58 protein-coding genes, 1 pseudogene and 1 CRISPR repeat array (1 of these 60 only partly in view) are annotated in these 57,671 nt (G+C 36.5%); of the genes and pseudogenes, 24 read left to right on the top strand and 35 right to left on the bottom strand.

The features are described from left to right. Positions 1 to 5: 5 nt before the first annotated feature. From MHB51_RS02400 to MHB51_RS02390, 3 genes are all read right to left on the bottom strand, one after another. A complete protein-coding gene (locus tag MHB51_RS02400) occupies positions 6 to 791 on the bottom strand; it encodes a CAP domain-containing protein (protein ID WP_107942787.1) in 786 nt (261 codons plus the stop codon). A 199-nt stretch (positions 792 to 990) separates the two neighbouring features. Continuing rightward, complete coding sequence (locus MHB51_RS02395) at positions 991 to 1,890, bottom strand: CobW family GTP-binding protein (protein ID WP_342558901.1); 900 nt, start codon at positions 1,888 to 1,890, stop codon at positions 991 to 993. Between the two features lie 107 nt (positions 1,891 to 1,997). After that, on the bottom strand, positions 1,998 to 3,500 hold the full coding sequence (locus MHB51_RS02390) for a S41 family peptidase (RefSeq protein WP_066162910.1): 1,503 nt from the start codon (positions 3,498 to 3,500) through the stop codon (positions 1,998 to 2,000). Between the two features lie 214 nt (positions 3,501 to 3,714). Here MHB51_RS02390 and MHB51_RS02385 point away from each other — a divergent pair, with 214 nt between their 5' ends. Further along, positions 3,715 to 4,071, top strand: coding sequence for a hypothetical protein (locus MHB51_RS02385; protein ID WP_342558900.1), 357 nt, complete (start codon positions 3,715 to 3,717; stop codon positions 4,069 to 4,071). Positions 4,072 to 4,181: 110 nt separating this feature from the next. On the opposite strand, the gene MHB51_RS02380 is transcribed toward MHB51_RS02385, so the two are convergent. The 3 genes from MHB51_RS02380 to MHB51_RS02370 all read right to left on the bottom strand — a co-directional run bounded on the left by MHB51_RS02380 (position 4,182) and on the right by MHB51_RS02370 (position 6,036). After that, positions 4,182 to 4,646 carry a hypothetical protein gene (locus MHB51_RS02380; protein ID WP_342558899.1) on the bottom strand — a complete coding sequence of 155 codons (465 nt, stop codon included), beginning with the start codon at positions 4,644 to 4,646 and terminating at the stop codon, positions 4,182 to 4,184. Between the two features lie 371 nt (positions 4,647 to 5,017). Continuing rightward, a complete protein-coding gene (gene deoD, locus MHB51_RS02375; RefSeq protein WP_342558898.1) occupies positions 5,018 to 5,722 on the bottom strand; it encodes a purine-nucleoside phosphorylase in 705 nt (234 codons plus the stop codon). Between the two features lie 89 nt (positions 5,723 to 5,811). After that, positions 5,812 to 6,036, bottom strand: a complete 225-nt coding sequence (locus MHB51_RS02370) for a YozE family protein (protein WP_066162899.1) — start codon at positions 6,034 to 6,036, stop codon at positions 5,812 to 5,814. Between the two features lie 68 nt (positions 6,037 to 6,104). Here MHB51_RS02370 and MHB51_RS02365 point away from each other — a divergent pair, with 68 nt between their 5' ends. After that, complete coding sequence (locus tag MHB51_RS02365) at positions 6,105 to 7,952, top strand: methyl-accepting chemotaxis protein (RefSeq protein WP_342558897.1); 1,848 nt, start codon at positions 6,105 to 6,107, stop codon at positions 7,950 to 7,952. Between the two features lie 50 nt (positions 7,953 to 8,002). On the opposite strand, the gene msrB is transcribed toward MHB51_RS02365, so the two are convergent. The 5 genes from msrB to MHB51_RS02340 all read right to left on the bottom strand — a co-directional run bounded on the left by msrB (position 8,003) and on the right by MHB51_RS02340 (position 11,780). Beyond that, positions 8,003 to 8,434 (bottom strand): peptide-methionine (R)-S-oxide reductase MsrB, encoded by a 432-nt coding sequence (gene msrB, locus MHB51_RS02360; RefSeq protein WP_342472421.1) that lies wholly within the window; start codon positions 8,432 to 8,434, stop codon positions 8,003 to 8,005. After that, positions 8,424 to 8,957 carry a peptide-methionine (S)-S-oxide reductase MsrA gene (gene msrA / locus MHB51_RS02355; protein ID WP_342558896.1) on the bottom strand — a complete coding sequence of 178 codons (534 nt, stop codon included), beginning with the start codon at positions 8,955 to 8,957 and terminating at the stop codon, positions 8,424 to 8,426. The genes msrB and msrA overlap by 11 nt, the downstream gene beginning before the upstream one ends. Beyond that, on the bottom strand, positions 8,958 to 9,536 hold the full coding sequence (locus tag MHB51_RS02350; protein WP_107942792.1) for a YpmS family protein: 579 nt from the start codon (positions 9,534 to 9,536) through the stop codon (positions 8,958 to 8,960). 8 nt (positions 9,537 to 9,544) lie between these two features. After that, a complete protein-coding gene (locus MHB51_RS02345; RefSeq protein WP_066162894.1) occupies positions 9,545 to 10,456 on the bottom strand; it encodes a GDSL-type esterase/lipase family protein in 912 nt (303 codons plus the stop codon). Positions 10,457 to 10,937: 481 nt separating this feature from the next. Then, on the bottom strand, positions 10,938 to 11,780 hold the full coding sequence (locus MHB51_RS02340; protein WP_107942794.1) for a DegV family protein: 843 nt from the start codon (positions 11,778 to 11,780) through the stop codon (positions 10,938 to 10,940). A gap of 194 nt (positions 11,781 to 11,974) precedes the next feature. Here MHB51_RS02340 and MHB51_RS02335 point away from each other — a divergent pair, with 194 nt between their 5' ends. Both MHB51_RS02335 and MHB51_RS02330 read left to right on the top strand, forming a co-directional pair. Then, positions 11,975 to 12,613, top strand: a complete 639-nt coding sequence (locus MHB51_RS02335) for a hemolysin III family protein (protein ID WP_342472416.1) — start codon at positions 11,975 to 11,977, stop codon at positions 12,611 to 12,613. Positions 12,614 to 12,709: 96 nt separating this feature from the next. Next, the gene (locus tag MHB51_RS02330) at positions 12,710 to 13,543 is read left to right on the top strand and encodes a DUF6612 family protein (RefSeq protein WP_066162883.1); all 834 of its coding nucleotides are present in this window, start codon (positions 12,710 to 12,712) and stop codon (positions 13,541 to 13,543) included. Between the two features lie 271 nt (positions 13,544 to 13,814). On the opposite strand, the gene MHB51_RS02325 is transcribed toward MHB51_RS02330, so the two are convergent. The 4 genes from MHB51_RS02325 to abc-f all read right to left on the bottom strand — a co-directional run bounded on the left by MHB51_RS02325 (position 13,815) and on the right by abc-f (position 18,731). Continuing rightward, a complete protein-coding gene (locus MHB51_RS02325; RefSeq protein WP_107942796.1) occupies positions 13,815 to 15,362 on the bottom strand; it encodes a flotillin family protein in 1,548 nt (515 codons plus the stop codon). 18 nt (positions 15,363 to 15,380) lie between these two features. Continuing rightward, positions 15,381 to 15,911, bottom strand: coding sequence for a hypothetical protein (locus MHB51_RS02320; protein WP_066162877.1), 531 nt, complete (start codon positions 15,909 to 15,911; stop codon positions 15,381 to 15,383). Between the two features lie 102 nt (positions 15,912 to 16,013). Next, positions 16,014 to 16,829 carry an undecaprenyl-diphosphate phosphatase gene (locus tag MHB51_RS02315; protein ID WP_066162872.1) on the bottom strand — a complete coding sequence of 272 codons (816 nt, stop codon included), beginning with the start codon at positions 16,827 to 16,829 and terminating at the stop codon, positions 16,014 to 16,016. Positions 16,830 to 17,105: 276 nt separating this feature from the next. Then, a complete protein-coding gene (gene abc-f / locus MHB51_RS02310; RefSeq protein WP_066162871.1) occupies positions 17,106 to 18,731 on the bottom strand; it encodes an ABC-F type ribosomal protection protein in 1,626 nt (541 codons plus the stop codon). Between the two features lie 845 nt (positions 18,732 to 19,576). Here abc-f and MHB51_RS02305 point away from each other — a divergent pair. Further along, positions 19,577 to 21,331, top strand: a complete 1,755-nt coding sequence (locus tag MHB51_RS02305) for a methyl-accepting chemotaxis protein (RefSeq protein WP_342558895.1) — start codon at positions 19,577 to 19,579, stop codon at positions 21,329 to 21,331. A 79-nt stretch (positions 21,332 to 21,410) separates the two neighbouring features. Here the strand turns inward: MHB51_RS02305 and MHB51_RS02300 are convergent, their stop codons facing one another. The 3 genes from MHB51_RS02300 to MHB51_RS02290 form a co-directional block, all read right to left on the bottom strand. Next, positions 21,411 to 21,836 carry a GatB/YqeY domain-containing protein gene (locus MHB51_RS02300; protein WP_342559456.1) on the bottom strand — a complete coding sequence of 142 codons (426 nt, stop codon included), beginning with the start codon at positions 21,834 to 21,836 and terminating at the stop codon, positions 21,411 to 21,413. Positions 21,837 to 21,892: 56 nt separating this feature from the next. Next, the gene (locus MHB51_RS02295; RefSeq protein ID WP_342558894.1) at positions 21,893 to 22,594 is read right to left on the bottom strand and encodes an NAD-dependent deacylase; all 702 of its coding nucleotides are present in this window, start codon (positions 22,592 to 22,594) and stop codon (positions 21,893 to 21,895) included. A gap of 650 nt (positions 22,595 to 23,244) precedes the next feature. Continuing rightward, complete coding sequence (locus MHB51_RS02290) at positions 23,245 to 24,684, bottom strand: VWA domain-containing protein (RefSeq protein WP_342558893.1); 1,440 nt, start codon at positions 24,682 to 24,684, stop codon at positions 23,245 to 23,247. Between the two features lie 667 nt (positions 24,685 to 25,351). Here MHB51_RS02290 and MHB51_RS02285 point away from each other — a divergent pair. Continuing rightward, on the top strand, positions 25,352 to 25,486 hold the full coding sequence (locus MHB51_RS02285; RefSeq protein WP_342558892.1) for a hypothetical protein: 135 nt from the start codon (positions 25,352 to 25,354) through the stop codon (positions 25,484 to 25,486). A gap of 638 nt (positions 25,487 to 26,124) precedes the next feature. Further along, complete coding sequence (locus MHB51_RS02280; protein WP_342558891.1) at positions 26,125 to 26,304, top strand: hypothetical protein; 180 nt, start codon at positions 26,125 to 26,127, stop codon at positions 26,302 to 26,304. A 174-nt stretch (positions 26,305 to 26,478) separates the two neighbouring features. Here MHB51_RS02280 and MHB51_RS02275 read toward each other — a convergent pair whose 3' ends face one another. Further along, complete coding sequence (locus MHB51_RS02275) at positions 26,479 to 27,534, bottom strand: cytochrome c class I (protein WP_342558890.1); 1,056 nt, start codon at positions 27,532 to 27,534, stop codon at positions 26,479 to 26,481. Continuing rightward, a complete protein-coding gene (locus tag MHB51_RS02270) occupies positions 27,531 to 28,871 on the bottom strand; it encodes a c-type cytochrome (RefSeq protein ID WP_342558889.1) in 1,341 nt (446 codons plus the stop codon). The genes MHB51_RS02275 and MHB51_RS02270 overlap by 4 nt, the downstream gene beginning before the upstream one ends. Before the next feature lie 368 nt (positions 28,872 to 29,239). Between MHB51_RS02270 and MHB51_RS02265 the strand changes: the two genes are divergently transcribed. The 4 genes from MHB51_RS02265 (at position 29,240) to MHB51_RS02250 (ending at position 33,415) form a co-directional block, all read left to right on the top strand. Further along, entirely contained in the window at positions 29,240 to 29,914 is a 675-nt protein-coding gene (locus MHB51_RS02265) for a response regulator transcription factor (protein ID WP_342558888.1), read from the top strand. Positions 29,915 to 29,916: 2 nt separating this feature from the next. After that, entirely contained in the window at positions 29,917 to 31,329 is a 1,413-nt protein-coding gene (locus MHB51_RS02260) for a HAMP domain-containing sensor histidine kinase (protein ID WP_342558887.1), read from the top strand. 2 nt (positions 31,330 to 31,331) lie between these two features. Then, the gene (locus MHB51_RS02255; RefSeq protein WP_342558886.1) at positions 31,332 to 31,898 is read left to right on the top strand and encodes an SCO family protein; all 567 of its coding nucleotides are present in this window, start codon (positions 31,332 to 31,334) and stop codon (positions 31,896 to 31,898) included. Between the two features lie 158 nt (positions 31,899 to 32,056). Further along, complete coding sequence (locus MHB51_RS02250) at positions 32,057 to 33,415, top strand: PepSY domain-containing protein (protein WP_342558885.1); 1,359 nt, start codon at positions 32,057 to 32,059, stop codon at positions 33,413 to 33,415. Between the two features lie 91 nt (positions 33,416 to 33,506). Here MHB51_RS02250 and MHB51_RS02245 read toward each other — a convergent pair whose 3' ends face one another. From MHB51_RS02245 to MHB51_RS02220, 6 genes are read right to left on the bottom strand one after another with little or no spacing between them, the layout of a single operon-like run. After that, the gene (locus MHB51_RS02245; protein ID WP_342558884.1) at positions 33,507 to 34,040 is read right to left on the bottom strand and encodes a TlpA disulfide reductase family protein; all 534 of its coding nucleotides are present in this window, start codon (positions 34,038 to 34,040) and stop codon (positions 33,507 to 33,509) included. Further along, complete coding sequence (locus MHB51_RS02240; protein WP_342558883.1) at positions 34,037 to 34,723, bottom strand: ABC transporter ATP-binding protein; 687 nt, start codon at positions 34,721 to 34,723, stop codon at positions 34,037 to 34,039. The genes MHB51_RS02245 and MHB51_RS02240 overlap by 4 nt, the downstream gene beginning before the upstream one ends. Continuing rightward, the gene (locus tag MHB51_RS02235; RefSeq protein ID WP_342558882.1) at positions 34,720 to 35,517 is read right to left on the bottom strand and encodes an ABC transporter permease subunit; all 798 of its coding nucleotides are present in this window, start codon (positions 35,515 to 35,517) and stop codon (positions 34,720 to 34,722) included. The genes MHB51_RS02240 and MHB51_RS02235 overlap by 4 nt, the downstream gene beginning before the upstream one ends. Next, complete coding sequence (locus tag MHB51_RS02230) at positions 35,514 to 35,966, bottom strand: nitrous oxide reductase accessory protein NosL (protein WP_342558881.1); 453 nt, start codon at positions 35,964 to 35,966, stop codon at positions 35,514 to 35,516. Before MHB51_RS02230 ends, MHB51_RS02235 begins: the two co-directional genes overlap by 4 nt. Continuing rightward, positions 35,963 to 37,210 carry a right-handed parallel beta-helix repeat-containing protein gene (locus tag MHB51_RS02225; protein WP_342558880.1) on the bottom strand — a complete coding sequence of 416 codons (1,248 nt, stop codon included), beginning with the start codon at positions 37,208 to 37,210 and terminating at the stop codon, positions 35,963 to 35,965. The genes MHB51_RS02230 and MHB51_RS02225 overlap by 4 nt, the downstream gene beginning before the upstream one ends. Continuing rightward, positions 37,200 to 37,856: a nitrous oxide reductase accessory protein NosL gene (locus tag MHB51_RS02220; protein WP_342558879.1), complete on the bottom strand. Its 657-nt coding sequence runs from the start codon at positions 37,854 to 37,856 to the stop codon at positions 37,200 to 37,202. Before MHB51_RS02220 ends, MHB51_RS02225 begins: the two co-directional genes overlap by 11 nt. 480 nt (positions 37,857 to 38,336) lie before the next feature. On the opposite strand from MHB51_RS02220, the gene MHB51_RS02215 reads away from it, so the two are divergent. Beyond that, entirely contained in the window at positions 38,337 to 38,669 is a 333-nt protein-coding gene (locus MHB51_RS02215; protein WP_342558878.1) for a YolD-like family protein, read from the top strand. Further along, on the top strand, positions 38,662 to 38,790 hold the full coding sequence (locus MHB51_RS02210) for a hypothetical protein (RefSeq protein ID WP_342558877.1): 129 nt from the start codon (positions 38,662 to 38,664) through the stop codon (positions 38,788 to 38,790). Before MHB51_RS02215 ends, MHB51_RS02210 begins: the two co-directional genes overlap by 8 nt. 26 nt (positions 38,791 to 38,816) lie before the next feature. Here MHB51_RS02210 and MHB51_RS02205 read toward each other — a convergent pair whose 3' ends face one another. Continuing rightward, complete coding sequence (locus tag MHB51_RS02205; protein WP_342558876.1) at positions 38,817 to 39,698, bottom strand: aminoglycoside phosphotransferase family protein; 882 nt, start codon at positions 39,696 to 39,698, stop codon at positions 38,817 to 38,819. 289 nt (positions 39,699 to 39,987) lie between these two features. On the opposite strand from MHB51_RS02205, the pseudogene MHB51_RS02200 reads away from it, so the two are divergent. From MHB51_RS02200 to MHB51_RS02180, 5 genes and pseudogenes are all read left to right on the top strand, one after another. After that, positions 39,988 to 40,507, top strand: a pseudogene (locus tag MHB51_RS02200) (Arm DNA-binding domain-containing protein); the annotation flags it as partial. Between the two features lie 222 nt (positions 40,508 to 40,729). Further along, a complete protein-coding gene (locus MHB51_RS02195) occupies positions 40,730 to 41,359 on the top strand; it encodes a GntR family transcriptional regulator (RefSeq protein WP_066162857.1) in 630 nt (209 codons plus the stop codon). A gap of 244 nt (positions 41,360 to 41,603) precedes the next feature. Then, positions 41,604 to 42,803 carry a glycine betaine/L-proline ABC transporter ATP-binding protein gene (locus MHB51_RS02190; RefSeq protein ID WP_066164389.1) on the top strand — a complete coding sequence of 400 codons (1,200 nt, stop codon included), beginning with the start codon at positions 41,604 to 41,606 and terminating at the stop codon, positions 42,801 to 42,803. Next, the gene (locus tag MHB51_RS02185; protein WP_066162854.1) at positions 42,796 to 43,644 is read left to right on the top strand and encodes a proline/glycine betaine ABC transporter permease; all 849 of its coding nucleotides are present in this window, start codon (positions 42,796 to 42,798) and stop codon (positions 43,642 to 43,644) included. Before MHB51_RS02190 ends, MHB51_RS02185 begins: the two co-directional genes overlap by 8 nt. Before the next feature lie 14 nt (positions 43,645 to 43,658). Continuing rightward, positions 43,659 to 44,531, top strand: a complete 873-nt coding sequence (locus MHB51_RS02180) for a glycine betaine ABC transporter substrate-binding protein (protein ID WP_066162851.1) — start codon at positions 43,659 to 43,661, stop codon at positions 44,529 to 44,531. A gap of 233 nt (positions 44,532 to 44,764) precedes the next feature. On the opposite strand, the gene MHB51_RS02175 is transcribed toward MHB51_RS02180, so the two are convergent. Beyond that, positions 44,765 to 45,835 carry a mechanosensitive ion channel family protein gene (locus tag MHB51_RS02175; RefSeq protein ID WP_342558875.1) on the bottom strand — a complete coding sequence of 357 codons (1,071 nt, stop codon included), beginning with the start codon at positions 45,833 to 45,835 and terminating at the stop codon, positions 44,765 to 44,767. Between the two features lie 195 nt (positions 45,836 to 46,030). Between MHB51_RS02175 and MHB51_RS02170 the strand changes: the two genes are divergently transcribed. Continuing rightward, positions 46,031 to 46,534: a ferritin gene (locus tag MHB51_RS02170; RefSeq protein ID WP_066162849.1), complete on the top strand. Its 504-nt coding sequence runs from the start codon at positions 46,031 to 46,033 to the stop codon at positions 46,532 to 46,534. Positions 46,535 to 46,640: 106 nt separating this feature from the next. Here the strand turns inward: MHB51_RS02170 and MHB51_RS02165 are convergent, their stop codons facing one another. Both MHB51_RS02165 and MHB51_RS02160 read right to left on the bottom strand, forming a co-directional pair. Next, complete coding sequence (locus MHB51_RS02165; protein ID WP_342558874.1) at positions 46,641 to 47,936, bottom strand: DUF4179 domain-containing protein; 1,296 nt, start codon at positions 47,934 to 47,936, stop codon at positions 46,641 to 46,643. Beyond that, positions 47,933 to 48,400, bottom strand: a complete 468-nt coding sequence (locus tag MHB51_RS02160) for a sigma-70 family RNA polymerase sigma factor (protein WP_066162844.1) — start codon at positions 48,398 to 48,400, stop codon at positions 47,933 to 47,935. The genes MHB51_RS02165 and MHB51_RS02160 overlap by 4 nt, the downstream gene beginning before the upstream one ends. A gap of 234 nt (positions 48,401 to 48,634) precedes the next feature. Between MHB51_RS02160 and MHB51_RS02155 the strand changes: the two genes are divergently transcribed. The 3 genes from MHB51_RS02155 to MHB51_RS02145 are packed head-to-tail and all read left to right on the top strand — an operon-like array spanning position 48,635 to position 50,445. After that, the gene (locus tag MHB51_RS02155) at positions 48,635 to 49,150 is read left to right on the top strand and encodes a sigma-70 family RNA polymerase sigma factor (protein WP_342558873.1); all 516 of its coding nucleotides are present in this window, start codon (positions 48,635 to 48,637) and stop codon (positions 49,148 to 49,150) included. Then, positions 49,128 to 50,081, top strand: coding sequence for a hypothetical protein (locus MHB51_RS02150; RefSeq protein ID WP_342472344.1), 954 nt, complete (start codon positions 49,128 to 49,130; stop codon positions 50,079 to 50,081). Before MHB51_RS02155 ends, MHB51_RS02150 begins: the two co-directional genes overlap by 23 nt. A 13-nt stretch (positions 50,082 to 50,094) precedes the next feature. Then, the gene (locus MHB51_RS02145; protein ID WP_066162834.1) at positions 50,095 to 50,445 is read left to right on the top strand and encodes a hypothetical protein; all 351 of its coding nucleotides are present in this window, start codon (positions 50,095 to 50,097) and stop codon (positions 50,443 to 50,445) included. A gap of 232 nt (positions 50,446 to 50,677) precedes the next feature. Here the strand turns inward: MHB51_RS02145 and MHB51_RS02140 are convergent, their stop codons facing one another. Next, positions 50,678 to 51,310 (bottom strand): NAD(P)-dependent oxidoreductase, encoded by a 633-nt coding sequence (locus tag MHB51_RS02140; protein ID WP_342558872.1) that lies wholly within the window; start codon positions 51,308 to 51,310, stop codon positions 50,678 to 50,680. Between the two features lie 173 nt (positions 51,311 to 51,483). Here MHB51_RS02140 and MHB51_RS02135 point away from each other — a divergent pair, with 173 nt between their 5' ends. After that, positions 51,484 to 52,518 (top strand): beta-carotene 15,15'-monooxygenase, encoded by a 1,035-nt coding sequence (locus MHB51_RS02135; protein ID WP_342558871.1) that lies wholly within the window; start codon positions 51,484 to 51,486, stop codon positions 52,516 to 52,518. A gap of 232 nt (positions 52,519 to 52,750) precedes the next feature. Here the strand turns inward: MHB51_RS02135 and MHB51_RS02130 are convergent, their stop codons facing one another. The 4 genes from MHB51_RS02130 to MHB51_RS02115 all read right to left on the bottom strand — a co-directional run bounded on the left by MHB51_RS02130 (position 52,751) and on the right by MHB51_RS02115 (position 56,976). Continuing rightward, complete coding sequence (locus tag MHB51_RS02130) at positions 52,751 to 53,173, bottom strand: DUF4362 domain-containing protein (RefSeq protein ID WP_066162825.1); 423 nt, start codon at positions 53,171 to 53,173, stop codon at positions 52,751 to 52,753. Between the two features lie 204 nt (positions 53,174 to 53,377). Then, positions 53,378 to 55,143: a CRISPR direct-repeat array (repeat unit 33 nt; unit sequence ATTTCAATCCACTCTTTCAATACAGAAAGAGAC). Positions 55,144 to 55,506: 363 nt separating this feature from the next. Beyond that, positions 55,507 to 56,274, bottom strand: a complete 768-nt coding sequence (locus tag MHB51_RS02125) for a DUF817 domain-containing protein (protein ID WP_342558870.1) — start codon at positions 56,272 to 56,274, stop codon at positions 55,507 to 55,509. Further along, positions 56,264 to 56,485 (bottom strand): helix-turn-helix transcriptional regulator, encoded by a 222-nt coding sequence (locus tag MHB51_RS02120; RefSeq protein WP_066162820.1) that lies wholly within the window; start codon positions 56,483 to 56,485, stop codon positions 56,264 to 56,266. Before MHB51_RS02120 ends, MHB51_RS02125 begins: the two co-directional genes overlap by 11 nt. A gap of 11 nt (positions 56,486 to 56,496) precedes the next feature. Continuing rightward, positions 56,497 to 56,976 (bottom strand): DUF2975 domain-containing protein, encoded by a 480-nt coding sequence (locus MHB51_RS02115; protein ID WP_342558869.1) that lies wholly within the window; start codon positions 56,974 to 56,976, stop codon positions 56,497 to 56,499. A gap of 532 nt (positions 56,977 to 57,508) precedes the next feature. Between MHB51_RS02115 and MHB51_RS02110 the strand changes: the two genes are divergently transcribed. After that, a protein-coding gene (locus MHB51_RS02110) for a nuclease-related domain-containing protein (protein WP_342558868.1) crosses the window boundary here: on the top strand, positions 57,509 to 57,671 show its 5' portion. It continues 764 nt past the right edge of the window; only the first 163 of its 927 coding nucleotides appear in the window; its start codon is at positions 57,509 to 57,511; its stop codon lies beyond the right edge, outside the window.

The raw sequence follows: 57,671 nt of genomic DNA, 5'->3' as shown, positions 1-57,671 counted from the left end.
TCGCTTTATTTTTGAATAAATTGTTGTGTCCAATAGTTACCATTTTCAACATAACCGACGCCGATATGTGTAAATTGAGCATTTAAAATATTCGCACGGTGCCCTGGTGAATCCATCCATGCTTGAACGACCTCTTGTGGTGTACGCTGACCTTGTGCAATATTCTCCCCTGCACTTTTATACGTAATACCTAGTGCTTTCATACGCTCAAATGGTGAACCAAGTGTTGGGCTTGTATGTGAAAAGTATTTATTGCTTTGCATATCCTGTGATTTTTCACGTGCTGCTGCCATAAGCTTTTCATCCATTTCAAATGGTTTTAAACCAGCGTTTACACGTTCTACATTCGTTAATTTTACAACCTCTTGCTCAAAAGCACTGACTGTTTGGCTTGTCGATGTAGATGGTTTCTCCGTAGTTGGATTTGTATTAGATGGTTTCTCCGTAACCGGTGTTGACGGTACAGTTGGTTTTTCTGTCACCGTATTAGAATCTGCTGGCTTTTCTGTAGACGGTGTTGTCGGTTTTTCTGTAGCCTCGTTTGAATTTGATGGTTTTTCTGTAGTCGGTGCTGTTGGCACAGTGTTCGACCACTTATTCCCTGTTTGCTTGTCCTTCAATGGCATAACTATTTGCCATTTATGATCTGACCATTTATATATTACTTTACAATTTGTTACTTGCTTTACTTGTACTTGCTGCCCATCAGAAACATTTGCTGAAGCAGACGCCATTTGGATTGGTGCTGCTAATAAAAAAGTGGCAAAAACGGCTGTTAATGTTTTTTTCATTTTGCAATTCCTCCTTTACGCTAGTAAGCATACAAGAAAAATTTACGCCATTTTTGACCAAACTTTACCAATGAAACCATAGTGAGCAAAAATTATTGAAAAATCAATGTTTGTTCTTCCGTTTATCAGGTACGATTTGCCATTCTATGAAACAGTTACACTTTAAAAGCTGTTGACACTTTTTAAAATTAGTAGATTTTTAATTACCGATTATTGATATCTCGTTAATATTTTCTCCAATAATAACGAGCTTCGGCTCCATTTTTACGTATTCAGGTAGCCATTGCACCATCCCATATGCATATTGGAATAGCATCGGGTTACGTGCACCGGCAATTGGCACATAGCCTTTCATGCGATAAACGGTTTCAGGCAATGAGCGTAGCCACGCCTCAAACTCCTCCTCGCTAAAGCTTGTCGTAAACTGCACTAAACGTGAGCCCAAATTAAAGCTTTTGCTGATTTTTGCTGGTGTAACCTCATCTTTAGATGGCTGAATCATCGACTGCATTTGCTGTAAAAATTGAATTGGTACTCGACCATTTGTTGTTTGTAATAGCGCGGCATGCGCATTAAAGCTTTGTAACTCGTAAACTACTTGCGCTTGTTCTTCTTCCGACAATAAATCAATTTTATTGGCAAGTAGTATATGTGCATGACGAATTTGTTCCATAAATAGAGAGCGTGCCTGTGGTGATAATGTGGAACGATTTAGCCATAGCTTGCTATCTGCTACAGTTACAATTCCTTTAATATTCAATTGCTCCGCGAATAAAGGAGAAAACACTGCATCTAATGCCTCCACAGGATGAGCTGCTCCTGTCGTTTCAATTAACAATACATCGAATTGCTGGTCAAATAATAATGATTGAATTTGTGCCTCCGTCTTTTCGGCCCCTGTACAGCAAATGCAGCCCTCTAGCATTTCCTTTAATGGAACATCTTTCTCCACCGCCTGTGAATCGAAAGGCAGTTTGCCAAGCTCGTTCATAATCACTGCTGGCTTCAAGCCCTGCTCCTTAAACTGTCGAATCACATCTATTAATAGCGATGTTTTACCGCTTCCTAAAAATCCACTTAATAAATAGACATCTTTCATTATTTCTCACCTCTAGAAAGGGGCTGTCAGAAAAGGTTTTATCCTTCCTAACAGCCCGTTATTTACAAAGAGCGTGTCTCAAAATGACTTTTCAGACACGCTCTTTCTTATTCATCACTTGCTTCTGTCTCTGGCTCCTCACCAATTAGAAGCTTTTTCGCTTCCAATAATTGCGGGTCATCCGTACGAAGTTTCTCGCGTAATGCATCCATTAATGCATATGTTGTTTCTCCAGATAAAACACCTGTATCCTCTAGATTATTCGCTACTTGGAATTGCTTTACTGCTTCTTCAGTTTCTTCATCAAACAGATTGTCGACATTTCCTACCTCGTAGCCTAACACTTCAAGCATTTGCTCGGCTGCATTGACAAGCTTTGAATTCGTTTCTAACTTTAACTCTTGCTTCGGATCAATATAAGGTAATGACGCGTAAGTTGCTGTATCTACATCAATATCCGGTACAATTCCTTTTTCATTAATCCAATTACCATTTGGTGTTAGCCATTTACTAGTTGTAAATTTCAAGTTTGCGCCGTCTGGTAAATCGGTTACTGTTTGCACTGTTCCTTTACCAAACGATGGTTTACCGACGATTTTTGCTCCTGCAGACTCTTGTAATGCGCCTGCTAAAATCTCAGAGGCAGATGCACTGCCCTCATCTATTAGCACTGTGACAGGAATATCATATTTTTTCCCACCTTCTGCAACCATTGCTTCAGGTTCTCCTGTACGACTTTGAATAAGTAGAATTGGCTTGCCCTCTTCTACAAAGAAGTTTGAAATTTCTAATGCAGCCGTTAAATAGCCACCTGGGTTTTGCCGTACATCAAGCACAAGCCCCTTCATTCCTTGCTTCTCAAATGCAGCTAAATTTTGAGCTACCTCTTTCGCTGTTTGCTCACTAAATGATGATATTGAAATATGGGCGATTTTATCCTCTCCCATTTCACCATGCACAGTTTCAATCGGAATATCATCACGCACAATCTTCATTTCAATAGGCTCTTCTCCATCACCACGTTGAATCATTAATGTAACAGATGTACCTTTTTCACCTCGAATACGTAAAACTGCCTCTGAGGCACTTAAACCTTTCAAGCTCTCACCATCAACAGACAAAATTAAATCCTTTGGTAAAATACCTGCTTTCTCTGCTGGTGAATTTTTAATTGGTGACACGACCATTATATAGCCATCTCGCTCTTGGATTTCCGCGCCAATACCCTGGAAGCTAGACGATAGGCTCTCATTAAAGTGTGCTGCTTCCTCTCGGTTCATATAATCCGAATATGGGTCCTCAAGCGCATCAAACATTCCATTAATTGCACCATGAATTACTTTTTCATCATCTATTTCTACATAGTAATTTTTTTTCAGTTCATCAAAAGCATCATAAAGTTGCTTAAATTCTGTACGCTCCACAGGGACTTTTACTTCTACTACCTTTTGCTCCCCGAATGTTAAAGCGAAAATCGTTAAACCAGCTGTTACTAAAATCGTTAGGAACATCAGCATAATAAATTTAAAAGGTTTTATGCTTATGTATTTACCCGCAGGCTTTATAGGTTGTTGCTGAACCTGTTCCTCAGTTCGTTGTTGTTCATCCATTACTTTCACCACTCTCATTTTCCACTATGTACGGCACACTATTCTTATCTTAACAGTTTATACACACTTCGAAAAGATTAGACGTTCATTTTTTTATTTAGTTTCACAATTATAGCAATTTTTTCTTAACATTTATGATTCTCACTTGTTCCAAATATAAGCCCATTATATAGTTTTAATAGGACTTTAAGGAAAGCAATATGGAGGTTTTATTTTGTTCAAAAATTTTCGTGAAGAAATGAAGAAGGAATTGGAAATCGTTCAGGAAGATTTGGCGAAGGATACTTTTAAAGTTTGGCAAATTGACTATAATGGTCACACAATACGCGTTGTTAATGCAATAACAGAAGAAACACTCGCCATCAACAATATCATTGTGGATTGCAAAAAGCGCGACAGCATGTTCAAACAAATCGTTCCATTCGTTAAGCTACAGGGGAACATCGTTGAAGACGATGGTTCTATATCAAAGGTGACAGTAAAACTGGGTGGATTTATGACTTTGAATTGTCTTATTAAAGTCAATGACCATATACTGCTGCAAGAAAAGTATAAAATTTCTCTAAAATAGTGTTTGCTATAAACATAATAAACTTGATTAAAGAAAAAGCCTAGAAGCACCCAAATAATCGAGTTCTCTAGACCTTAAAACTTTTTTCTTATTTAAAAACATGGATTTGCTCATTCTCCCTGGTATTTTTTTGAATAATATTCAAACCCTTGCGAATCTTTAATGATTCGAGGTCCTACTTTTTCAAATTCTAATGTTATCTCATCATCAAGTTTTACATAATATTTTAAACCGTCTGTTGTTATTTCAGCATTTTCATATATTTTTTCGAATCTTGCATGGGGTTCAGCCCCTTCTTTTTCTAATACCATATCTAAAGCGGTTGTATCTGTCGGTAGTTCCTTAAGCCATATCCCACTAATCATTACACCTTCATCTGTCCAAGCAATGAATTGCCCCAGTTTATTTTGGTAAATAATATGATAAAAATCCAATGCATCTGTTGTCATTTCACTATCTATCTTCATTTGTTCTTCATTTGATATATCTTTAGTAGGACCCCCTTCCTCCTCACAAGCCGTTAAAAAAGCACTTAATAGTAGGGTTGACAAAATAATCAAGTATTTTTTCTTCATACTTGCTTTCCTCCTTTCTCAATCACTATATACGTTTTAAAACACAAAAATTTCCAAAATATTTGATTAATTGTGTTGATTTATAAAAATCTCTTACATACAAGTAGATAAGGAGGCTTTAAAAAAGTTAATCTTCTACATTAAATTGTTCGAATTATATCCTCCTTTTTTAACAAAAGGATATCATATACCACTATTTATTGTAAATATTTACTTTTTGGTTATTTATATGTTATTGAGTAAAGTCCAAAATTATGGATATTTATTAGATGCAAATATTTGAATTTTACATAAAAAAAGCAACCGCTGTATTTTAGTCGGTTGCTCTATTTTCTCTTAAATTAAATGCGTCAAAAACGCCGCTATATCAACTATTCCTGAATCGCAGCCTCAAGTGCTACTAGCATCATATCATTAAAAGTCGTTTGACGTTCCTCTGAAGAAGTTGCTTCACCTGTTAAGATATGGTCTGATACTGTTAAAATAGATAGTGCTTGGCGACCATATTTGGCAGCCAATGTGTAAAGTGCAGCTGTTTCCATTTCAACTGCTAATACACCGTAACGCGCTAATTTTTCATTTTGATTTTCCTCTGAATAGAACATATCTGCTGTCATAATATTCCCTACTTGAAGGTTTAAGCCTGCTGCTTGACCAGCATTGTAAGCTTTTAATAATAAATCAAAATTAGCCGTTGGGGCATAATCGATGCCATTGAAAATAATTTCATTCATTTTAGAGTCTGTCGATGCTGCTTGCGCTAAAATAACGTCACGCACCTTTACATCCTTTTGAATCGCACCGCAAGTACCTACACGAATTAATTTTTGTACGCCATACTCTTCCATTAGCTCATTAATATAAATCGAAATAGATGGTACACCCATGCCTGTCCCTTGAACAGATACGCGCTTTCCTTTATAAGTACCTGTATAGCCAAACATATTTCGTACTTCGTTGTAGCATGTAACATCCTCTAAAAAAGTTTCAGCAATATACTTCGCACGTAAAGGGTCCCCGGGAAGTAATACGATGTCAGCAATTTCACCTTGTTTTGCATTAATATGAATACTCATAATTTTGTCCCTCGTTTCATTATTAGTCATTTCACATCATACTTGTTTTACGCTTTTTTCGCAAGGTTAGACGTCTTGCTTTCGTTTTTTTATTCACCATATATCTCCAAATATAAAGACCAAAGCTCATCGAAGGTGGCCGCAGTTAGAATATCATCTCCTTGCATCTCGATATACTGTGATAATTCCTCAAAAGATGTCGACATTTTAGGAAAACTAGTATCACGAAAACATGCCTCCGCAAACTGAGACTTAGCATCATTTGCTTGTCCATCGCGGTATGTTAAAATGTAAGAATAAAAAGACTTTTTCAAAAATTTCTCTCCTTTTCACAAAAATCTACTTCACAAAGTATTAATATATAGGTAAACTTATTAAAGTGATGAATAATTTATCCTATAGAAAGATGGTGACAAATTTGCTATTAAAAAGGAATAAATTGAAAAGGGCTGCACCAATAAAGCTTTTCGCAAAACGAAAAAAAGAAAAGCAGCCAAAAGCACCCGTAGAGAAAAAGAAAAAGGCTAGATTTTATCAGCTTATTCGCGGACGAATATTACTTGTTTTCTCTTTATTATTAGCGATTATTCTCGCCATGGAAGTGCTATCGTATACTAATATTACTAAATTACAAACAAGCTTGCGAGATTTTGCTGATGAAAATTTGCAACAGCAAATTTCAATAAATAATTTAGCAAGCGATATTGCGAAGCTTTCCAGTCATGAGCAGACATTTCTCATTACAGGAAAAGAAGAAACTTTACAACATTACGAGATGGTTAAAGAAAATATTAATACGAATATTGCTGAGCTACAAGTAATTTTGGAGGATTTTGAAGAAGCTTCTAATATTCTAGCTTCAATCAAACAGCTTTATAGCGTTTATTTAACACATTCTCAAAATATGATTGATACACGCACTAAGTATGGCTTTGAAAATGCCCAAAAGCTGATGCATAATGGGGGTGGGCAATCATTAAAAGCATATATTGACGATTATTCGGTCAATTTAATCGATTTATTAGAAAGTAAAAATGAAGAATTGATTAAAGAGCTTGAGCAATATGCAAGCGCCACTAAAATATCATTCTTTACGCTATCAATTATCGCAATGATTTTAACGATTATATCTGGCTACATATTGTTTAAATCAATTCGACGTAACACGCACTCTATCAATACATCTATTTTAGATATTGCGAGTACTGGTGGCGATTTAACACGACGTGTACGTGTTAAAACAAATGATGAATTTGCGCAAATTGCTGACTCAACAAACACATTAATCCATTCAATTTCTACACTTGTAAAGCGCGTTTCTGGCTTAGCAGAAAATGTTTCTGCAAGCTCTCAGGAACTGATGGCAGCAGCAGATGAAAACGCAAGAATGATTGATTCCATTGCGCATTCTACGCAGGATATTGCAAATGATAGCAATACAATTATTAAGCGAATGGGACAAGCTGCCCAAGATATGCAATTGCTTGAGCAATCGATGCGTGACTTAAATGAAGGTGCAACAGAGGTTCATCAAGCCTCTGAGGAAATGCGTATTGTAGCAAATAACGGTAGCAAATCTGTTAACCATTCTTCAACAGTGATGATGGACATTGAAGAAACAATGGCGAATACAACAATGACTGTTGAAGCACTTGGAAAAAAATCTGGAGAAATTACTTCTATTATTAGTACGATTACAGGTATTGCAGAGCAAACAAACCTGCTTGCACTAAACGCAGCCATCGAAGCTGCACGAGCTGGTGAGCACGGGAAAGGCTTCGCTGTCGTAGCAGATGAAGTGCGTAAACTAGCGGAACAATCGCAAAAAGCGGCACTTGAAGTAACCGGTATCATTTCTTCCATCCAAACAGAAGTAAAATCAATTATTGCGCAAAATCATGATGGTGTGCAATCTGTTATTAAAGGCGTAGAAGTTGCAAATGAAACGAATGATTCTCTTGATAAAATTTTAAAACAAACAGAACGAACAACAGAAATTATTGCTCGTATGGTAGAGAAAATAAATGTGACATTAGACTATAGCAACGCAGTGAATACTTCCTTTGTTGAAGTAAATGCGATTGCAGAGCACACAGCTTTCAGCACAGAAACGAGTGCTTCTGCAGCAATGCAAGGCTCTGCATCAATGGAGGAAATTAACGCAGCCGCTTCTGAATTAGCGAAGCAGGCAGACGATTTACGCAATGTTGTTGGAGAGTTCAAAGTATAAAAAACGTCCGAAAAGCACTGCTTTTCGGACGTTTTTACCGTCTACTATCACTACTCAAACAAAGCTTTATATTTACCGTAGCCCTGCTCCTCCAGCTCCGCGATTGGGATAAAACGCAATGCCGCCGAATTTATACAATAGCGCATGCCTCCTAAATCCTTCGGTCCATCTGGGAAAACATGTCCTAAATGGGAATCCGCTGTTTTACTCCGAACTTCTACACGTCGCATGCCATGCGATGTATCAAAATGCTCTGTCACTTCCTGTTCCTCTAACGGTTTTGCAAAACTTGGCCAACCGCAGCCTGCATCGAACTTATCAAGCGAAGAAAATAGCGGCTCACCCGAAACGATATCAACGTAAATCCCCTGTTCAAAATGCTGGTCATATTCATTGCGATAAGGTGGCTCTGTCCCCTGCTGTTGCGTTACATAATATTGCATTTCATTTAATTCCTTCAATCGCTGCTCTTTATTTATCATATCCATCACCCCAATGTTTTTCTCTGAATGCGACGCGCCCTGAGCCTACTGCATAGCGCTCATAATGCGCAGGATTTTTCTGATAATAATGCTGGTGGTATGCCTCTGCTGCATAAAAAGGCTTTGCGGGTAAAATTTTCACTGCAATGGGCGCAGCAAACTTGCTAGAGGCTTGCAAGGCGGCCTTAGAGCACTCAGCTATTTCACGTTGCTCCTCACTATGATAGAAAATCGCAGTTGTGTACGATTCCCCTCGGTCATAAAATTGTCCCCCTGCATCAGTTGGGTCTATAAGCGTCCAATATAGCTCCACAAGCTCTTCATAGGAAAATAACGCTGGATTGAAGGAAATTTGGACCGCTTCTAAATGCCCTGTCGTTTCAGAACAAACCTGCTCATATGTCGGGTTTTCCACATGTCCACCTGTGTAACCTGAAACAACGGATTCGATTCCTTCTACTTCATCAAATGGCTTTACCATACACCAAAAGCAGCCACCTGCAAACGTTGCATATTCTAACATTTATTTCACCTCTTCTGCCGGAATTATGATTTCTAATAATATTTTATCATTTTTCAAATCAATTTCTTTAGCACGAACTCTCGAGCCAGAAGCAATATTGATTCGCGATAAATCAACGTAAATTTCCTCCTCATTCGGTCTAACAATCATCCAGCTCGGAAATTCAATCGCATCTTTCATGAGCTTTAGCACAGTCGATGGTGGAATATTTAATTTTCCTACATTTACCTCTGTTTGCTTTAGACGTATGTTACCATCGCTGACAATAGGCTCAAAATCCATCGAAATAGGAACTGTAATACCGAAGACAATTAACTCACTAAATAACTGTACTTGCTCGTTTACTTCTATTTCTACAGGTACCGGTGATTTCTCTAACGGCCCTTTTCCCATATATTTTTTAGCGATTGCTTCAAATTCTTTTGCCGTTGTTTGAACCGTTAGCACATGCCCAGTTATTTGTTGCTGTTCTGGAATTGCTTTTCCTTCTACTTTCGAAGTCGCCAAATAAACGATAAAAACAATTGAAAAAATAACCGCTCCTGCAAGTAAAAAAAAGGCGACTTTCCATTTATTCATCTATTGTATCACTCCTCAAATCCAATCAAGCCATCCGTCATTTCTTCAATACCACATGCCGTCATTGCGGATACAATGCGCTCTGTCATTCGCTCATAACCTCTAGAATTAGGATGGAAAAAATCTGTATGGTACACTAAATCCTCATTCGTATGAAACAGGTCCATTACAGGGACAAAGCACGCGTTCCCATCCTCTTCTGCTAACTGGATAATTTCATTATTCCATTCTACAATAATTTCTTCAAATGGAGTGATTTCATCTACGACAATCGAGAAAGGGTTATAAAAACCAATTAAAATGAGGGGGGCTTCTGTATTTTTAGCACGAATTCTTTTAATAATTTGCTCGTAATTATTTTTAAAATTTACCTTTTCCTCATCAAACATCTCTTTCTTTAAAGAAAAGATATCCGTCTTGACTACTTTCATGACATCATTACCACCCATTGTTATCGTAACCAAATTGGCGGTTGCTAATTCCTTATCATAATGCCCTTTTTCAAGAAGTGCCAACAGTTGCTCACTGCGACGCCCTCTTTTCCCTCGATTATCTAATGTTACAGATGCAATTGCAGGCCATTTCTCAAGCCTTTCAATCAAACGTTCAGTAAATCCTTGACGTTTATATTCATCGCCCACGCCGTCCGTTAAAGAGTCTCCTAGTGCAATATACTCTATATCCTTTGCATCTATTTCCTTTCGGCTCAGCCAGTCTAATTGAAAAATTTCACTGAGCTTATCTACAATGCTTTCCCTTTTCACTTGTTCAATATAAAGGGCATCATCTATTGGTAATGGTACATTCGACGTACCAAGCGATTTCTCATACTCTTCCTGCGTTATATCGGACTCATCCACCGTCACTGAGCAAGCAGCTAGTAATAAGCAACAACATAACACACTAACAAACAGCCTCATTCGTTCTTCTTCCCTACCAATCTTTAAATATTAAAACTACTATTTTTAACTTATGTATAGTTCATTATAAAGGATATGACGAAAACAAACACGGGAGGGCATCCAACATGCCGTGCGCAGACGTCATATTCGATGCTGTCAGTGGTGTTTCTTCCAAAAATCCACTCGAAGAAAATAGCAAAAGGATTCATTGAAGATAGGATAAACAGCCGGTTTAATGGATTTTCTTCTAAGTAGCAGAAATTAAACTTTCACTGCACACACTAAATGGAAACATCCGTTAAGGTCATTTTATGTTGACATTGTATTGAAAGAATGATTTTCTCCTCTTTTTTACTTAGAAGAAACACCACTAAAGTCAGTACTTCTGTCAATTCTAAAGAAAGCTCTCTATTGTCATAAGCAAACATTTTATCAAAACACCAACGAAAGCGTCCAAAATGTCGGCTTCTGCACGGCATTTTGGACGCCACTTCTAGTCCTATTCCGCAAAATAAATAAAGCCAATTGCCCCTGGACCTGTATGTGTACTAATAATTGGTGAAGTAAATGCAATTTCTGCATTATCAAAGCCTGTGGATTTAATTAAATCCAACAACGGCTGTCCCATCGTCTGTAACCCACCTGCATGTGAAAGACCTACACCTTTAACTGTTTTACCAGCAGTATCTTCTTGGAACTGTTTAAATAAATAATTGACGACTTGTTTATGACTACGTGCTTTTGATACAGGTGTATATTCTCCGCCCTCTAAGCTAGCGATTGGCTTAATATTTAATAATGAACCAATCATCCCCTTGCCTTTACCGATACGGCCACCTTTAATTAAGTTTTCTAGCGTATCAACAACAACATATAAGTTCGTATTCTCACGCACTACATCTAAGCGCGCTACAATATCCTCCATTGAAGCGCCTTCATCGCGTAAGCGAATCGCTTCACGGATTTGGAATGCTAGACCAAATGCAATAAAGCGTGAATCCACAACTGTCACATCTGAAGTCGTCATTTCAGCAGCTTGTCGAGCAGATTGAACTGTGCCACTCATACCACCTGTCATATGAATTGATAAAACTTGGTCGCCATCTTTTCCAAGCTCGTCGTATAGCTCTTTAAATTTCCCAGGTGCAGGCTGTGAACTTTTTGGGAGCTCAGATGAACGTTTCATTATATCCATAAATGTGATAGGTTCTATATCTATCCCATCTACATATGTATTTTGTCCAATTGAAATTGTTAATGGCACAACATGTATGCCATGTTTCGTAATTTCCTCTTTCGTTAAATCACACGTTGAATCAGTTACAATATGAATTCGTCCCACTAATGACACATCCTTTATATTCTTCTTTCCTATTATAAGTAACTTGAATTACTACTGTAAAGGTGACAAATGTAATCACTATTCATTGATAATTGTCTTTTTTCCATATGACATATTGTAGTTACAACTAATGACAAATATGTCTGTCTAAAAAATATCTATTTTACTATAGTATTTAACAAGGAGTGATTTCAATGCAAAACATCGTTTTCGATTACAAATCAAAAAATGAAGAGCTATGGAATGCAATTACACATGGTATTGGCTTATTTATTAGCATCCCTGTTTGTGTCGTTCTTATTTTACAAGCTATTGCAACAGGCGGCGTTGTCGAAGTCGTCTCATACAGTATTTTTGGGGCATCGCTTATCATATTATTTTTAAACTCTACACTACTACATAGCATGCCTTTACGCTTTAAACGCCTTTTTGCAATTCTTGACCATTCAGCTATCTATATTTTAATCGCTGGAACGTACACACCGTTTTTAGTCGTTATTTTAGATGGCGTTTTAAGCATTACATTATTATGTATTATTTGGGGTATTGCGATATTTGGGGTCGTTTTTAAATGTTTATTTATTCATCGCTTCGAGGCATTTTCTTTAGGCCTGTATATCGCAATGGGCTGGCTCATCATTTTTGTGATAAAGCCGGTTTATGCATTTTTACAATTGGAAGGCTTTTTATTGCTGCTAGCAGGTGGACTGTTCTTTACATTCGGCGCTATTTTCTACGCTTGGCATCGACTCCCTTACAATCATGCAATTTGGCATCTTTTCGTTATCGCAGGCTGTGCTTGTATGGTAGGATGTGTGCTATTTTATTTGTAAATAACAGGACTTTTCTATCAAAAAACGGCTTTCTTGAAACTTTTACTAGAAAAAACAGTATAAATAGTATTCAAGTATAAAGGAGCTGTAATACAAATGCAGAAAAAAATGTTGTTAGCATTAACTGGTGTAGCAGTTATTGCTGCCGGCTGTAGCACAACGGCGACACCGAAAGAAAATACGACTGAAAAAAGCGATTTATCACTAGAAGAGGTATTTACAAAGAGTGTTGAGAGACAAAGTGAAATTCAAAGCTTTAATGCAACAATTACAATGACACAAGTAATGGATATTGGAGATGGCTCAAAAGCCGATACAACAGCTAATTTAAAAATGGGTGCAGTAAAAGAACCTATGCAATTTTTTGTTGATGGTTCAATTTCCATGACAGAACAAACAAATGGTGAAAAATTCGATATGCCACTCAAAATGTATATGACTGCTAATGATGGTTTTTATGCTTACGACAGTGCATCAGAAACATGGTTAAAGCTGCAGCAGGAAGCTTCATTAGAGGAATTACTAAATCAAGCAGGCGTGCAAGCAGATGCTTCTGAGCAACTAAAATTGTTAGAAAAATATGCTGATGACTTTACATTTGAGCAAACGAATAATGAATATATTTTAACGCTAAATGCTAGCGGCGATAAATTTAAACAATTAATCGAAGAGCAAATAGCAATGACAATGCCCGATGCGCCTGTTGAACAATTAGAAAATCTATCTTTTGATGACACTACTTATCAATTAACGATTGATAAAAAGACGTATGATATGAAAGAAATGAAGATGGATATGATTATTACAATGGAAATGGAAGGCATAACAGCGAAGATTGACCAGAAATCAACAACAAAATACGAAGATTTTAATAATACAACGATTACAATTCCTCAAGAAGCACTAGATAACGCGCAGGAAGTACAGTAAAACTACAATTAATAAGACTAGTTATTAGCTTTTATTCATTCTTCTTGACTTTTTAAGCCTTGGGAAAAATAATACGTTGCGAAAAGTTTCTATTATTTTTCCTAGCTAATGATAGCGGCTTAGGCCCTTTTGAAAAGGGCTTAAGCCGTTTTTATTTACACAAATAGAAAGAAGTCGTGTGACAATTTATTTTGGCTAACGCAAAAATATTTAATATAGATACAAAGGGCTGTTCGAAAAGGTATATACTTTTCCAACAGCCCTTTATTTTTTACTCTTCTGTTACTACTGTTTCAGATTTTTCTTCTTTTTGTTGTACCGATGTTGGCACTGCTACAGGCATTTGCTGTGCGTATTGTTTGACAGCGCTTTTGCCCACATATGCTTCAATTAATTCTTTAACATCAATGCCTGATGAAGCTTTTAATGTTTCCTGCAAGGAACCCATTAAATTTGTTGCGTACGAAGTAACTTTATTTGCTCCTCCGCCTTCTCCACCGCCAGTATCAACAACTGTAATTTTGTCGATATTCGCTAATGGACTTGCCACTTGCTTCGCATATTCTGGCATCATGCGTACAATCATATCTAACACAGCCGCTTGACCATACTGCTCAAATGCTTCGGCGATTTTTTGCTTCGCTTCAGCTTCGGCTAAACCGCGCAGGCGAATAATTTCAGCTTCAGCCGTACCTTGTGCACGCTCCGCATCTGCCTTTGCTAAACCGTCAAGACGAATACGCTCTGCTTCCGCTTGAGCTTGTGCTTCAATACGATATTTCTCCGCATCTGCCTGCGTTAGCTGCTTCATTTTCTCTGCTGCTGCTTGCTGCTCAATCGCATAGCGCTCAGCATCCGCCTTTTTCTTCACTTCCGAATCATATTGACGCTCACGACGTAAAATCTCACGTTCCTCAAGCTCAATTTGCTTTTGACGCTCAATAATTTGTACTTGCATTTCCTGCTCTGTAACTTCCTGCTTCGCGCGAGCTGTTTCTAACTCATACGCTTGGTCTGCTCGTGCTCGTGCTATATCTTGCTCGCGGCGATATTCTGCAACCTTTAATTGATTATCCTTTTCCGCTTCGGCGATTTCTGTTGCACGTGCTAGCTCAGCCTTTTGTGCCTCTTGATCCGCTTGTGCACGTTTAATACGTGTTTCTTTATCTGCCTCTGCTGTTGCAATATCCGCATCGCGCTTTACTTGTGCAATACGTGGTTTACCCAGTGATTCAAGGTAACCATTTTTGTCACGTACATCTTTAATTGTAAAAGATACGATAACAAGACCCATTTTCGCTAAGTCCTGTGATGCCACACGTTGTACTTCCTGTGAGAATTTATCACGATTTTTATAGATTTCCTCTACTGTCATCGAGCCTAAAATCGAACGTAAATGTCCTTCTAATACTTCACGTGCTTCCATTTCACGCTCATGCTTTTCCTTGCCTAAAAATTGTTCTGCTGCTGTAGCAATTTCAGAAATGGAACCGCCAATTTTGATAATTGCTGTACCATCTGCCATAACTGGTACACCTTGCTCTGTATACACTTCTGGTGTCGTCACATCTAATTTACTTGATAACAGGCTTAATGGCTCTGCTTGTTGGAATACCGGGAATACGAATGTACCGCCCCCGCGAATAATTTTGATACGGTTTCCAGTCTCATCAGTGTGGACATTTTTTGAACCTAAGTAGCTCCCTGTTACAATTAATGCTTCGTCTGGGCCTGCTGTACGATATTTTGCCACATAAATCCCTAAAAATATAAGAATAATAACTACGACAACCCCAATAATACCTAAAGTTTCAATCATTGTTTTTCCTCCTTTAAACTATGCATTCGTAAAACCTTTGTCATAAGATGTCACAAAAGCTGTTCCTTCTTTTACTTCGATAATCAAGACTTTCATGTCATAAGGAATTTCTTCACCTTGGTAGCTTGCTGCTCGCTTTGAAATAATACCATTAACTGATTCGATAACAATTTCACCAAAGCCATCTATTGGTATTGGTACAATAACCTTCGCTGTTTGCCCTTCCAATGAGGCATCTGTATAAACGAGCGATACCTCCGCTGAACGCAGTGGCACGAGAAGGAAAAAATACAGTAACGCTGTTAAAATAGCCGCAATAATTAAGGCGATGATGAAAGCAACAATGCTCGCTAACGATGTAAAGCGCTCAAGTAAATAACCGCCCGCTGCCGTTACCGAAATAAAGGTAAGAATCACGGCTGGATCAAAATAGGGAATACCTTCAGCTACGCCATCCGCTAAATCAGCAAATACCAAATAGAGCAATGTACAACTCCCGATGACAATTAACACTGTCAAATAAACTGCTGTGAGTGAAAATCCAAACAACTAAATTCTCCTCCTTCCTTATGTATTACCTTATTTACGAATAACTTCCATTAAAGTTTCGAAATAATAAAAAAATATGCAGACAATATGTATGCTCATACTTTAATAAAAAATTAACAATAATGCACCAACAATGAAGCAATAATATGAAAAGTAAGCTAGTTTTCCATTTTTCATAATGCCCATAAACCATCGCATTGCAAAATAAGTCATGAGCATTGTTGCAATAAATGTCGCAACATAAGGAATAATAAGCGCTTGTTCAGCAGGGTGTTCGATAAAATCCTTTACGCCTAATACAACACCACCTAAGCTAATTGGAATATATAGCATAAATGAAAAACGCAAAGCTGTATCCTGCTTCATCCCTACAGCTAACGAGGAAATAATCGTTGCCCCAGAACGGCTTATCCCTGGCATTAAAGCAACCGCCTGCCCACATCCAACAATAATGGCATCTTTTAATTTTAAATCACCATCGCGCTTAGTTCCACGTAAATTTCGGATTAACCAAAGGGCGATCCCCGTAATAAAAAGCGTAATCGCAATCGTCGTCATGCTCGAATTTTCTGCGATAACATCACTTAAAAGCACACCAAGCACGCCCGCTGGAATCGTACCGACGATAACAAACATTGAAAATTTAAAATCTGATAGGTAACGTTTCTCTTTCGTTTTTAAATACTGCAATGAATGCGTGATAAGACGTGCAATATCTTCACGAAAAATATAACAAATGGCGATGAGTGATGCAGTATTTGTTAAAATCGCAAATGTAAAGCCTTGCTCCCCCATCCCAAGTAGCTCACTAGCAATCATAACATGACCGCTTGATGAAACCGGAATTGGCTCCGTAAATCCTTGTACTAAACCAATAATAATGTGCTTAATCAAAACAATAAAATCGAAATTTTCCATAATACACTCCTTCTCAATCGTTTACATACTTTGTTGCTGGTGCTTGCTAAAATTGATAGGTTCAACTAACACTTTATGTTACACAAAAAAACGATATTCTTAAAGTACAAGCTGTAATGAAATAGAAAAAAGGGCGTGTCTAGAAAGTTATTTTAAGACACGCCCTCGCGATTCAATCTTAGAACACCGCGTTCTGTAGCAACGGCTGAGTGACTAATATTATGGCGGTACAAAGTCGAAGCTAGGCTAAAGTTAGCCAAGGTATAATTGACTATATTAGCTCTTTTTCAATGCATTTATTTCTTTTGTTAACTCGTTGAAGCGCTTGTCGAGCTCCATATACTGCGTAGAATTCGGTTTAGCAAGACTTAGTTTTCCTAGTATCGCCTGCCGCTCTGTTTCAAGTGCCAATAATGAGACACTCGTATTTTGTTGAATTTCTTGTTTTATTGTATTTTTACTTAGCACGCCATCTTGAATGACTAGCTGCTCGCTCGTAATTTGCTGTAAGAAATAATGGTCATGCGAGACCGCAATAATGGTTCCTGAAAATTGCTGCAATGTTGCTTCTAGCTGTTCTCGCGATTCAATATCTAAATGGTTTGTCGGCTCATCTAATAGTAAAACATCTTTATTTTGCAAAATAAATTGCATGAGCTTGAGTTTGACCCGTTCCCCCATACTCATTGTGGCAATTGGATTTTGCCAGTGCATCGCTGTAAAGCCAAGCTGCTTCATTAAATGCTGGACTTCACTTCTTGCTTCAAATGTTTCACGATAGAAAACTTGTGCAGGTGTTTGCTCTAAAGGTAAATCAAAAACATTTTGTGATAAATAGCCAATAGATGCAGTTGGTGATAACCAAAGCTTGCCCCTATAAGTCTCCTTGCCCATGATCATTTGTAAAAAGGTCGTTTTGCCCGCACCATTCCTGCCAACTAACGCTACTTTTTCACCATGCATAACTGTAAAATGTTGACTGCTAAATAGTAGCTTGTTCGCTAGACATTTTTCGATTCCTGTCACCTCTAAAAATCGCTTGCCACGCTTCGTTGTTGCATTTATTTCAAATTGCACCTCATATGGCTTAGCTATCTGCTCCACCTTCGCTACCCTTAGCTCCTGCTCTAAACGCTTTCTTTTCGATTTTATTTGGGCATCTGTACGCTTGGCTTTCACTCGATGATATTCTTTAAAGCCTTCCTGCTTAGTGGATGCAGCATGTGCCTTATTTGACCAATTGGTTAAATTCGTTAATTGCCCTTCAATGCGCTCAATCTTTTTTTGCTGTTGCTCATACGCATGCTGCTGCGCCTTTCGTTCATCTGCTCTCACTTTTTTATAATGCGTATAGTTGCCGTTATAAGTCGTAATTTTAGTATTTTCAATTGCCCAAATTGTTGTTGCCACTTGATCTAAAAATGCACGGTCATGTGAAGCGACTAAAATCGTCCCTTTATATGCCTTTATTTGCTCAATTAATAGCTCGATACTTTCTTTATCTAAATGGTTCGTTGGTTCATCTAATAGCAGCACATCCTTTGCCTTCGAAAAACCATAGGCTAAGCGTAATTTCAGCTTCTCTCCACCGCTTAATGTTGCATACTCATTAGAAGGTACGTGCCATTTTGCTAATAGCTCCGCCTCCCCGCTATACTGTTCATCATACGTTTCTTGCTCCTGCACGATATATACAGGCTCAACAGGGCGTTGCCATTGTAGTACACCTGCACTTTGCCGAAGCTCTCCATTTAATAAATGCAGCAGGGTAGATTTACCAGCACCGTTTTTTCCTACGATGCCGACAATTTCCCCTTCAATAAGTGATAGGCTTACATTTTGCAGTAAAATAGCCTGCTCTAATTCAATCGTTACATCATGTATTTTCAATAGTTCCATAATAGAAACTCCCCCTTTAATATAGGGAGAATCAATTTCGTTGCGATTCCAGCAATCCTAAAATTACTATAGCTGATTTTTCAAAATCAGTCTGAATGTATACGAAAAAAATCCTCCCATAATTTTGGAAGGATTAGTCGCCAATCGCTGATGCTGCCAACATCGCTCTATAGATTTTAAAGCAGGCTTGCATCAAAATCCATAGGGCTGCTCTTGCTTTACATAATTGTAAAGCTAATAAGCTTGTCACCTATGTGAAAACATTAGTTTCCAGCATGTTTATTTGAAAATGGGCAGACTAATCCTGTTTTTTTCATGTTGAATTATTCATCATGATTAAAAAATCAGGTTAGTTTAACATCGGCCACCCATCTTCCTTTCTCATTCAAAGTAGTAACAGTATAGCATAATGAAAAACGTTTGTGCACCTAATTTTAACTTCTTTCAGCAATTTTTGCGGCGACGAGTAACCGCATGAGCAAATTCCTTTTGTACCGATAGCAAGATGACTTCTCGCCACCTCTATAAGTGTTGATTCAGCCTTGATAAAGAGGCACTCAGTCTAAAACAAGTACATGCTAAGATAACAACAGAGTAGCAACACCATGTTCCCCGCGGATGTCATAAATTTTGAAGGGAGGTCTGCGCAGCGCAGGTCAATTTGTCGTGACGGCTTTAGGTTAACTTCCAGTAAACAGCTAAAAAAATATGGACGCAATTCTTCGCTTGAGCTACAGGCTCTTCTCAACCTTTAAAAACATTTACTCAATCAAAAAAACACTTCGCTAAAAATAGAATGAGTATGTTACTATCAAAATATAAAGCCTAACTTAAAGGAGCGAACTTTTATGCAGCATTGGTCAATTCGTATCAAAATAGGTTTATTATTTTTTATTCCTATCATCATTCTTACTACGATACTCATTCTAAACATGCTTTTAAACCAACAGAACTTTAATGCATTAAAAACACTATTATATGACAAAGTGTATACTGCTGAAACAAGCTTAATTGAGGCAGATCGTGATTTATATCAAGCCCATTTAGCTATTATTCGCATGCTAGAAAGTACAAGCACTCAAAATTATGAGACCGAATATGCTAGCTATGAGGAAAATATTGAGCAAGTATCAAGTCGAGTGCAAACGGCATTCCAGCTTTTACAGGAAACAGAGGCTTTTACTACATTAATACATGAGCAGTCTGGACAAACAATGGAACAGAGCTTTAATGATTTTCATGAAAGCTTCACCCTTTGGCAAAGTCAGCTTGCCCCTTCTATACAGCAAATGCAATCAATGAATAGCTTCGCGCGTAACAGTATATATGCAGCAATTGAGCAGATTGATGTAACTTTTGAAGCAGCACGTAGCAATTTGGATGAAATTGAGCAATTAATAAACATTAACGCACAGCAATCAATGGATAGCTTAAATGCTATGAACAAGCAAAACAATCTAATTATTATCGCTACTTTAGTCATTATAATGGGCGTCATTATTTTCATTGGTGTGAATTTAATCTCAAAAATTGTCCATGTTATTTCAACAATTATGCGCGAAACAGAGGAAATTGCGAAGGGTCATCTTTCGGAAGAGACCGTACAGTTTAACCGTCGTGATGAATTAGGCAAGCTTGCCGATTCTGTCAACACAATGAAGGAATATTTACGTACACTCGTACTGTCAGTTGACCGTGCAGCAGAAGATGTTGTCGAAACGTCCAATGTTGTTAGTGCCGTCGTTGAAGAAACAACCGTTTCGATTGAAAATATTTCAAATGCGATTCATGATATGGCAAAGGGGGCTTCTCAAGGGGCTATTGATGCAGAAACGACAAACGAAAAAGTACAAGAGGTCTCCTATCAGGTTGAACTTGTTTCCGACGTGACTAGCAGCATGCTGGAGCAATCACATGAAGCGACGACTGCTAGCGAAGAAGGAATGAAGCAAGTAGCACAGCTACGTGAAACTGCAAACGCTTCCACAAAAGTGTTATCTGAAGTGCATGAGGTAATGAGTGAATTGCTTACAAAGGTAACGAGTATTGATACTGTAATTGATGTCATTTCTAGCATCGCAGACCAAACAAATCTACTTGCATTAAACGCTAGTATTGAATCGGCTCGTGCTGGTGAGCATGGTAAAGGCTTTGCAGTTGTTGCAGATGAAGTAAGAAAATTAGCTGAAGAATCCGCAAGTGCAGCTACACAAATTCGCGAAACGATTCAGCTTATGCTAAAGGAATCAACAAATGCTTCCAATGCTTTAAAGCAAACTCAAATGATTACAAGCAAACAGGAGCAAGTAACAAGCGAAACAGAACACGCTTTTAAAACAATTTATCAAGCGATTGAAACGATACAGCATTCTATTTCAGAAGTATCACAAGGTATGCGCAATATTTCATCCTTGCAAAATGATACAGCTACTGCTATCGAAAGCATGACAGCCATTACAGAACAAACTGCTGCCACAACAGAGGAAATTTCGGCTTCTGCTGATGAACAAAATAGAGCAATCGAAAGCGTTGCCCACTCCGCGGATGAGCTACAATCATTAAGCAAGGAACTCAAAAATATTTTGAGCAAATTTTCATATTGAAAATCTGATTTCTATTAATGAAAAAAATCGGCTGTTTAAAAAGCACTGCACTCGCCATGCTTTCTAAACAGCCTTCAAATTATATTAAGCTTTTAACAACTTTCGACATTAATGCACCATCAGCTTTCCCTGCTAAAAGTGGCTTAGCAATTTTCATTGCCTCCCCCATATTCATGCCTTTGACAATCCCTGCCGCAGTTAACTCCGCAATGATTTCCTCTTCCGTTAATTGCTTAGGCAAGAAACGTTTTAAAATTTCCAACTTTGTTTGCTCTTTCTCTATCAAGTCTTCTCTACCTGCTGACTCTGCACCTTCTAAAGCTTGATTCGTTTGCTTTATTTCACGGTTAACAATAGCAATTTCCTCTTCTTGTGTTAATTCGTTTCCCTTTTCCTTCTCTGCAAGGTCTAACGCAGATTTAACAAGTGTTAGTACGCCTTTCGCTACTACATCCTTTTCTCTCATTGCTACTTTTAATTGTTCAAAAACAATTGTTTTTAACATCATTTATCGCTCCTTTTCTTTCTACATTTTATGTTAATACATCCAACTTGCGCAAGCTATAAGAGCTTATCAATGGCATTCAGCATTGCGCCAGCCTTGCCTGAAATCATCATATCGAAATGGCTATGCTCAATTTCTAAATTGATATAAACTGTTTTTCCATTTGTCATCAGTGGTAGCTGGCTAACCGGATAAACTTCCAGGCTTGTACCGATAACAATTACAAGCTGTGCTGCCTTCATATGAGATAATGTATTATCCCATGCTCGTTGCGGTAAGCTTTCCCCAAATAGTACGACATTCGGTCGCAGCTTACCACCACATGAACAAATCTCCTTTGCTAAAAAGTGGCTACTCTCAGCAATAGCCGCGCACCTTTGACAGCGTACCGAGCGAATAGAGCCGTGCAACTCATCTACATTAGCGCCCCCTGCCAATGTATGTAAGCCGTCAACATTTTGTGTCGCAATATGCTGAACGAGTCCTTGCTTCTGCCAATCCGCTAAAATATAGTGTCCCTCATGTGGTGCAATTTCATCTAACGCGTTCATTCGCGCTGAATAAAATCGATGAAAAAGGTCATAATTATGTGCCAATGCCTCAGTTGTGGCGACAGTGCGTGGGTCAATTTGCTGCCACCAGCCACTTTTAGAGCGGAAATCTGCTAACCCACTCTCTGTAGACATCCCCGCCCCTGTCAATACGACCGTATGCTGAGATGCCTTTAACCATTCGCTAATTTGCTGTAATCGCTCCATGACAAGCCCCCCTCACTTGAAGTTCATTTATTATTAATTATAACATCGTTAGCATATATTCGAGCAACGCGAAAAACCCTCTTCCTTTTTCACTTATACAGCAAATGCGTGCGCTTTAGTTCGCAATGATATACTGTAGATACCAATATTTTCAATATGCATAATATTGCATTTTGTAGTTGCAAATGCGATCATATCAGGCTTTTTCGCAAACTCCATATTTTAGAATTGCGCATGACCAAGTATGTTAAGGAATCAATTGAGGCTACTATTATAAAAATATGCATAGCGGCATCATAAGGAAGTTAGAATCTTCAATTTTAGAAAGGGATGGTTCTATCTGTTCTATTAAGCTCGTCTCGGTAATTAAACCGTTTGTGAATGTTTATAAAGGATAATTATGTCTTCGACAGGTTTTATCATCTCTCTAGATATTTCTTTTACATATATTTATATAATCGCATAAATGAAGGATGTTATCTAATACATGAGTCCTTCTGTGGTCAAGATGTGTGAATGGATGAACATCACTACGCATCTATAGAATTAGAAAAAGATCCCGCGGAGATCTTTCCCCGCTAGATCTTTTCTTACACCCTTATCCAGTTAACAAATGACTGGTTGAAATAATAAAAGGAGGCTGTCGCTAATCAATTGATCTCACTTAACAAATTTTCAAAAATTTGATCTACATCACTTTTTAGTTCTGTACTTTTTTTCTCGAATTCTTCCCTATATAGATCATTTTTATTTGAAATTTTATCTAATAATTGACTGTGAACATCATGAAAAACTTGTTTGTCTTCAAAATAGCCTTCAGAGTAATTGAGGGCATCCATCATTAACATCATGACGTCATATTCATCTTTTAATTGATGTTCCCACTCCCTAGACAGTTGGTAGATTGCATTATCAAGTTTTCCTCTTGCTGTAATTGCATCATCAATGGCATCAAGTTTTTGTATTTCCCAAGCATCAATAATCTTTTGAATAGATTTCATCGAATCAGCGAAAGCTTCTTTGTTCGAAACATGAATGTATTGACCTTGCCCTAAATCAGCAATTTGTTTTAATTGTTTTTGTCCATTCATATCAACATTAAATCCGATCACATTCACGATTGGTTTGATATTTGAGTTTCTCAAGTTTTCAACTTCACTTTCAGGGTTTCCTTCGCATGTTTCCACCCCATCACTAATTAAATAAATTAAGTTTGTATTTGTCTTACTCGAATAACTAGAGAAGTCCTTTGTAGATTGTTTTAAGCTCTCAGCGATTGGTGTCCACCCACCTGGTGTAATGCCATCTATTGTCGTTTTGATTTCATTTTTATTTCCTGATGCAATAGGATGATATAGTTTTGTATCTGAACATTTCCCTCCATTCACTGCATTTTTTCCACCGTATAGACGTAATCCGATGTTCACATTATCTGGTAGTTGATCAATAAATAGATTTAATTCCCTCTTTGCAATATCCATCATGGTTTCTCCATTAAGAACGTTTGCCATACTACCACTTGCATCTAAAATGATTAACACATTTAATTGTTCTTTAAAGTCTATCAAATTCCCGTTAATCATTGGTTTTCCAAACGATTCAAGAGCCATTTGGTCGAATATCAATTGGGGATCCTTATAATCTTCGGCTATTAAATAGTGGAGTGCACTAAGCCATTGATCTAAAAAGCCTTGTTCTTGTACTTGTTCTTTCGTAAAAGCAGGCAATGTTTCTAAAATGACTTCGACAAGTTCTTCATCGGTGAGTTGATTTTTCCCATCGAGCTTTGAGTTATATCCATTTCCGCTATAAGGTCCGACAGGATAAGAAACAATTTCATCAAAGTTCGTTGGCAGTGGCAATGCATCGGATACTAAAGTCTCTGTTTGAATTCCTACCGTTTCATTGGCCTCTTCTGTATTGTCTGTTGGTTGGTCATCCGCTTGTGTGTCTTCTACATCTGTTTGTTTGTGACTTTGTGTAGTTTCGCTCTCATTTTTGTCATTGTCATTGCCTGTGGTCTGATTACATGCCTGTAATATCAAGGTAAGTAAAAACACCAAAATAATTATTGTATTTTTGCTCTTCATTTAAACTTCCTCTCCTTAAATAATAGTAGCGAACAGCTATCAAAGTTATTTACGATTGGTTTGTCTGTTAGTTTCAAATTTTGCTCAAATAATTCTTAGGACCTACTTTTTAACCTGCTTTATGAGAGGGTGCTGAGCTAGATAATGCACATAAATCAGGATCATTATTTCTTAGTGCTAGTCACTCGTTCGATCATGAAAATTCAAACAAACATGTTTGTTAAAGTTAACACGTTTGTTTGAGTGACTGGCACCTTTTATTACGATTTCATTGTGTAGAAAGGACTGTACAATGCTCCATAATCGGGCATGTTTGTGAAAGACTATACCCCTGATTCCCCGCTAAAAAGACAGAGGAATAAGGTTTTTTTATCTTTCAAAATCCTTAACATTATAAATTAGCACTTTCCTGACGACAGCATTTGGTAAAATAGATGGCAGAAGTGATACATCTTATGCTCGTAATGGTCGTGAAGCATTAATCTTCAAATTACCCTTTAGGTGTTCGGCTATCTCTAATTAGAAGTCAAACATAAATATAAGTCTTTTGAGGCTGTCTCATAGCCATCAAGTTAAGAAAATAGGTTTAAAAATTTGCCAAAAGCGCTATTTAATTAGTACTAACTAAGAAAGGTGGCGCTTTTTTATGATGCCCTTAGACCAAGAAATGAAATTACTTTATCAAGAGCTTTTTACTCAACTTTCGGCTGATTCGATTACACAACTCGCAACAGAGATTGGTGATTTGTCATTTTTCTGTTGCCCAACAAGAAAAACGAATCGCTCGCATGAAAGAAATTGAACGAGTGAGGGGGCATTCGTTATCAGGAGAAAACGAATGCGATGAGTGCTTATGGAATTTACATGACAAATTTACCAGAGGCAATTACGAAAGAGGATATTTACCCAGATGTGTTGATTATGTAAATATTGTCTATTAATTAGCATGTTTTATTTAGAGGAAGCACCTTTTGTTAGGCATACACTCGTTGATTGGAGTGGAGGGGGCGACTCCATCGGGATCAGAGGTAGGGAGGCTAAAATCGCCGCGTCCTGCGGCAACGCCTCCATGACCAACTTCGTGTTGGCCTCGAGCTGAAAATCCATTTATTTCGGCGAATGCCGAAATAAATTAGTTGAAGCCGAACCCCGAGGAAAGCGTCCCCGCAGCGGAAATTAACGAATGACTAGGTTTTATCTGTAAAATAAAGGATAATCAACACACCTGATATTTACCAAATCTATTCCCTCCACTGACAAATCGAACTCCTGTTTAAAGTATGGAAATCGACAATGGCACTCCCCCACTGCAAACCAATGAAAATAGAGCGTTTCATCTGTTATTTTTATAGTCAATTGATTCGATTGATTTTGTGTACGATGGTGACGTATCAAATGCGTTATTTATTATGGGTCAAATCGCGAAAGGAGTTGAGCGAGATGAAAGGAATCGAGATGTTATTTGATAAATTAGAGGCGCTTTATTTGGCGATAAAAGAAGGTGCCGCATCTGTCGTTCAAACGCTCCTCTATATTTTCAGTCAAATGGAACGGCATGGCCTGAAATCGAGGAAAAAAGGAAAACCAACTTTCCAGCAACTCATCGGCACCCTCGAATAACTATTGAATCTATACCCGTTATTCAAATGATAAAAACACATCTATAAATGTAAAAAAATACATTGTAGGTGTTTTTCGTGGTGGCCGAAATAGAAAGATCTAACCCATTTATTTTGAAAATTAAATGGGTTAGATAAACTTGATGGCTATGGGACAGCCCCTTACTAAATTTTTTTATTCCCTATCAATTGTATCTTTTTTCACTTGAATTGTTTGCGGAGCTTCTTCTTTGTATGGCTTAATATATGTTTCTCTTAACTCGTGACGCATCCACCCCATTAAGCCCAATATAAAAACAAAAGTTAATACAGACATTATAAAATACTTTCGTTGATTATGCTTCATAAGCAAATAAAGTAAAAATAATAATAGCATTGTAAACAAAATGGATGCCATTAATAGACCTGTTAGTAATAAGTCTTCCCCCATATAAAGCAATCGAATTTCAGGTTCAAAGTTCATTAATAACCAAAAACCAGTAAAAAATTGCAAAGCAGTTGTACCAATCATTACTTGCAGACCCAATCTCTTACCTTGTTCTTTCATTGCTTCATCAGTTTTATCTTTTGTTCCAGCTTTTTGAAGGCGGTTGTTCCAAAAATATAGATAAAACCCTGCAATTGCAAAGCTAGCCATTATAAAATGAAAGTAACGTTGCCAAATTTGAGGATAATAAATTAAACTATAGAAAAAACCTTTTGACCCTTCCCACATATCTGGATATAGCATTGAAACTACAGTAACTATAAAAATAAGGGGAACAAAGAGAAGGAGTGAACTTCCCATTGCTCCAATTAATACATGAATACGTTTTCTACTAATATGTTGCATTTTATCCCAAGTAAATTTATACGTATATAGAAATAAAAATGCAACAATAAGAATAATCAGTAATGATATCCATGCTTTCCCTATTAATATCATTGCTGGATAGAAATACTGAGTATAAATAACGCTAATTAACAACAATGGAGCAATCCCTAATACAACAGCAATACTCTTTAAAACCGAAGTATGATTTGCTAATTGATACGCTAAAAGGTCATCTTCTTTTCTCCCAGAATAAATTCCCTTTATTTCTTGAAATACAGCCATTGCCGATGAACCAACTGTTATATTTACAAATAGTATGTGAAGCAAAAAGCTGACGATGATTAATATTTCAAAAAAACCTACACTGCCTGGAATAGCAAGATCTAAATCCTTAGGCACTATTGATTGCAAAATCATTTTGATTCCTCCTCTGACTTAATCTCACTATTATTAGCTTCACCTGTTACTTTTCGTAAATAACGTGCCAAAGCCTCTCTTTCTTCATCAGTCCCTACAAACGGTGGCATAAAAGGCCTTGTTTCATGTAAAGTTTTAATATACTGATCAATATTTTCTTCTGTCCATCCATTTAAACGATTGGCAAATGCACGTTTACCACGCCATCCATCTATAGTATGACAAGATATACATTGTCCTTTATATATTTGTTCCCCTGCCTCATATACATTCTCTTCGGTTACTTCTTTGATAGTTGCGAAAGTTGAATTCGTTAAGTAACCTTCCTCATTATATTTTTCCACATCTTTTTCTTTCACTCCATTTGCGTACATATAATCATAAATAATATAAGGTTTACGAACGGATTCACGAACCATTTCAAACTCTGCTATAAAACCCATGGATGAAAAAAATACTGCTATTGCTAAAACAATAGATACTTTATCTGGTCTCCCGATTATCCATATTCCAAAGATAATAAAAGCAAATAAACCTAAATAATTTATCATCATAAAAATATCTTTCGACATACCAGTTGACCAAATTATTTGATTGTATGCTTCATCAGGAATTGCAATTAAATACCAAATTCCTGATAATATTAATAAAGGTAAACTAATATTGTATATTTTCCCTAATAATAGGAATACATCCTTTTTTAAAATTTCCGACTTAATAAATAGTCTAATAAATATGGATACTAATGAAACTGCTAAAACCAATGCAAGGAATGTACGAAATGCCAAGGAGGGTAAATATGGTGGACTAAGAAACGCATACCAAAATGAAAAGTCCTCCGACCACCCTGGAGTAAGTTTAGCTGTGAGTATACCTGTAATAATCATTGCCGTTAACCATCCAAAGACCACTAATACGATTCCAATTCGGTTATGAATATATTGCTTTACACCCGTCCATCGATCCCATGTATAAAAATAAAATAATAGTAGTATTACTTCACCCACAAAAACTAGCCACTCTACGAACCATGGGATAAAATATATACGTAGTAATGAGCCGATAGAATCTGGTTGGATAATCGTTGTACTAACCCATATTCCAACACCCGTAACTGCCCCAACTGTTGTTGTTATAATTAATATCCATTTACTGAACATTCTCGCTAAATTAATTAGTCCTTCATTTTTATTTTTTATACCTACATATTCCATTGAAACCATTAATGCCGTTGCTCCAATGGCAACACCATGACTAACAACAACATGTACTATTGCGATGATTGCTATAACTGTACCATTTCCCAACCAAGGGAATTCCACAACAGGAAAATTCATTTTCCATTACCCCCCATTTCATATTAACCTAAATTAACCAAATAATAATATGTCCTTTAATGTTCAATTGGAAAAAGTATTTTACTCCTCCCCCCAATCAAATTACAACCGCTATCTCACCACTCTTTCGTCAATATAGAAAGATAGTACACTATAGATATGAATTCATTGTGAGGTTATTTCGAAAATACAGTTACAAATAATCTAAGCACGTTTGAAAAATTTAATTATTTTTCTATTCTAAAATTTCATATAAATCTAATTAAGTATTGAAAATTTATGATCAAACACCCTACTTCACACACAATTCACATTTTTATCCTATAATCAAAAATTATATATATTCATTTTCGAAATGAGGTAATTATATGAATCGAAAGATTATTATGGTAATTGACGACGAAGATCAAATGAGGAAGATGGTACGAACTTTTTTAGAGAAAGATGGGTATAAAGTTGTTGAAGCAACAAATGGCTCTCATGCTCTTTCGTTATTAGACGAAACAAAACCAGATTTACTGTTAGTTGATGTAATGATGCCTTTTATGGACGGTTTCACATTTGTGCAAGAAGTTAAACGAATTTCAATGACTCCTACTATTTTTTTATCAGCAAAAGGAGAAGAATGGGATAAAATTCATGGACTAAAATTAGGTGGAGATGATTATATAGTAAAACCGTTTCTTCCTGGAGAACTTCTTGCTAGAATAGAGTCCGTGCTTAGACGGGCATATAGCAAAAAAGGCGAATCTGATGTTTTCATAATAGGTCCACTTTTAATTAATCACAAATCCTATCGAGTAAAAATAAATGATAGGATACTTTCTTTAACACGAAAAGAATTTGGCTTACTTAATATTCTTGCAAGAAATAGCGGACGTGTATACTCAAGAGAACAATTATTAAATCTCGTGTGGAGTGATGACAATAAAAGCAGCCAAAGAACAGTTGATACTCATATTAAGACGTTACGATTAAAAATGGGGGACTATGGTTATTTAATTGAAACGGTATGGGGAATCGGTTATAAATTTGAGGTGTAAAAATGAGAAACCTTACATTTAACAGAAAAATATTGCTCATATTCATCTTTAGCATTGGTTTTTCTGTTCTATTTTCCTTTTTATTTATTCATTATTTATATTCTAAATTATATGTTTCAAGTATAGAAGAATCTATCATCCACCAAGGTAAACGAACAGCTTCACATTATCATTATGGTGAATTAAGTGAGGAAATTATAAAAAAAATCCAATGGTATAATGTTGTTTCCGAATTTAAAATTATCGTTGTTGATAATTTGGATGATTTACCCTCTTATTTCCCTTATAAAGTAAATTACGAAAATCTTATCAATTCTCACGATCAGTCTGAATTGGAGCAAGGGAAATATGTAATGAAAGAAGGATTTGTTGACGAATTAAATCGTGAAATATTAGGGGCTATTTTCCCAATAAAAGGAACAATGGGTCTAATTGGATTTATATATATATATGTACCACTCGAAGCCATTCAAGATGTATTTAAAGAAAGTATTCCTATTTTACTTGTCGTTGGCTCTTTGTTTTTTTGCACCTTCTTTTTAATCATTACTCTTGTTTGGAAATCAATATTCAAACCTATCAAAGATTTACAACGACTCTCGGAAAAAGTTTCAATGGGAAACTATTCAAATATTATACAAACTAATCGTCAAGATGAGATTGGTCAATTAATTAAAGCATTTAATAAAATGTGCCTATCATTAGGGCAAATGGAAGAACGTAAAAAAGAATTCACGACAAATATTGTTCACGAATTACGGACACCTCTTACCTATATTGGAGGATATACAGAAGCATTGAAACAAAAAATATACACCTCTTCTGAAGAAGCAAATAACTATTTAACAACGATACAAAAAGAAACAGAGCGTTTAAGCAAATTAATCAATGATTTAGTTGATTTGAATTATTTACAAGACAACTCATATTCAACAAATATGCAACCAATTGCAATTGCACAAGTATTATTAGATACTATTGATTTTTTCGAAATTCTTTTAAGGGAAAGTAATTTACAAGTAAAACTTTCTATTGAAGAAGACCTTATTATATTCGGTGATTCACAACGAATTCATCAAGTATTCTATAACGTAATAGATAACGCTATTAAATATTCGTTACCATCAGGTATTATTTTAATTAAATTAAAAAAGATAAATAAAGTCATTCAATTTCAAATAACTAATGGAGGAATGATAATTCCAAAAGAAGATATCGAACGAATCGGAGAACGCTTTTTCCGCACCGATAAAGCTAGGAATCGTATAACTGGAGGAACTGGATTAGGATTATCCATTGTAAAAGAAATTGTCCGGTTGCATGAAGGCAAATTTACTATCTCAAGTCTTCAATCAACAGGGACAACTGTTACAATACAATTACCTTACCTTAATATAGAGGGAGTAGAAAATTAGTTATGAAAATCCGTTATATAATTTATTTTGTTGTCTGTCTATTCATTTTATCAGCTTGTAGTGAAAAACACCCCTCCAACAATAAGATTGACTCATTTTCATTTATTAATCAACATGAGAAGCCATTTGGAACAGAAGATTTAAAAGGTGAAATTTGGGTTGTTAGCTTTATTTTCACAAATTGTCAAACGGTTTGTCCACCTATGATGTTTGAAATGGCATCCCTACAAAAAAAATTGATGGAAAAGGGCTTAAAAGTTGAATTCGTCTCATTTACCGTAGATCCCGATCTTGACTCGCCAGTTGTGTTAAAGGAGTATTTAAAGCAATTCACCAGTACTGAAACAAATTGGCATATGTTGTCAGGATACTCACAAGAAACGATTGAAAAATTTGCAAGAGAACAATTTCAAACAATAGTTCAAAAAACTAACACTTCTAATCAAGTTATTCATGGAACAAATTTTTATCTAATAGATAAACAAGGCTATATAATAAACGAATATAATTATACTGATGAATCCTATGTTGAAGAAATAATTAAAGGAATTAAAAAAATAGATAAATAATGCATAAGTAATATGACTGTAACATATTTAGGAATTTCTATACTAACAATAAAAATTTTTCTTTTTAAACATAATTTCTCCTTAAAATTATCATTCAAATTTCACATCTGTAATGTATATTTTTCATGTAAGAGAAATTATACATTGCAGGAGGCTTTATGAAAAATTTATACAATCGGTTTTGGCGATGGCATTTTTTCGCTGCATTATTTATTACCCCGTTGTTGCTTACATTAACAATTAGTGGTATGGGTTACTTATTTTACCCGGAAGTGGAAAAAAAACTATATGCGGATTCCTTCTTTGAAGATAGTGACAAAACAACAAAACTTACAATTGACGAAGGGATTGAGCAAGCAAAGGGAGCCTTTAGTGACTATTCTCTGAGTAAAATCATTATGTTAGACGAGCCGTATAATACTCGTTTAACTATGACTAACAGTGAAGGTGAACAAAAATATGTATTTTTAGATGATAACAATCAAATTGTAGGCAGTCAGGATGCAAATTATACATTCTCAAATGTCTTACGAAATCTACATAGCTCCTTGTTCGTAGGTGGAACATTTGTCAATTATCTAGTAGAATTAGCTGCTTGCTGGGCTATTTTTTTATTACTTTCAGGTCTTTATATGACATTTAGAAAGAAGTTGTTCAAGAAAGCAAAGACAGAAACTACGCGCATTCGCTCCCGTAGATGGCATACTCTAGTTGGCGTAATTATCACGATTCCTATGGTTGCTATTATTTTCACAGGTTTACCATGGTCAGCATTGATGGGAAACTTTATCTATACAGCGGCACAAGAAAATCCATCTATAGGTTTCCCTGAATTACAGCAAAGTCCACCAACATCTGAGATAAATGAGATTCCATGGATTACACGTAAAAATGAAATGCCAACCTCAAATGCTTCAGGTCATTCAGGTCATGGAGAACATTCAGGCGCTGTCGATTACACGAATGAAAATGCATTATCTATAGAAGAATTAATCGGACATATTGAAAATGAAAATATTCCAAAGCCTTACTCTATTATTTTACCTGGCTCTGAAGAAGGTGTTTTTACAGTTGCTAAAGGCTCGGGCACAGGTGTTACAGGGTTAGATGTCAGCCCGGATGAGGAAGTTACAAATTATTTCGACCAATATAGCGGCACACTTATTTCTTCTGTCGGTTACGAAGAATATGGGGTTTTAGGAAAATGGTTCACATGGGGCATCCCCCTTCACGAAGGACATTTATTTGGTTGGCCAAATAAAATCATCAATTTGCTTGTCTGTTTAGCCTTCTTATATTTAATTTATCTTGGATTCAAAACATGGCTATTACGTAAACAAAAAGGGATACTTTCTGCCCCCCCTCCAGCGAAAGAAATTTCTATTCCCTTTTATATTTTCGTTGTTTTATTGGGCATTATTATGCCACTCTTTGGTATTTCTTTGATTCTCGTTGTTTTAATTGAGCTGATTCTCTGGATTTCAAAAAGTCGTGAGACATCTTTAAAAGAGAGCTAATAAGGTGAGGCTTCCATCAATGGTGGACTTACCGTTAAAGCGAGATAAATTTAAAAATCCGGCGCTAGAGCCATAAGCGCCTGATTTTTATTTATAATTGTCCCAAAATATTATCTATATAAGCCTCATCAATTGGCCCATAAACTTCATGAACAATTTCGCCATTTGCACTTAAAAATACTGTTGTTGGTATGGTAAATCCACCAAACCGCTTTCTGATTTCACCTGTCTCATCAAATAAGATAGGCAAATCCCACCCTTTATTGTTAGCATATTTAGTTACTGCTGCTATACTGGCCTCAGTATCAGTTGCGTTAATTGCCACAATATGTGCATCTTGATTTGTCGCATAGTAATTTTGCAATCGTGGCATTTCCTCATTACAAGGACCACACCATGTTGCCCAGAACGCAAGGACAACTGGTTTCCCTAAATAATTGTATAATGCTTTTTTTTCACCTAATAGGTTAGGTAGTTCAAAGTTTTGCACTGCTCTATTAGAGAGCACTATATCTGACGTGTTCGTTTGTTCTTGAATGGTCTCTTTTTCATATGAAGATAGATAATTAAGTAATAGCAGTGTAATTAAAATGCAAATAACTCCACCTGAAAGTAAATTTTTCAAAGGGCGTCCTCCTTTAAATACAATTTCATCCATATTGATTCTAATGAATTCTCAGCATATTGAAGCTTTAGATTAGAGATATTACCAGAAGCAAGGATTTTCCCATTGTGAATAAAAATGACTTCATCTGCTATTTCTTCAACCATTGATAGCAAATGAGTCGAATATAAGATTAATTGACCCTTATTTTTCTCTTCGTTTAAAATTGATTTCACCCTGTTAATCCAATACGGGTCTAGCCCGTTAGTAGGCTCATCTAAAATATAGACATCACATTCTCCTAACAAGCTTTGTGCAAAGTTTAAACGCTGTCTCATTCCTTTTGACAATTCGCTTGTAAAGCTATTTTTATGGTCAAATAAATCAACTCGCTTCAAAATCTCATTTTGACTTTCTTTTGTAATTCCTTTTAATTTTCCTAACAACTCAATAATCTCACCCACTTTTAATGTAGTAGGAAAATTAAGGTCATCAGGCATATAGCGCACCTTTCCTTTAGGAATACCCATTATTGTGCCACTATCTACAGGTAATTGACCCATAATTAATTTCATAATGGTGCTTTTTCCAGCACCATTCTCCCCTACTAATGCGATAATCTTCCCGCTTGTCAACTGGTAGGTCACAGGACCGATTTTTCGCCCTTTACGATATTTAACAACTACTTCTTGTAGCTCGATCATTTAAAGTTCTCCTTACGTTTTAGCTTAAAATAGGCCAAACAAAGTGGAATGAACCACCACAATGCAGTGATACCTATCATGAGAAATATGCCGATAGTCGTTTCATAAAACTGTGTTAAATAATAAAACGACTTGCCTAAAATGCCAGTTTGTTCAATCTGAATCAAGTAAATATAGCGTAGCCACTCAATAATATTTAGATAAACGTGCGCATAGATAACATTTTTATAAACATACTTAGGGATAATTGTGCCAATCGCCATTACGATATAGTTACTTAATAATGTTAAAATTGCCCATATAGCTAGACTAAAGCCTAAAGCTTGTAAACGGTGTATGGAGAAAGAGCCAATCATTACACTCATAGCGCTAAAAACAACAATAATAACAACTGTTAGTATAAAGAAATACATATCTATATGAACGCCACCAAAGAAAGCTCCTATAATTAATATAACTGCCTCTGTAGTAGCTAAGGCAAATAAGAATATAGTTACTAATGCAGCATATTTAGCAGCTAAATAATGCGTAATACTGACCGAATAAGATCGAATTAATTGATACCAACCTGATTCAATATCAGCAGCAATACTCATCGATCCAATTGTCAAGATAAATAAAGGAAACAAAAAAAGTAATAGATTTAATATCGAGGCTTGAAAACGGTCGAATCCACTTGTGTCAACATTTAATTGCTGTAACATTAAGATGGAAACAAATAACACAATAAAAATACAGAGCAGCATATAAATCCATTTGCTTCGAAAAAGCTGCTTTACTTCGGATATAATCAATGCTCATGCACACCCCATTTAAACGACGTTACTAACTCATCATAGGTAAGAGCCTTCCCGGCCCCATTTTCTTGCTCGTAAATAGTCGCATCCCCAATCGATGCAAAAGCTAGTACACCATAATTCATTGGTGTCCAATAATTCTGATTGTATATATAGGCGGCCGCTTTTACATCAACCCATTCCTGCTTATCATTTGATTTAATATACGCTACTGCTACTTCTTTCTCTGGCTCTCTTAAGTATTCAATTAAACAACCTAAATCGTCAAACACTAGATGATCATTGTTTTTAAAAATTATTTGCCCTGCATAATCTGGATGTGTGATGCCCATATTGCATACAACACAAATATCAGTTTCTGGGTCAATTTTACGTGGTTCAATTGACTGCTTTGAGCAACCGATTAACAAAAATCCCATAACCACTAATAAAATAATTTTTTTCATTTTAATCTCCTCCAACTAAATATTAATAAAACTAATAAACTAATGCCTATGCTAAAATGATTTAATGAGAAGGATAACTGCCATGCCTGTCTCTCTTGACTCACAGGCATCATATCGACGAGAGTATTCTCTTCAGCTATGTTTTTATCCATCTTATTTAATAACTCAGTCGCTGTATTTCCAATAAAATATTGATAATGTTCATTTTTTAAAACCCATTTACCAAAAGTAGAAGTGGCGATGTATTCACTATCACCATAACCATCCCCATCAAAATCTTCACCGCCATAATCATCATAAGTATTAGCTAATAATTTAATTCCTTCAGAACCACTTGAGGCGACTAATACATTGCCATAAAGTTTATTTTTTGTAAAAAGTATATCTTTTGGCTGCATATTTTTTAAAACTAGTAAATTACTTGCGATGATATTTTCAGACATATTTACTGATTCCGCCTGTTGAAATTGGACAGCAATCGAATTTTCACGAATTGTATTATGTATAATGTTCACGTTCGATGATTGATACAAAGTTAAACCTGAACTATTTAAAGAGTTTTGCTGTTTAATCGAATTACTTTCTATAATTACCCCATCCACCATCATCGCCATAATACCCGTTATATGATGAGCATAATCATTACCTATTAGCTTGATATCGTTACCGTACATGATATGAGTTCCATAGCGTCCATGAGTAATTTTATTTCCTTCAATTATCACACCCATGCTTCCTTCTAAATAAATTCCATCTTGTACTTGTGTAACAATACTATGGTTAATATAAATATCTTTTGAATTATATAGTGAAATACCGTGACTCATTTTAGAATAATGATTTGATTCTCCTGCAATATCCACTTTAGTAATTTTACTATTTACGACACCATCAAAATAAATAGGGAACTTATCGGTACGAAAAGTGCTTTCCGTTATTTTAATGTTTTTAACTTTTCTAGCAACTATACCTCGTTGACCTAAAAATTGAATACCTTTAATCTCTACATCATCAGACATTATTTCTATCTTTCCCAAAAGTGCAACATTTTTATTTCCATTAATACTGATTGCTTTGTCTATAATTATATTTTCTGAATACTGACCTGGAATTAGTTCTAAAACTTCACCTGCTTGAAGGTTATCAATCTGCTGTTGTAAAGTTTGAGCATATGCAGGTGATGGAAATCCAACTATGCAGAAAAAAAGGGCACATAAAATGCCCTTTTTTCTATTAATGCCCATTGTGATCTTCAGATTCATCATGATCCTCACCGTGATGGTCAAGGTCTCCATGCTCTCCATGTCCCCCCTCTTGCATCATTTTTTCATAGCGTTCTTTTGCTGCTTGTTTCACTACTTCTAATGCTTCAATTTTTGCAGTCTGGTTTTCTGAAATATATGTTTTTGCATCTTCTTCATAAGCAAAGAATATATAACCCCAATTCATAGGTGATTTAATATCAGTTTTGACTACGGTTGCTTCCTCGACATTAATCCAGTTTAATGTAATATAGTCTCGTACAAATTTTTCGTTAGATTGATTATGAGCTAACTCTGCATTTAATAAACAGCCAATATCATCATAAAATGCGATTGTACCGTCTGGTTTTACAGCTTGTGCAGAAAATACCCCTAGCTCATGCTCCTTTGTGTATACTTTCATATTACAAATTTCACAAATCGTATCCTCTGTTGGTTCTTGTAGACGGTTATCAATCTCCCATTCTGCTGTGGCTGCTAAATATGTAACTTCATTCTTTGGTTGTTCTGATACGACCTCTTCTTGTTTTGAGTCTTGTTCAATCTCTGTGCCTGTTCCCGTTGTACTATCATCATTACACGCATAAAGAGCTAGTATAAATGGAACAACTAAAAATAGTTTCTTCATTTCTTTACCTCCAAAATAATTAATGTCACTAGACATTTATACTCTACTATTAAAATGTGAAGGAAATTAGAAATATAAATGACAATAATCGTTATATTGTGTGAAATAAATGAGATATTTTCATTCCAGACTAAATTTCTGGATCTAAGTCAAGATTTCTGACACGCAAAAGTTAAGTTTTTATAATCGGCAACCACCATTTACGGAGTGTTCTACATTCCGTGTAGAGCCTGAAATCCATGGGGGTGCGCCAAAAATATGAAGGGGATAGATTGTTCAAGCCCCAGGTTTTATGAAGCAACTCGGCATATACTTTTGCATTCTTCAAGCATTAGGAAACCTACGGCTCCGTGAATCCCCCTGCACTTATACCAACCTTTAATATATTTAAATAGCACGACTCTAGCTATCTCATAATTTTCATAGAGCGTGCGATAAACTTCTTCTTTTTCAATGTCGCTTAGCATAGGAGTGATTTTTTTGATACGTGATCGAGGTAATATAAAGTGGACATCGATGATGTTACCTAAGCATCTAGCGTTGATTAAACAATTAAAGCAAGAAGAAAAACAGCAGCCTAAAGAGTTTGCTGAATGGGAATTAGAAGAATTACAGCAAACAATAGAAAAGGCTTATGCACTTCAGGTAAATGTTGAATTGCTTCTATGGAATAACGAGCAATTTGAACAGCCTATCGGCACTATAAAAAGCATTAACATAAAAACTTTGATTCTTGAAACATCGACTAGTGTAAAAAAGATACCACTCCAAAACATTCAGTCTGCTCGATTAGTAGTTGATTTTTATGATTAACTTTGAACAGCGTAATCTTTTGCATAAGCTTTTATTACTAGACCTTGCCATTAAATCTTTACAGCATGACCATAAATATGTGGAGCAATGTAAATTGAAATATGAGGAAGGATTTTATTAACAGATTGGAAGTATGACAATTCTCTTTTAACTATCACTCATTCGTAAAAAATCGTTTAAATATGCTAAATTCTCCTGTAAAAAAGCTTGATGCTTTTCGATACCTCTTCTTTTACACCAACCAATTGAATTAAAAGCATCGGTAAAGCGATAAAACGGTAAAACCTCTTGTAAGTCAATAAGTGGACGAATGGACTCATAGCCCTTTTGATACGCTTCCCTTGTCCCTGGATATTTCATGAATATATCGCGATTAATTTTTGTAAAGTCCATTTCGACTGCGCCAATTCGGACACTTTCAAAATCAATAATGCCAACTACTTGGTTTTCATGAACTAAAATATTACCTGGGCGAAAATCCATATGTATAAAGCTAGGTCCGTCAGGAGATGGAAGTAGGTTTAGTTGATGTTCAAAATGCTTCAATGATTGTTCGTATAAACGAGGATCAATCACTTCTTTAACATCTTCTGCAAAGGAATAAAACAGTCGCTTAATAAACGCAGTCCATTGACCATATACGTTGGAAACGGAACTTTTGAAATCTTGCTCATTTGGAATAATTGCATGTAGCATTGCGTGGTGTACTCCGATATCATAAGCTAAAGCTGTATCGACCTTCTCTGTAATCGGCGCACCGTTGATTGCGGATAATAATAAAGCACCAGTGACCTCCTCATTCCCTTCCCAATAGTCTAACAGTTCTGGTACAGGTAGCTCATTGCGTAAACGTTTAAGTACAGTATACTCCAGTTCAAGTTTTGCTTGGGAATAAGGAATTTTTATATATACCGTACGATGATTAATTAACCTGATTTTATATACAGTCGAACTAAAAGACTGAGGAACGTTATCGACCGCTAACACATTCAACTTAAATTTATCTATTACTTGTTGCAACAAATCCATTCGAAAAACCCCCATTTCTGTTCCGCTTATCTTTTTCACATTCTCTAATAATAATATATTTACATTATTATGGGAAGTCTTATTCCATTAAATGACCTTTTTGTATTGAGTGACTCATATTTTAAAATAACTTTATTATCTCTGTATAGGGAAAACTTATTTCATATAAGAAAACCATTTCTTATGCGCCCTCTTTTATCTATAATACAAAGTAGCGGCATATTGTTGCCAAATTTCATTAAACTATTTTGTTCCTTACATGCCGCCAAACTTGAAAGGAATGGTAATAATGAAGTTGTTTAAATCTACAAAAGGGCCTGAAATATATTATTATTTCAATGCGAAAGGTGAAAATTGTGGATGTACCGCCATAAGTTTTATGATGCTACTGGAAAACGGAAAGAAAAGAAAAAAAGTAGCTTCAAAACAGAAAAGGCAGCGTTGAAAGCCCTACTGAAAGTGAAGGCTGCAACGCTGCGAGTGAAACAAAACATATTGAACATGATAACATAACTGTAGCAGAATGGCTTGAAATAAATAAAAACAAATGGAAAAAGACTACACTAATACAGTGTGAATTAGCTGTTAAAAACCATATGAAGCCGTTGTTAGGTCATTACAAGCTTAAAAAGTTGAATCGTGCGACTTATCAAACAAAATATATTAACGAATTAGAAAGGAAATTTAAGCCAGGAACGGTAAAATTGCTTCATAGCCTTTTTAAAATTGCTATTAATGCAGCAATAGAGGAAGAAATCCTTGCACGTAATCGATTTATTAAAATTGTAATAAAAGATGAAGATACAATTGCATCAAAGGCAAAGATTAATTTCTTAACACCTATGGTCATGTTATGTAAGAATTGGAACAACAGTCTGTAGCCATTTTTAGTGATACACTACAACTATAAGGATTGGGGCTAAAAGTGGGGCTAATTCCTTTTAGAAGCTACTTAACTGCTTATAAATCAATGACTTAAGAACACATCTATATTTTATAGATACAAGCATATAATGAAAGAGGCAAGCTAGATGGAAACAAAAAAATTACAAATTAGAAAGCCAAGATATCAAACAATCGCAGAGGATATTGCGGCAAAAATTGTTGAAAAAAAATATATTATCGGTGAAAAAATTTATGCACGCTCATCGCTTGCATCACAATATGGCGTGTCAGCCGAAACAGCTCGTCGCGCAATCGCAGTGTTACAGGATTTAGAAATTGTTGAAGCGACAAAAGGTAGTGGTGTTGTTATTACCTCCTATGAAAATGCCGTAAAGCTTATACAGCGACTTGAAGGTGTTCAAACGGTTCGTGAGCTGCAAACAGCTTTACAGCAAAGCATTGAAAATCAAATTAATGATTTAGTAGCATTGCAACAAACGGCGAAGGAATTGATAAATCGCACAGAGCGTTTCCGCTCCATCGACCCTTTTGTCCCTTTCCAGCTTGAAATTACATCTTCCTGTCCGTATTTATCTAGAAACTTAAGCGAAATTAATTTTTGGCAAAATACACATGCTACAATTGTAGCGATTCGTAATAATGAAAATCTTATTTTATCACCAGGACCGTATGCAACACTTAATACTGGCAATGTTATCTACTTTATTGGCGACGATGAGGCAATTGTTAAAGTAAAAGATTTTCTACAAATTTAAGCCCTATAAATATTCCTATCAATGTAGTTATACCACTGGATGGTAAGCTATTTTAATAAAAGTCTAACAGGTCGTTTTGCCTGTTAGACTTTTTCAATTTCGTTACATATGTTTGACAAAAGTAACAACTCATTGTTAACATTAGGTTGTCGGTTTTTATATAATCTATTTATCTACTTATTTGGTAAAAGGGGGTAGATAAAGAATTCCCACGAAAATTTATTTGGAAAGAAGAAGTGAAATGATGGAAAAATTAAAGGTAGAGCATGTCACCAAAATTTTTGGCAAACAGACTACAAATGCATTAAAGCTTGTCGAGCAGCAAAAAAGCAAAACAGAAATTCTTGAAAAAACGGGTGCAACTGTCGGTGTGTATGATGCCAATTTCACCGTTAATGAGGGTGAAATTTTTGTTATTATGGGGCTTTCAGGCAGTGGTAAATCAACTCTTATCCGTTTGTTAAATCGGCTGATTGACCCAACTAGTGGAAAGGTTTATATTGATGGACAAAATATTACCTCTTTAAGTAAAGGTGAACTTCAAAATATTCGCCGTGAAAAAATGAGCATGGTATTTCAAAACTTCGGTCTATTCCCCCACCGTACAATCCTTGAAAATACAGAGTACGGCTTAGAAGTAAGAGGAGTTTCCAAAGAGCAAAGACGATTGAAAGCAGAAAAAGCTTTACAAAATGCAGGCTTATTAGCATATAAGGACCAATTTCCTAGCCAGCTATCAGGAGGTATGCAGCAGCGTGTCGGTCTTGCACGCGCATTAGCAAATGACCCTGAAATTTTATTAATGGATGAAGCCTTTTCTGCACTAGATCCATTAATTCGCAAAGATATGCAGGACGAATTATTAGAGCTTCAGTCAAATGTTCAGAAAACGATTATTTTTATTACCCATGACCTTAATGAGGCATTGCGTATCGGTGACCGCATAGCCATTATGAAAGACGGAAAAATTATGCAAATTGGCACTGGTGAGGAAATTTTAACGAATCCAGCTAATGACTATATCCGTACATTTTTAGAAGATGTTGACCGTTCAAAGGTATTAACAGCAGAAAATGTAATGGTACGTCCAATGACTATTAATATTGAAAATGATGGACCGAAAGTTGCCCTACAGCGTATGCGTGAGGAGGAAATAAGCGTCTTAATTGCGGTTGATAGGCTACGCCAATTTAAAGGCTATATTACAGCAAATGATGCATTAGAGGCCGCTAAAAACGGGCTGAAAACAGTGCAATCATTTGTCAAAACAGATATGCCTACAGTGGATTCCTCAACTTTAATTCAAGATATTTTACCGATTATATCGGACTGCCCAACACCTGTTGCGGTTGTCGATGAAGGTAAACTACGCGGCATTTTAATACGTGGTGTCATTATCGAATCACTTGCCTCATCATCACAAGGGGGTGAGTCGAATGAGTAATTTATTAAATAATATCCCAAAAATTCAAGTGGCAGGCGCCGTTGAAAAAACAATGGATTGGCTAACGAGCACATTTTCTGGGTTGTTTAAAATTATACAAGAGAGCGGTAAATCTGTGATGGAAAGTGTGACAGCATTACTTACAGCTGTTCCCCCTGTCCTATTTATTTTACTTGTTGCAATACTTGCCTTTTTTGCTACGAGAAAAAAATTCGGCTTGCCGATTTTCTCTATTATCGGTTTGCTATTTATTTATAATCAAGGGTTATGGGAGCAATTAATGAATACATTTACCCTTGTACTTTTTTCAAGTATTATTGCCATCGTGCTTGGCGTACCAATTGGGATTTTAATGTCTAAAAATAATATTGCAGAAAATAGCATTAAACCGATTCTGGATTTCATGCAAACAATGCCCGGCTTTGTTTACTTAATTCCAGCCGTAGCCTTCTTTGGCATCGGTGTCGTACCGGGTGTTTTCGCCTCTGTTATTTTCGCACTCCCCCCTACTGTACGTTTTACAAGCTTAGGTATTCGTCAAGTACCGAAAGAGCTTGTTGAAGCCGCCGATTCATTTGGTAGTACAGGGACACAAAAATTATTCAAAGTGGAATTACCACTTGCTAAATCAACGATAATGGCGGGTATTAACCAAACTGTTTTATTATCTTTATCGATGGTTGTCATCGCTTCAATGATTGGTGCACCGGGTCTAGGTCGTGAAGTACTATCTGCCCTGCAGCGTGCACAGGTAGGAAACGGCTTTGTCGCAGGATTAAGTTTAGTTATTTTTGCGATTATCGTAGACCGTTTAACACAAAGTTTAAACCAAAAGAAATAGGAGTTGTTTAAAACATGAAGAAGAACAAATGGTTTTTAGGATTAACAGCAATAAGTGCAGCGGTAGCATTGGCTGCATGTGGAGATGGTTCATCATCTAGCGATGGTGATAGCTTAGGTAAAATTAATTTAGCCTATGTTGAATGGGACACAGAAGTTGCTTCAACGCATGTTGTTGGGCAAGTGTTAGAGGAAATTGGCTATGATGTTACATTAACACCATTAGACAACGCTATTATGTGGGAGTCTGTCTCAAAAGGTGAAGCAGATGCGATGGTAGCAGGTTGGCTCCCAGCAACGCATGGTGCACAGCTTGAGAAATATGGTGATAATCTTGAGCATCTTGGGGAAAATTTAAAGGGTGCTAAAATTGGCTTAGTCGTGCCAAGCTATATGGAAGTAAGCTCAATTGATGATTTGACAGTTGAAGCAAGCTCTACAATTACAGGTATCGAAGCTGGTGCTGGTGTGATGAGCGCTACAGAAACTGCACTTAGCAGCTATCCTAACTTAGCAGACTGGTCATTGCTTCCATCATCTTCAGGTGCGATGACAGTTGCACTTGACCAAGCAATTTCAAACAATGAGGAAATTATCGTTACAGGCTGGTCACCACACTGGAAATTTGCCTCTTATGACTTAAAATATTTGGAGGACCCAAAAGGTGCCTTTGGTGGCGAGGAAACAATTAATACATTTGCACGAAAAGGTTTAGAGCAAGATGCACCTGAAGCGTATAAGGTGCTAGATGCCTTTGAATGGGCTTCAGAAGATATTGAAGAAGTGATGCTTGCTATTAACAATGGAGAAAATCCAAAAGATGCAGCAAACGATTGGATTGAAAAGAACCGCGATAAAGTAGATGCATGGATTAAAGATGTAAAATAATAAATACAGCGGGGAGCGTCTGAAAAATCATTTTGAGATGCTCCCTTTGCGACGAGTAATCGCAGGTACAAGTAATTTTAGCAATTATTTAATATAGGAAATGGAGCTGTTCGAAAAGATGTACACTTTTCGAACAGCTCCTTTCACTAATATTTCCTCATTAAAATTGAGAGTGCTTTCTTTGAAAACAAGTAAAACGGGAATTTGCTAGCTACTGGCATTTTATTCTGCGTTCACATTTGTATCCAAAGCTCATCCTCTGCATACTCTATTCCTGCCTGCTCGAAAATTTGCTGTGTTGCGAATAAAATATCCTGCTTCACTGCTTGCATCTGTCCCCCGTCATTTGTCGCCACGAAAAAGCGTACGAGTATGCGGTAGGATGTCGGTCGTAGCTCATCCACATAAACATGAATAACTTCCTTTTCCGTATCTTTATGTAAATAAATTTGCTGCTGTAAATGCTCACATACTTCACGCAAAATCGCTTCACTATTTGCAGTAGATACGTATAAATAATATTCGCATTTGCGCTTCTGCCGCTTTGATAAATTGTAAATAGGACGATTGGCTAAATAGGCATTTGGAATATATACTAGCCCCTTATCTCCTGTTTGAATAACCGTACTTCTTAAATTAACATCTTCCACGATACCCTCAATTTTCTGGTCCTCTGTCGCTACCCAATCACCGATTTGAAATGGTTTATCAAGTGCGACGGACATGCCTCCGAAAAAATGACCGAGCGTATCACGAATACCGAAGGCAATCGCTACCCCCGTCAACCCAATCCCTGTTAAAAAGCCGTTCACATTGAAATTCCATAGTGAAGCAATTGCAAAGAGCGCAACGACATAAATCGTTACTTTGCCAATACGTAGGAAAAATGGCATTAAAATATGCTGTTGCTCTGGCTTTTGCTGTGCATAGATACTTTGTGGATGCTCAATATAATGAGAAATGACATCAGCAATTCCCTTAAACATGAAAAACAGCATAAATGACCAAAATAGATTTGTTGTTTTCGGATGTGTAATTAGCCATTTATCTAAAATAATAGAGGCACTTATAAAAACAATGCAGATGACAAAAGCAAATCGAATAGCACTGCTAAACTGCGTAATAACTCTCGCTTCAAATTCTTTACCACGCTTTTCAAACAATTGCCCTGACCATTTAATAAAAGGCTTAATTATATATTGCTGAACAACTATACCAGCAAATAATAAAGCGATGGCAGCGCCGATACTTGGTAATGTGACATTTTGCAAATCAAGAAAAAACTGATGAAATGTTGCAAACATAAGCTACATCCTTTCTAACTTTGAAAGCATTTGCTGAATCAAGATAATAGCATTATAGGCGCTCATTTGGCAAGGAGCTTTATCTATTTCAAAGGAAAAGTAGAAAAAGCTTGCCTTCATTACTAAAAAAAGGCTAAAATATACTTATTGATAACCATTATCAATTAAAAATCCCTAATTGAGGAGGAAGCGAATATGTTGTCAGAAAAACTACACAAAGCCTTAAATGAACAAATGAACTATGAATTTTTTTCGGCCCACGCATACTTAGCAATGGCTGCTTATTGCACAGACCAAGCGTATGATGGCTTTGCTAACTTCTTTTTAGTACAAGCAGAGGAAGAGCGTTTCCACGCGATGAAATTTTACACATTTTTAAGCGACATGGGCTACCGCGCAACAATCGATGGCTTTGAAAACCCACATAATGATTTTTCTTCCGTGTTAGATTCGTTTGAAAAGGCATTGGCACATGAGAAGGAAGTAACGCGTCGCATTTATAATTTAATGGATATCGCTTTAGATGAGCGCGAGCATGCAACTACGGCATTTTTAAAATGGTTTATCGATGAGCAGGTTGAAGAAGAAGCATCTTTCGACACACTTATCGCGAAACTACGCCGCATTGAAAACGACTCTAACGCAATTTTCATGCTAGATGCGGAATTAGCAAACCGCACATTTACACCTGAAGCATAATGAATTTTTAAAAAAATTGTCTGAAAAGCGAGTGGCGAACGCATTGCTTTTCAGACCTCCCAAAAATTGTGTCCTTCGATTTTATTTCGAAAACATGCTTTCTATCTCATTTCCCTATTGGCAGCCCGACTTCTCCACTTCCATTTAGAAATAGCGGATAGTTTTGAATATACATTTTAACTGGATTAGCAAAACCTTTTTCATACATATAAGAGCTTTTACTTTCCGCACTATCTCCAATGCTAGAAGAGCTTTGTACTATCCACCATTCCTTGCCATTTGCATCAATTAAAGAGGATAATAAAGGCTTACCTTGCCCTTTTCTAGCTAATGGATAATCGGCATTAATGGAAGTATCCGTCAGTATTTCTAGCTTTATGTCTAGCTCCTCTGGCACATATAAAACTTGCTTTTTATGAAAATCAACCTCGATAAAGTCCTTGCCCTTCTCCAAGGCTTCAATATTTTCTATAATTAATGTCAGCGACTTTGGCTCGCGGAAATAACTGCTTTGCATAAAACGCGTAAAAGTACCACTGCTTACTAAACCAAGTCCTGTCGTGCCATTTTTCATCGTTCCCCATTCTTCTCCCCTCTCATCGACTAAGCGTAGTTCAAAGTCTAAAATGCGCTTTGAATTCGTTTCAGGTATTGTGAAGCTAATTTCAGCACGTAAAGGCGAAATATGCACACTGTTAATATAAATTTCTTGATTATCGATTTGTAGCGATTTATTTACAGCATAGTGCTTACTAAGTGCTAGCTGCTTTGATAAAGTAAAGGGTAAATTGAACGTTGTCTTTTGTGGGTCATTTAATTGCACAACAAGCTCAAAATCATTGCTATGAAGCCTCGTATTTTCTACAAAAACAAAATCTAGTGTACTTTCCATCATCTTTTTATCCTCTGCGCCACTAAAATGCATTGTCACACCAGCAGGTAGTACTTCCCCATTTTGCATTAAATTCACTTCTTGAAAAACAATATTATGAGTAATTGGCTCATTATTTTCAAAGCGATATGCAATTAATAAACCTGTTTCATCTGCAACTACACTCGTTATTATAAATTTCTTGCCCCTCTGCTCATCTTCAACAACTATCTCCTCTGCGTAATCATTCGCTAAAATATCCTGCATTCCCTTATCATAAGTAATCATTTCAACAAATGGAGCAAGCAATGGTATTTTTGCTGTTGCTTCGGCTATTTGTGGTGAAAGTCGGATGCTAATTGTCAGAGCAACGAAAAGTAATGCTGCGGAAAATGCGAGCTGCAATATGCGTTTTCGTTGCTGTCGTTCCTTTTTCCTTCTGCTTATGGCAAGCAATCTTGCCTGCTTCAATGCATCTTTTGGTACTTCAATTTGCTCAAGCTTTTCAAATAGCCGCTTTTCCTTCCTCATCCTCTTTCCTCCTTCCAAAAATGACGTAGCTTTTTCAATGTCGTATGTATTCTTGATTTTACTGTGCCTTCAGGTATATTTTGACGCGCGGCAATATCTTGATTTTTTAAATCTTCTACATATTTCAAGTAAATTAGCTCCTGCTCTACTGGGGAAAGCTGTGCTAGTAATTCATCTAGCTCAACCGAATGTGCATCGTATACAATTGGCTCTAAAGTAGGCTCTAATGCTACTGTCACCCCCTGCTTCTTTTTCATATCTAGACAAATATTAATTAGCACACGCACAAGCCATGTCTTCATGTATTGTGGTTGCTGTACTTTATACCTATGCTTTAATGCGCGATAAACAAGCTCCTGATAGGCATCAAGCGCATCCTGCTCATTGCGTAAATAAGCGTAGCTAATTTTATAAAAGCGCTCTTCCTGTATTTCAAGTAGCTGAAGCAAGCTTTCTTCATCCATTCCTAGCACCTCCTTATTAATTAGACTGTTGGATATTGAAAATCGTTCAAAAAACTTTGTCTACGCCCCAAAAGAACAAATGTTTGTTTTTTATTTCATTATTTGCTATGATTAATATGTACTGAGTCACCCTTTCAAGTAAAGGATTAAAAGCAGCTATCTAAACTTTTTTAGATAGTTGTTTTTTTGTTTACTTTTTCAGCATTCAATCGTTATACAGACAGGAGGGGCGATATGGATGAGTTATATAATAAACAATTGCAGGAAAAGCTGCTCGCAATTTATAAAACATTACTGACAATGGGAGCTAGGAAAGAGGACGCAGAAGATATCGTACAAGAAACAGCGATTCAATTTATTCAATATATTGATGGCATCTCCCCGAATGATGCAAGTGCTTGGCTGTATAAAGTAGCGATTCACAAATATTATGACCTAATAAAAAAGTCAAAATCACAGCAAAAATACATTATTTCATTTCAACTAGACGATTTACTAGAGCATAGCACACCAGAAATCGTTGTAATACAACAGGAGCTTCAGCAAGAAATTATTGCCCAGCTCGCTACCTTATCCGATAAGGAGGCACAGCTTATTTTACTAAAATATAGTGCTGACCTCTCATTAAAAGATATTGCTACGCTATTTAACACAACAGATAAAACAGTGAAAACGCAGCTAGCGCGGGCAAAAAGCAAATTAAAACTACGATTACAGGAGGTATACAATGGAGGAAAAATCAATTTTTGAACGGGATGCTGATTTTTCAAGCCTTGTGAAAACAGCAAAGCGTAAATCATTGAAAAAAACAATACTCATTTCAATTATCGTTACAGTTCTAATTATTGTTTTATTATGGGGAGTGCTTGTAGCAAGTATTTATTTTATGAACAAGCGAATTGATACGCAGTTAAATGAGCTTTCGACAGAGCTTTATGTTCAAGGGGCAAACATTGATATAAATGCTGTGAGCTATGATAATTTCCTAGTGGCAACTAAAACATCATCAAAGCTTTATAAACAAGTTGGACCGCATATTATTAATTGGGACTCTCGCGATTATTTTTATACGATTTTAGGGGCCAAAACAGCTCTACAAACAGGGAATGCCGTTGCTTTAAATGGTTCTCCGGTTTATTCTCATGGCCAACGCACCATTGCATTCCATATGCCAACAGAGCCAACCGATAAAAATGATTTCGACTATATCGCAGATTTACCAGGCTATTATAATATTGAAGTAGCAGTTTCTTTTAAGGAGCAGCTACCTTTGCTGGATATGTGGGAGCAGTTTCCCACAGCACAATGGGCTTGGTTAATTGATGAAGGCCTATATGATGAAATGGAAGAAGCCAAAAAAGAGCTGGAAAAATTACCTGACAATGCGATGTTTCCAATGGATATAAGCGAGGTCAATGATACTCGCGCATACGGCTTCCCGATTTTACATCATAAAACAATAACTAATAACCCTATTGAATCGGCTGAAGCTTATATCGCACAGTTGAATTATAGGGATGGATACCCTGTCGATGTAGTACGCGGCATAATTGGGAAAGAAGCGCCTAAGGATTGGCTCATTGCTGGTGTTGTTCTAACCGGTAAGCAAGAGGAGCTTTTACCTTATTTACAGCAAAACAGCGTACATACTGTTCGTATCGGCGTTGTGATTCCATATTAAGGAGCGATTAATTATGAGACCTTTTGCATTTGCATTATTCGTAGCCGCACTTTTATTTGGCGGATTTTGGATTTCCTTTAAACAACTACCTACTAAATTTCTTATTATGGCTAGCATCGTTATCTTTTTACATCTTGCAGGGTTATTGCTTATTCAACTTTTCGGAAATGCTGCACAAATGGCTTATTTAACGCTATTTGTTGCCATTATTTTTACCCCATGCTTTATGACATGGGTGAAGCTGACAAAGAAAATGACTGATGTAGAGATATTACGCGCTTATATTACATTGCCAACCACCTATATTATTTTGTTTATAACCGTTATTTTTTCCTACAATTATTATTTAGCTAAACGCTTATAAGCGATATTCGCAGTAAACTGATGTAAAATGGGTTGCCAAAAAAATCCATTTTTTACACCGCATTGAAATAAATGTTTTCATCGCCTCACTTTTACTGAAGGAGTACACTGCTAAAATCAATGTTCATCACATTTTTAAAAGAGGCGTTTTCTGTTTAAATGAATCAACATTTTGTGAAACATCATCGCTACTGTCCAAAATGCCGGCTATGCACGGCTTTGGACAGCCCCTTTTACTTTTTATCGTTTAATAAACTTTGTAAAAATGCCTCGCATCGCGCTTTATCTCCTGCTGTTAGCCATTCCAACACTTCTGGTCGCAGCGTTTCCTTTAATGCATCACGCTTTGCTGAGGCATCCTCGATATTGCTTAAAATTTGCTTTCGGCAATGCTTTAAAAACTCGATATACTGTGCATAGGAATCATCAAACTGCTGCTCCAATTCTACCTTCAGTTTTTTTGTAAGACTCGGGCTAGCACCTGAAGTAGAAACTGTTAAGACCAAATCACCGCGTCTTATAACGGCTGGATTAATAAAATCTACTCGTCCCTTCGCATCTGCTCGCGACAAATGCTGCCACTGCTCTGTTGCCTCTTCAATAGCATCGTTAACCTTTTCATTATCCGTCGCTGCAAAAATGAGCACCGCATCTTCTAAATCATTTACCTCAAACATCTTTTCATGCCATCTCACATACCCATTTTGGGCATACGTCAGTAGCTCCTCCGTAAGATTTGGACTAATAATATGTATGATTGCTTTCGTTGGTAATAATGCCCGTACTTTTTGTGTTGCTACCTTTCCTCCACCAACAATGACGACTTTTTTATAATCAATATTTAATAACGCTGGAAAATAAGCCATTCTCTCACCCTTTTAACATTAGAATTTACTATGAAAAAAACCTTGCCATTACTATAGCATAATTAATTTTCAAAAAATATCTGAATATGTGCTATTTTTGGCAAATTTGCTCGTTTCAATTAATAAATAAGTGAAATATAATAGTGATAACGTTCATTAAGGAGCTGTTGTATATGACATTTTGGCAAACAAAGCAAAACTGGCTATGGCTATTTTTTGCATTAATTGTATTGAGTAATGTTACGCTCTATAGTACATCGTTCGGGCATGCCATCGTTATGCTTGAGCCAAACAGTGTTGTTATAGGCTCATTAATTGATTTAATCATTGTTGCACCGCTTATTTTCATTCTAGCCAAAAAGCATTATAGCCTGAAATTGTTTATCGCTTTAATGGCTATCGGCTGTGTACTCGCTCGCTTCATTATTCCACAGGCGATTCTTGCACCATTTTCAAGTATTACATGGCTCGGTATTGGCGCAGAGCTCATCATAATAGCAATTGAGCTCTTGCTCATTAGCTCATTTATTATTTATTTGCCGAAAATTATGCAATCGACACGTTTGAGCAACGCACCATTAATATTTTCTTTTCCACAAGCAGTTGACCAGCATGTGAAGCGTCATCCACTAATTCACGTGCTATGCTCAGAGCTACTTATGTTTTACTATGCATTATTTTGCTGGCGTAAAAAAATAACGAGCGGCTATACATTGCATAAAAAAACGAGCTATATCGCCTTCCAAGCAATGATGATTCATGCTATCATCCTTGAAACATTAGGCATCCATTGGTGGCTACATAGTAAATATCCTGTATTGTCGTTTATTTTACTTATTTTCAATGTGTACTCGGTGCTATTCCTCCTTGCAGACTTACAGGCTGTACGCTTAAATCCAACAATAATTCGCAACGATACGCTTTATTTATCGCTCGGCATTATGAAACGTGCCGCAATACCGTTAACGCAAATTACAGAAATTGTTACGGATGCTAGTCAATTTGAAGAAAAACTGCCGAAGGATATGGCACAATTTATCGCCAAGGATTTTGAAGCTGTAAAACCGAGTGTCATAATATATTGCAAAAACCCTGTTTCTGTCGTTCTACCATTTGGCTTCGAAAAGCATTACCATCAAATTGCAATCAAAGTTGACGATACACATGGATTTATTGAGGATTTAAAAACAAGATTAGCAGCTAACTAATTTACTTATTATAAAAATCAAGCTTCTCCTCCGGATGGCGAAAAATTCGCTTCTTTCTTATTTCAAATTCAAAGAAAGGCCACTGGAGCCTGTTGTTACACCATTTCCAAAGTAACTATTTTTTATTTTATCTAGTGATTTCTTTGATGAAACACCACAAAAAACGCCCCAAAAGTATGCATTGCTTTTGGGGCGCTCCTGTTTAGGCTTTACTTATTTGTTCTAATCGCATTTAATAATCTGAAAAAATAATATACTGCTCATCATCCGAGCAATCACTTACATAATAATCCGTCCGACTGCCCACCTCAATCGCGTTGAGCTGATTACAAGTCGCTTTGATAACTTCCCCATTGCCATATGTATCCTCTGAATAATCAATTTTCACATTGATTTCATCATTGCTGTGCCGAACATCCACATAAATCGGGTCACCCTCGATAGTATGCTCAACAATTCTCACTTGGTCATACTCTCCGCTCTGCACATTTGCAAAAAATGCATAAAAACGCTCAATATTATCAATACCATTTCGCGTCTTTGAAACAACATCCTCCGCAAAAAAGTCATACCCACTATTCGAAATGACCCCTTGCTGCGCCGCACATCCCACAAGCACACAACTACAAGCCACCACAAATACTAACCACTTCATTATCAGCCCTCCTTTCTAACTTAGACGTACACCTTCCTAAAAAGTTACATAAAAGTATGGAGGAAATAAGAAAAAGAAGCTGAGCTTGGTTATTTTACCTTCTCTGTGCAAGAAGAAGAACGAGTTTGTTTAATCTATAGTAGAGGCTATATAGAATTTCAATACAGAGAAACTAAAAAGCCGTCCCAGTCACAAGCAGACGGCATTTCAATTCACACTCTCTTTACAGAGAGACTTCAGCCAACACATTACTAGATTCACGCCGTTGAATTTCAATCCACTCTTTCAATATAGAGAGAGACAAGCGGCGAGTATTGGACAATGCAAGACTTAGAATTTCAATCCACTCTTTCAATACAGAAAGAGACGACTTATCCACTACACCATTGGTTACTTTGTAAAAAATTTCAATCCACTCTTTCAATACAGAAAGAGACTTTATTAGCAGCGATGTTATTCATGCCGTCCTTATTTCAATCCACTCTTTCAATACAGAAAGAGACCTTCACCTCCTGAAGTTCAAGACGTATTCTGTTAAATTTCAATCCACTCTTTCAATACAGAAAGAGACCGCAGTCAGGACAGACAATTTTCATTTGGAAAATATTTCAATCCACTCTTTCAATACAGAAAGAGACTTTTAATAGCTTTCAGTCCGTTGCATTTGGTGGATTTCAATCCACTCTTTCAATACAGAAAGAGACAGTGGCGAATGAGATTATTACAGAGCCGTTGGTATTTCAATCCACTCTTTCAATACAGAAAGAGACGGGAAACTAGTTTATTCAAAAGGTAATACCGAACGTATTTCAATCCACTCTTTCAATACAGAAAGAGACGCGTTGACTGAGAGAGCGCAGCAACAGTTTGCAATTTCAATCCACTCTTTCAATACAGAAAGAGACGGGGAGATTGATAACGCAACCACACCTCGTGATATTTCAATCCACTCTTTCAATACAGAAAGAGACCGAGTAATGCGTGGATTCGGTGTTAACATCGGTATTTCAATCCACTCTTTCAATACAGAAAGAGACATGAGGTTAAATTGCAATGGCAAAATCCAAAAAATTTCAATCCACTCTTTCAATACAGAAAGAGACGGTACAGCCGACAATTCCTGTTGTCGGAATGAAAGTTATTTCAATCCACTCTTTCAATACAGAAAGAGACGGAAAGTCTGTTTAGATGCGAAGGAAAGCTATGTAATTTCAATCCACTCTTTCAATACAGAAAGAGACTAAAATGCTGTTTAAACTCATTCCATAGTGCAGATTTCAATCCACTCTTTCAATACAGAAAGAGACGGAAGATTGGCAATTAAATACTTTCGATATTGTCATTTCAATCCACTCTTTCAATACAGAAAGAGACATAAATGGCTTAGAGAGAGAGCTAGAGGGGTTAATTTCAATCCACTCTTTCAATACAGAAAGAGACAAAAGGACGTGTAAAGCATGTTTAATTTTGGGGATTTCAATCCACTCTTTCAATACAGAAAGAGACCCTGAAAATGATAGACAGGCTACAGAGTTCTGGATTTCAATCCACTCTTTCAATACAGAAAGAGACTTCCTCTTTAGTTACATATCGCCCATCTATAACAGATTTCAATCCACTCTTTCAATACAGAAAGAGACAATATGCAATTTTATAATGATTTAACAGAAGACATTTCAATCCACTCTTTCAATACAGAAAGAGACCTCAAAAAAAATTTAGTTAGTAGTCGCTTTAAAATTTCAATCCACTCTTTCAATACAGAAAGAGACAACAGTTACAGACAAGACTGCAACAGAAGAAGAGATTTCAATCCACTCTTTCAATACAGAAAGAGACCAGCACTTGCAGAGCTGATTCAGGGCAACGGTATTTCAATCCACTCTTTCAATACAGAAAGAGACACCCTTGGCGCAGATACTTGGACCTCGATTTTAATTTCAATCCACTCTTTCAATACAGAAAGAGACTGCGAAAATTAATGAATAATTATTAAATATAAATTATTTTCACTATAAAGACTTTCATATAGGTAATATTATACTATGAAATTACTATGTTGGGGGATGATTTTAAGAAAATAAAGGTGCGAATCCCTCAGGAAAATCATGTTCGCTTCACATTCGCACTTGTGATTATGCTATAGAATTAAGTTTCTTCCCCAGTGAAAGTTTTTCTTAGCATCCAATCCTTGATTAATATCAATGTGAGTTGATAAAAGCATAATCAACGTAAGTATCTAAACTAACATTTGAACTTACATACTTATTTTAAATGTTTTATGTTATCTCATTAAGTTGGTTCACATATTGAAATACTGCCGGTAGTTTTTATTAATTGTTATCTTCCTTCACTCGCTTCAACTCTGCCACAATCAAAAAGCTTACAATAACTAAGAGCAACCAAGAACTTATTTTTCCTAAATGAACAATACTCCAAGCATGTGTTTGGTTTGGATATTGCCATGCCCCGAAAAAAGTAGCGATGTTTTCAGCAATCCAGATAAAGAAGCCAATGAGCGCAAAGGATAACACGATTGGCATACGGTAGTTAACGCCGTTGATTTTATAGTTTACAGATGAGCGCCAAAATACAATAATCACTAAAAGTCCTAGCCACCAACGTATATCAATCCAAAAATGATGCCAGAAAAAATTCAAATAAATAGCGCTAGCAAGTGGTACAACTGCGAAAAACGACGGCCAATAAATGAGTTCTATATGTAGGCGCCGCCACGCTTGACATAAATAACTAGCAACACTCGCATACATAAAACCGCTATAGAGTGGCACGCCGAAAATTTTAAAAAAGCCTTGTTCTGGATATGCCCAAGAGCCCATATGTACTTTAAAAATTTCGAGTGCAAGCCCGATGAAATGAAATAATGTGATAACTTTAAGCTCATCTTTTGTTTCGAGTCCAGCGCGCAGCATCCACCATTGCATTGCGAGGCAGATGAGGAGTAGCCAGTCGTACCTCGCTAAAATTGGTAATGGAATAAACTTAGTTAATGCAAGTGAAGCGAAAATAACGACTGGAAAAAGGCAGGATAATGCTTGCTCTCGTCCAAAATAAAATAGCTGTTGTAATTTATGCTTCATTATCATTGTCCTCTTCATAAAGTAAAATATCACCGGGCTGACAATCCAATGCTTTGCAAATCGCTTCTAATGTTGAAAAGCGAATGGCTTTCGCCTTGCCTGTCTTTAAAATAGAAAGATTCGCCATCGTAATGCCTACTTTTTCTGATAGCTCCGTGACGGTCATTTTTCTTTTAGCTAACATAACATCAAGTTCAATAATAATTGCCAACTTTCTTCACCTCAAACCGTTAAATCATTTTCTGTTTTCATATCAATGGCGCTTGTTAATAGATATTGAAGTAGCGTTGCGAAAACACCAACAACAAATGCTGCTCCACCAAGTGCTACGCCAATTATGATAATACCAGGTGCGTCGTCGTATTCGGCAATCATATAAAGTAATGGCATACTTATTACGTATAGGAAGGTAATTGTAAAGGCGTTCCATTTGATTTTTTTCAATGCCGTCACAGATGCAGAGGAAAACGCAACATTGTGGTTAATGTAGTTTAATAGCTTCAATGCTTGATAAAGTGCTAAAAAATAGGCAACAGCTGTTCCATAGAGAAGTGCCACAATGCCATACATTACCCATGCAAGCTGCCAGTCATTTTTCGTAATATTCATTAAAAGCATCGGGAAACCAATAACAGAAAGTCCTAGCACAGGCAATGCTAAAACAAGTAAAGTTGCTTTCAAGAAAGTCGTCTGTCTTTTCATAATAAACACCTCATTTATCGTTTATCGATAAAAATATATCGAAATACAAAATTTTATAGTATAAGACTCTGCTATTCGATATTAGGTTCCATCCCAACAAAAACTACATAAAAAGCCCGAAAAACTCTATAAATGTGAAGGTTTTTCGGGTTTTGGCTTAAATATTTGATTTTGAAATATATACGAATAGTTAATATTGGATTAATTGCTATAGTTTAATTGACTGGCTTTATTCAAAGTGATTTATTTCTGATAAAGAGGATTCTAAAAGGTGGATATTTTAGCCAACCATGAAATTTCAATCCACTCTCCCTTTAAAGAGAGTGACGCTGAAAAACAAGGTAAAATTAATATTTATCATTGGTTTTCATTAATAAATTAATGTACAAGGTCATATTAGCCTAGATTACATTGTATTTCAATGGAAGAAATTGATTTTGAATGCCTGTAAGTGAATATAAAGGAAATGTTAAAATATTAAAAGAAATAAATAGCATTTTGTATTATAATTTTTTAATGGAGGTGATTTTGTTTGAGGCTGCAACAACTTGAAGCAATAGCTAGAAGATTGGATGAGCAGCATCCTGATTATTTGTATTTGGCAGAGCAGCTTGCAATGGCCCGAGCTGGTGCTATCGGGGAGGATGAGGTGCAGTTCTTTTTACAGGAGCTTACTACGCCGCACCGAACCATTC

Origin of the sequence: Metasolibacillus sp. FSL K6-0083 (genome assembly GCF_038630865.1) — a bacterium.
GTDB classification, from domain to species: Bacteria; Bacillota; Bacilli; order Bacillales_A; family Planococcaceae; genus Metasolibacillus; species Metasolibacillus fluoroglycofenilyticus.
The sequence above is the reverse complement of the archived record's forward strand: the minus strand, read 5'-3'. Positions and strand labels throughout refer to the sequence as shown.

Coding starts and splice junctions, on each gene's coding strand:
- MHB51_RS02400 (WP_107942787.1), bottom strand. CDS start 791: ATGAAAAAAACATTAACAGCCGTTTTTGCCACTTTTTTATTAGCAGCA.
- MHB51_RS02395 (WP_342558901.1), bottom strand. CDS start 1,890: ATGAAAGATGTCTATTTATTAAGTGGATTTTTAGGAAGCGGTAAAACA.
- MHB51_RS02390 (WP_066162910.1), bottom strand. CDS start 3,500: ATGGATGAACAACAACGAACTGAGGAACAGGTTCAGCAACAACCTATA.
- MHB51_RS02380 (WP_342558899.1), bottom strand. CDS start 4,646: ATGAAGAAAAAATACTTGATTATTTTGTCAACCCTACTATTAAGTGCT.
- deoD (WP_342558898.1), bottom strand. CDS start 5,722: ATGAGTATTCATATTAATGCAAAACAAGGTGAAATTGCTGACATCGTA.
- MHB51_RS02365 (WP_342558897.1), top strand. CDS start 6,105: ATGAATAATTTATCCTATAGAAAGATGGTGACAAATTTGCTATTAAAA.
- msrB (WP_342472421.1), bottom strand. CDS start 8,434: ATGATAAATAAAGAGCAGCGATTGAAGGAATTAAATGAAATGCAATAT.
- msrA (WP_342558896.1), bottom strand. CDS start 8,957: ATGTTAGAATATGCAACGTTTGCAGGTGGCTGCTTTTGGTGTATGGTA.
- MHB51_RS02350 (WP_107942792.1), bottom strand. CDS start 9,536: ATGAATAAATGGAAAGTCGCCTTTTTTTTACTTGCAGGAGCGGTTATT.
- MHB51_RS02345 (WP_066162894.1), bottom strand. CDS start 10,456: ATGAGGCTGTTTGTTAGTGTGTTATGTTGTTGCTTATTACTAGCTGCT.
- MHB51_RS02335 (WP_342472416.1), top strand. CDS start 11,975: ATGCAAAACATCGTTTTCGATTACAAATCAAAAAATGAAGAGCTATGG.
- MHB51_RS02330 (WP_066162883.1), top strand. CDS start 12,710: ATGCAGAAAAAAATGTTGTTAGCATTAACTGGTGTAGCAGTTATTGCT.
- MHB51_RS02325 (WP_107942796.1), bottom strand. CDS start 15,362: ATGATTGAAACTTTAGGTATTATTGGGGTTGTCGTAGTTATTATTCTT.
- MHB51_RS02315 (WP_066162872.1), bottom strand. CDS start 16,829: ATGGAAAATTTCGATTTTATTGTTTTGATTAAGCACATTATTATTGGT.
- MHB51_RS02305 (WP_342558895.1), top strand. CDS start 19,577: ATGCAGCATTGGTCAATTCGTATCAAAATAGGTTTATTATTTTTTATT.
- MHB51_RS02300 (WP_342559456.1), bottom strand. CDS start 21,836: ATGTTAAAAACAATTGTTTTTGAACAATTAAAAGTAGCAATGAGAGAA.
- MHB51_RS02295 (WP_342558894.1), bottom strand. CDS start 22,594: ATGGAGCGATTACAGCAAATTAGCGAATGGTTAAAGGCATCTCAGCAT.
- MHB51_RS02290 (WP_342558893.1), bottom strand. CDS start 24,684: ATGAAGAGCAAAAATACAATAATTATTTTGGTGTTTTTACTTACCTTG.
- MHB51_RS02285 (WP_342558892.1), top strand. CDS start 25,352: ATGAAATTACTTTATCAAGAGCTTTTTACTCAACTTTCGGCTGATTCG.
- MHB51_RS02280 (WP_342558891.1), top strand. CDS start 26,125: ATGAAAGGAATCGAGATGTTATTTGATAAATTAGAGGCGCTTTATTTG.
- MHB51_RS02275 (WP_342558890.1), bottom strand. CDS start 27,534: ATGATTTTGCAATCAATAGTGCCTAAGGATTTAGATCTTGCTATTCCA.
- MHB51_RS02270 (WP_342558889.1), bottom strand. CDS start 28,871: ATGAATTTTCCTGTTGTGGAATTCCCTTGGTTGGGAAATGGTACAGTT.
- MHB51_RS02265 (WP_342558888.1), top strand. CDS start 29,240: ATGAATCGAAAGATTATTATGGTAATTGACGACGAAGATCAAATGAGG.
- MHB51_RS02260 (WP_342558887.1), top strand. CDS start 29,917: ATGAGAAACCTTACATTTAACAGAAAAATATTGCTCATATTCATCTTT.
- MHB51_RS02255 (WP_342558886.1), top strand. CDS start 31,332: ATGAAAATCCGTTATATAATTTATTTTGTTGTCTGTCTATTCATTTTA.
- MHB51_RS02250 (WP_342558885.1), top strand. CDS start 32,057: ATGAAAAATTTATACAATCGGTTTTGGCGATGGCATTTTTTCGCTGCA.
- MHB51_RS02240 (WP_342558883.1), bottom strand. CDS start 34,723: ATGATCGAGCTACAAGAAGTAGTTGTTAAATATCGTAAAGGGCGAAAA.
- MHB51_RS02230 (WP_342558881.1), bottom strand. CDS start 35,966: ATGAAAAAAATTATTTTATTAGTGGTTATGGGATTTTTGTTAATCGGT.
- MHB51_RS02225 (WP_342558880.1), bottom strand. CDS start 37,210: ATGGGCATTAATAGAAAAAAGGGCATTTTATGTGCCCTTTTTTTCTGC.
- MHB51_RS02220 (WP_342558879.1), bottom strand. CDS start 37,856: ATGAAGAAACTATTTTTAGTTGTTCCATTTATACTAGCTCTTTATGCG.
- MHB51_RS02210 (WP_342558877.1), top strand. CDS start 38,662: ATGATTAACTTTGAACAGCGTAATCTTTTGCATAAGCTTTTATTACTA.
- MHB51_RS02205 (WP_342558876.1), bottom strand. CDS start 39,698: ATGGATTTGTTGCAACAAGTAATAGATAAATTTAAGTTGAATGTGTTA.
- MHB51_RS02195 (WP_066162857.1), top strand. CDS start 40,730: ATGGAAACAAAAAAATTACAAATTAGAAAGCCAAGATATCAAACAATC.
- MHB51_RS02190 (WP_066164389.1), top strand. CDS start 41,604: ATGGAAAAATTAAAGGTAGAGCATGTCACCAAAATTTTTGGCAAACAG.
- MHB51_RS02185 (WP_066162854.1), top strand. CDS start 42,796: ATGAGTAATTTATTAAATAATATCCCAAAAATTCAAGTGGCAGGCGCC.
- MHB51_RS02180 (WP_066162851.1), top strand. CDS start 43,659: ATGAAGAAGAACAAATGGTTTTTAGGATTAACAGCAATAAGTGCAGCG.
- MHB51_RS02175 (WP_342558875.1), bottom strand. CDS start 45,835: ATGTTTGCAACATTTCATCAGTTTTTTCTTGATTTGCAAAATGTCACA.
- MHB51_RS02170 (WP_066162849.1), top strand. CDS start 46,031: ATGTTGTCAGAAAAACTACACAAAGCCTTAAATGAACAAATGAACTAT.
- MHB51_RS02165 (WP_342558874.1), bottom strand. CDS start 47,936: ATGAGGAAGGAAAAGCGGCTATTTGAAAAGCTTGAGCAAATTGAAGTA.
- MHB51_RS02160 (WP_066162844.1), bottom strand. CDS start 48,400: ATGGATGAAGAAAGCTTGCTTCAGCTACTTGAAATACAGGAAGAGCGC.
- MHB51_RS02155 (WP_342558873.1), top strand. CDS start 48,635: ATGGATGAGTTATATAATAAACAATTGCAGGAAAAGCTGCTCGCAATT.
- MHB51_RS02150 (WP_342472344.1), top strand. CDS start 49,128: ATGGAGGAAAAATCAATTTTTGAACGGGATGCTGATTTTTCAAGCCTT.
- MHB51_RS02145 (WP_066162834.1), top strand. CDS start 50,095: ATGAGACCTTTTGCATTTGCATTATTCGTAGCCGCACTTTTATTTGGC.
- MHB51_RS02140 (WP_342558872.1), bottom strand. CDS start 51,310: ATGGCTTATTTTCCAGCGTTATTAAATATTGATTATAAAAAAGTCGTC.
- MHB51_RS02135 (WP_342558871.1), top strand. CDS start 51,484: ATGACATTTTGGCAAACAAAGCAAAACTGGCTATGGCTATTTTTTGCA.
- MHB51_RS02130 (WP_066162825.1), bottom strand. CDS start 53,173: ATGAAGTGGTTAGTATTTGTGGTGGCTTGTAGTTGTGTGCTTGTGGGA.
- MHB51_RS02125 (WP_342558870.1), bottom strand. CDS start 56,274: ATGAAGCATAAATTACAACAGCTATTTTATTTTGGACGAGAGCAAGCA.
- MHB51_RS02115 (WP_342558869.1), bottom strand. CDS start 56,976: ATGAAAAGACAGACGACTTTCTTGAAAGCAACTTTACTTGTTTTAGCA.